Source organism: Nocardioides caeni, from assembly GCF_004912195.1.
Taxonomy (GTDB): domain Bacteria; phylum Actinomycetota; class Actinomycetes; order Propionibacteriales; family Nocardioidaceae; genus Nocardioides; species Nocardioides caeni.
In genome coordinates this window covers 1-43,547 of record NZ_STGW01000006.1, presented here as the reverse complement: position 1 = coordinate 43,547, position 43,547 = coordinate 1, and the positions used below count along the sequence as shown (strand labels likewise).

The window sequence follows — 43,547 nt, the reverse complement described above, 5'->3', positions numbered from 1 at the left end:
GAGCCGGTCGCTGAGCCGGTCGCTGAGCCGGTCGCTGAGCCCGAGCCGATCCCCGAGCCCGAGCCGACCCCTGAGCCCGAGCCGGTCGCCGCCAAGCCCGTCAAGCCCGTCAAGCCCGTCAAGGTCGAGAAGCCGACCAAGGTCGACAAGCCGGTGACCCGGACGGTGAAGCCGGCGACCCCGGCCGTCGAGCCGGAGCCCGTCTCCGACCTCGACGTCGAGGACGCCGAGATCGCCGCCCTGGCGGCCCGTCAGGGACCGCTCCTGAGCCTCTATCAGTCGGCCGCGCTGACAGGTCTCGTCGTGGGCGCCGCGATGGTCGTGCTGACGTGGCTGTCGCTGCGCGGCTGCGAGGCCGTGCGTGGCACCGCCTCCTGTGGCGGTGGGCCGGGCTTCGTGCTGCTGGTCGCCACCTTCGCCCTGTGCGTGCTGTTGGGCAGCGCGCTGCTCAAGGCGTTCACGATCCCCGACCCGGGCAGCAGCAGCTTCCTCGCGGTCGGCCTGGTCGCCGTCATCGCGCTGCTGTTCTTGATCGACCTGCTCGACAGCTGGTCGATGCTGATCATCATCCCGCTGCTCAGCGTCGGCGGCTATCTCGCCTCGGTGTGGGTCACCAAAACCTTCGTCGAACCCGTCGACGACTCCTGACGCCCGATCCGACGAAGTGCGAGAGTTTCTCCCACGAAGTTCGAGGGTTTCTCACCCGAGGTACGGCGCTTTCTCGAACCTAGGGTGAGAAACCGCCGTACCTCGAGTGAGAAACAGGCGCACTTCGGGTGAGAAACCGGCGTACTTCGGCGTCAGCGGGAGGCGGCGACGATCTCCGCGATCTGCACCGTGTTGAGGGCAGCACCCTTGCGCAGGTTGTCGTTGGAGATGAAGAACGCCAGACCACGGTCACCGTCGACGCCCTCGTCAGTGCGGATCCGCCCGACGTACGACGGGTCCTTGCCGGCCGCCTTGCGCGGGGTGGGGATCTCCTCGAGCTGGACGCCGGGGGCATCCGCCAGCAGCTCGCGGGCCTTGTCCGGGGTGATCGCGGCGCCGAACTCGGCGTTGACGGCGAGCGAGTGGCCGCTGAACACCGGCACGCGCACGCAGATGCCCGACACCCGCAGGTCCGGGATGCCGAGGATCTTGCGCGACTCGTTGCGCAGCTTCTGCTCCTCGTCGGTCTCGTTGAGGCCGTCGTCGACGATCGAGCCGGCGAGCGGCAGCACGTTGTAGGCGATCGACTCGACGTAGGGGGCCGGGTCGCCGAGGGCGATGGCCTCGCCGTCGTAGGCGAGCGGGCGCGGGTCCGCGATCGCCTCGACGCCGGCGGCGAGCGCCTCGACACCGGCGACGCCGGAGCCGGAGACGGCCTGGTACGTCGACACGACCAGCCTCTCCAGGCCGGCAGCGTCGTGCAGCACCTTGAGGATCGGCATGGCCGCCATCGTCGTGCAGTTGGGGTTGGCGATGATCCCGCGACCGGCCTCGATCACGCCGCTCATCGCGTCGGGGTTGACCTCGGAGACCACCAGCGGGATCGCCGGATCCTTGCGGAAGGCCGAGGAGTTGTCGACGACGATCACGCCAGCGTCGACGAAGCGCTGCGCCTGCGCCCGCGACGTGGTGGCGCCGGCGGAGAACAGCGCGACGTCCAGACCGGAGGGGTCGGCGGACTCGACGTCCTCGACCACGATGTCCTTGCCCTGGAACGGCAGCACCTTGCCCGCGGAACGTGCGGAGGCGAAGAAGCGGACCTGCCCCGCGGGGAAGTCACGCTCCTCGAGGATCTGGCGCATGGCGACGCCGACCTGGCCGGTCGCGCCGACGATGCCGATGTTGACACTCATCGTCCGGTACCTCCATAGACGACGGCCTCGATCTCGTCGGAGCCGAGCTCGAAGGCCGCGTGGGCGGCGTTGACGGCCGCCTCGATCTGCGCCTCGGCCACCACGACCGAGACCCGGATCTCCGAGGTGGAGATCATCTCGATGTTGACGCCCGCCTCGGACAGGGCCTCGAAGAAGCGCGCGGAGATGCCGGGGGCCGAGCTCATGCCGGCGCCGACGATGGAGACCTTGCCGACGCTGTCGTCGTACTGCAGGCTCTCGAAGCCGATCCGCTCACGCACCCGGTCCAGCGCCGTCATGGCGGTCTGGCCCTCACCCTGCGGGAGGGTGAAGGAGATGTCGGTGAGACCGGTCTTCGCCTCGGAGATGTTCTGCACGATCATGTCGATGTTGATCTGCGCGTCGGCGACGGCGCGGAAGATCGCAGCGGCCTCGCCCGGCTTGTCCGGTACGCCGACCACGGTGATCTTGGCCTGGCTGCGGTCGTGGGCGACGCCGGTGATGATCGCGGCTTCCATGTGTGCTTCCTTCTCCTCAGAGACGACGCCTGCAACATCTGCGGCCTTGACGACCCAGGTGCCCTCCTTCTCGGAGAAGGAGGAGCGGACGTGGATGGGCATGTCGTAGCGGCGGGCGTACTCGACGCACCGCAGGTGCAGGATCTTGGCGCCCTGCGCGGCCATCTCCAGGGTCTCCTCGTAGGAGATCCGGGGGACCTTCCGGGCCCGCGGCTCGATGCGCGGGTCGGCGGTGAAGATGCCGTCGACGTCGGAGTAGATCTCGCAGACATCGGCCTTGAGCGCGACAGCGAGCGCGACCGCAGTGGTGTCCGAACCGCCGCGACCGAGCGTGGTGATGTCCTTGGTCGTCTGGGAGACGCCCTGGAAGCCGGCGACGATGGCGATCGCGTCCTCGCCGATCGCGGCCTCGATGCGGCCCGGCGTGACGTCGATGATCTTCGCCTTGCCGTGCTCGGCATCGGTGATGACGCCGGCCTGGGAGCCGGTGAACGAACGTGCCTCGTGGCCGAGGTTCTGGATCGCCATGGCCAGCACGGCCATCGAGATCCGCTCTCCAGCCGTGAGCAGCATGTCGAGCTCACGGGCCGGGGGCAGCGGAGAGACCTCGTTGGCCAGGTCGATCAGCTCGTCCGTCGTGTCGCCCATCGCCGAGACCACGACCACGACCTGGTGGCCGGCCTTCTTGGTGTTGACGATGCGCTGCGCGACGCGCTTGACGCCGGCTGCGTCGGCGACCGACGAGCCGCCGTACTTCTGCACGACAATGCCCACGAGGGCTCACTCCTGGCGGTTCGGGGGAAGGGACGGTGCCCCTGCGACCGCGGCCGCCGGGCCGTGGAGCCTGGCGACGCCAGGTCCGCGACCGATTCTACCGAGCGGCGCTACGCCTTTTCGCCGCCGTCCAGCACGGCGGACGCCACCTCGACCAGCTCCAGCTCCTGCGTGATGTCCAGGTCGACGTCGAGCCGATCATGGGCGACCACCGAGAGGAGCGCCTTCATCGACGAGCCGGCCAGCGCACCCCAGGACGAGACGTAGGAGAACTGCCACCACCACAGTGCCTCCTCGACGTCACCCGCCTCGTAGTGGCGCACGCCGATCGCGAGGTCCGCGGCGATGCTCGTGAGGTCGTCGGAGAGCAGACCCTCGACGACCTCGGGCTGATAGGGGTCGAACACATAGCTGTAGGTGTCGAGGTCGCCGAGCAGGCCGGCGAGCTGCAGCCGCAGCGCGTCGATGTCGTCGGGGTCGGGGCCGTCGTCGGGCTGGTACTCGTCGCGCGGCGCGAAGTCGCGTTGCACTCCCAGCCGGGCGCCCGTCAGCGCGATCTGGCTGATCTGGAGGAGCAGGAGGGAGACCGCCTGACCGCCGGTCGCCTCGGCCGCGACGACCCGGAGGCCGTCGAGGAACGACCGGACGGACGACGCGATGTCGTCGGCGAGACGCACGGTCTCGGTCTCGACCGCGATCAGCGCCTCGAGGGCGGCGAGCCCCGGGAGCTGCTGCTCGGTGGTGGTGTTGTCGCTCATGCTGCTCATGTCACTGGTCATGTCACTGGTCATGTTGCTGCTCATGTTGCTGCTCATGTTGCTGCTCATGTTGCTGTCTGCCTTCCCACGAATGCCCGACCCAGGGTGACCTCGTCGGCGTACTCCAGGTCTCCTCCCACCGGAAGTCCACTGGCCAAACGCGTCACGCGCAACCCCAGGGGCCCGAGCATCCGCGTGAGGTAGGTCGCCGTGGCCTCGCCCTCGAGGTTGGGATCGGTCGCCAGGATCACCTCGGTGACCGCCCCGTCGCCCAGCCGGGTGAGCAGCTCGCGGATGTGCAGTTGCTCCGGGCCGATGCCGTCGATCGGCGAGATGGCCCCGCCGAGGACGTGGTAGCGACCCCGGAACTCACGGGTCCGCTCGATCGCGACGACGTCCTTGTATTCCTCGACGACGCACAGCACGGACGGGTCGCGCCGCGGGTCACGGCAGATGCGGCACTGGTCGTCCTCGGCGACGTTGAAGCAGATGCTGCAGAACTTCACCTTGTCCTTGACCTCGAGCAGGACCTCGGCGAAGCGGCGTACGTCGGCGGGGTCGGCCTGCAACAGGTGGAACGCGATCCGCTGCGCGCTCTTCGGCCCGACGCCCGGGAGTCGGCCGAGCTCGTCGATGAGGTCCTGGACGACGCCTTCGTACATCAGAAGCCCAGTGGGCCGGGAGCCTGGCCAGGGCCGTCCACACCGGGCAGGCCCGGCATGCCACCGGCGAGCGGGCCCATGGCCTCCTCGGCGAGTGCGTCGACCTTCGCCCGGGCGTCGCGGAAGGCGGCCACCACCAGGTCGCCGAGATCCGACAGCGCCTCGGCGTCGGTGCCGTCGAGGGCCTCGGGGGTGATGGTGACGGCCGTCAGCTCGCCGGCGCCGGTCAGGCTGACGGAGACCGCGCCGCCCGCCACCGTGCCCTCGACCACCGTGTCGGCCAGGCGCTGCTGCGCGGCCTGGAGGTCGCTCTGCATCTGCTGGGCCTGCTGCATCAGGGCACCCAGGTCGAGGCCACCGAGGCCACCGCTGAGGGCGTCGAACGGGTTCTGGCTCATGGTCTGCTCGTCTCTGGTCGGTCTGCTGGGTCTGCTGGGTCCATCACGGTGGTGCGGGGCCACGGCATCAGCCGCGGGGGATCTCCTCGATCATCTGCGCCCCCAGCTCCCGGGCCAGGAGCTCGGCGCTGGACTCGGCGTCGACGTCGGCGTCGTCGAGGTCGACGTGGGCGTCCGGGTCCTCGGGCGGCGCCTCCACCTGTGCCTGCAGGTCCTCCATGCGGGGCCGTCGCGAAGGCGGCGGAGCCACCTCCGACTCGCTGGACGACGCGGTGCTCGAGGGCGGTCCCCCGGGCTCCACGTCCCACGGTGGGGCGTCATCGAAGCGAGGACCGCCGGAAGCCGGCTCGGACGTGGCCGCCGGCGTGGCGGCCTGGGGCGGACGGACCGTCTCGGGCCAGCCACCGGACTCGGGCGTGCTGCCCGCCTCGGACCGGCGTTGGGTCGGCTGGGTCGACTGCTGGGCCGGCTGCTGGGCCGGAGACGCGGCGGGTGCCGCCGCTCCCGGGTTGGCGGACGGATCGACGATCGCGTCGATCCGCACCTGGATGCCGATCTCGTCGATCACCGCCTGCTGCACGATCTCGACGTGGCCGCCCGACTCGAAGGAGCGGCGCGGGCCGTCGGCCTGGAAGCCGAGGCTGAGCACCCCCGAGTCAAACGCGACGACCTGGGAGTTCTGCGTCAGGTGGATCCAGGTGACCCGCTTGACGCCCTTGATCCGGTCGACGACGGAGGGCCACAGGCGCCGGATGTCGACCAACGTCAGGCCACCGGACGCCGTGGGCGAGGGAGCCTGAGCGGACGCAGGGACAGGGACAGGGCGTTCCTCGACGACGGGAGCGGGCTCGTCGCCGACCGCAGCGGGAGCCGGGGCCCTCTCCTCGACCACCGGGGCCGGCACGGGAGCGGGGGCAGCATCGCGTGGGGCCGGTTGCGGGGTCGGTTGCTGGGCCGCTTGCTGGGCCTCGTTGGCCACCGGCGCGGGACGCTCGACGCGCTCCGGGGCCGCACGCTCGGCGCGCGACGGCTCCGGACGGTCGGCCGCCGGCGCCGCCGCAGGCGCTGCGGGGGGCAGGGCCTCGGCCGACGTCGTACCGCTGATCGCGGCGCGGCGCTCCAGGCGGTCGAGTCGGGCGAGCACACCTTCGGTGGCGTGGTCGGCGGCGGGCAGGAGGATCCGCGCGCAGATCAGCTCCAACAGCAGCCGCGGCGCGGTCGCACCGCGCATGTCGGTGAGCCCGGCCGCGACGAGGTCGGCGGCGCGGGTCAGCTCCGCGCGGCCGAACGCCGTGGCCTGGGCGACCAGCCGGTCGGCCTGGTCGCCGGAGACGTCGAGCAGGCCGGAGGCCGCAGCATCGGGGACCGCGGAGATGATGACGAGGTCGCGCAGGCGGCGCAACAGGTCCTCGGTGAAGCGGCGCGGGTCCTGCCCGGTCTCGATGACCTTGTCGACGACACCGAAGACCGCCGAGCCGTCGCCCGCCGCGAACGCGGCGACGACGTCGTCGAGGAGGGTGTCGGGCGTGTAGCCGAGGAGCCCGCTGGCGAGGTCGTAGGTGACGCCCTGCGAGCCCGCTCCGCCGAGCAGCTGGTCGAGGACCGAGAGGGTGTCCCGCGCCGAGCCGGCGCCGGCTCGGACCACGAGCGGCAGGGCGGCCGCCTCGATCGCGACGCCCTCACGGTCGCAGAGCTCGGTGAGGTACGCCGTCAGCAGCCGCGGCGGGATCAGGCGGAACGGGTAGTGGTGGGTGCGCGAGCGGATGGTCGGGATGACCTTCTCCGGCTCGGTCGTGGCGAAGATGAAGCGCAGGTGCGGCGGCGGCTCCTCGACGAGCTTGAGCAGGGCGTTGAAGCCCTGCGTCGTCACCATGTGGGCCTCGTCGATGATGTAGACCTTGTAGCGGCTCTTCACGGGCGCGAAGAACGCCTTCTCACGCAAGTCGCGTGCGTCGTCGACGCCACCGTGGGAGGCGGCGTCGATCTCGATCACGTCGATCGACCCGGGGCCGTTGCGGGCCAGGTCGCGACAGCTGTCGCACTCGCCGCACGGGTCCGCGATCGGCGCCCGCTCGCAGTTGAGCGCGCGCGCGAGGATCCGGGCGCTCGTCGTCTTGCCACATCCGCGCGGACCGGAGAACAGGTAGGCGTGGTTGACCCGGTTGCCCGCGAGCGCGGCGCGCAACGGCTCGGTCACGTGCTCCTGCCCGATCACCTCGGCGAAGGTCTCGGGCCGGTAGCGGCGGTAGAGCGCGAGCGGTGAGTCCACCCCTGAACACTAACGAGCGGCCCCGACACCTGACAGCCCGCCTGCTGGCCGCGCGATCACGACGGTCCACGGTCCGGGTTCGGCGACCGGAGGACCGTCGTCTAGAGTGAGGCCAACCCCTCGTGCGGCGATATCTCGCCCAACTCCCCCAGGGCCGGAAGGCAGCAAGGGTAAGCGGGCTCTGTCGGGTGCGCGAGGGGCCTTTTCTTTTTCCCAGCCCGCTGCGCTTTGCCCTCAGCGCTCGATGCGCCACCGCACGGACGCGTCGAGCGTGCAGGGCTGCATGGTCAGTCCCGTCCCGGCCGCAACGTCCGCGACGCCGAGGCACAGACCGCCACGGTCGAGCCGGAACGAGAAGCCGCCTGCCGGGTTGGCGCGCACCTGCCACCGCTGGTTGTCCTGGGTGCCGCAGCCCCAGGTGCCGACCTCGCCGCCGGCCGTCGCGTCGTAGGCGTCGAAGCAGCGACCGGTGAGGGCACTCACGACCTGATGGGCCAGGACGGCCCGCTTCACGAACGTGACCTGCGTGGCCGTGCCGCCCTCGGCGCGCGTCGAGAGCCCGGTGGAGCCGGTCGCACCGTCCGGGACCCCGGCCAGCAGCCCCGAGGTGACCTGCCGCAGCGCCACCTGACCGGTCGGCGGAACGACGTACGGCCAGGCGACGGCGGGCGGCGGCGTGACGTCCCAGCTCTGCGCCAGCAGCAGGCGGCAGGGGACGTGGACCAAGCGCGCGCCGGCGGCCATCGAGGCGCCGGCCGGCATCAAGCAGGTGCCGCGGGCCATGTTGACGACGGCGGATCCGACCACCGGGTGCTCCACGACGCGGAACCGCTGGGCGAGACCGGTGCCACAGCGCCGGAACTCCGTCCGGCCGCGCGTCACCGCCGTCAGGCAGCCGGCGCCGGCCTGCCGCACCGTGTAGGCACCGCCGGCGCGCCGCAGCGCCAGGGCCGCGAGCTGACCGCTGCGCGTCCGCTGCACCGGCGCACTGCCGTCGCCCACGCCCGCCCACAGCCCCGACTGGGTGTTGCGGACGGCGTAGTCGCGCCCCGGGAGCGGCGCCTCGACCGGCCAGCTGCCGACCGGGCCGGGTGTCGGCGCGGGGGCGACCTGGAACAGGGCCACGCCGGTCGCCGTTCGTCCGGTCTCGTCGACGGCGACGTAGCGGACGAAGTCGGTCGTCGGGGACGCGACGGCCGGTGGCGTGTAGGTGACGACGCTCCCGGCCTGGCTGACGCGACCCCCCAGGTGGCTGCGGGCATCGACGCGGCGCAACCGGACGGCGTCGGTGTTGGCGTCGTGGTCGTTGCGGGTCGGCCGGAAGGAGAAGGGCGTGCCCGACGTCTGGTGGCGGACCAGGTCGAGGGCGGCGTACGGCGGCAGGGGCACCAGCGACTCCCTCACCCACGGCAGCTGACCACGCACCCGGTCGCGCTGGTCGAGGATCGCGCGCAGCTCGGTGCCGTCGAAGCGGTGGAACTGGTTGCCCGACTCGATGGTGGCGCCCTCGGGGCCGTTGGTGTGGTTGTCGCGGGCTCCCCAGTTGTGACCGAGCTCGTGCCGGGTGACGACCCACGGGGTGCCGGTGCCGCCGTTGGAGGAGATGGCCGAGGGACCGGTGATGGTGCCGACCCAGGCGACGCCACCACCGCCCGGCGAGCCCTGCCAGACCACGATCGCGTCCACCCCGGCGTCGGCCTGCGCGGCAGCCCAGTCGTCGCGGGCGTCGGCGAGCACGTCGTCGTAGGCCCCATAGGGCTCGGCGGTGGCGGAGCTGCGGATGACGACCCGGCCGGTGGCCGGGCGCAGCCTGGCGTTGGTCTCGTAGACGAGCCGCAGAGCGATCGTCGAGAACTCGACGGCGTCGAGCGCCCGGTCCACCGAGCCCCCGATGGTCGGGCCGGTGAACCACCGGTGCGCGAGGTCGTAGCCGATGTCCCAGCGCCGCGTCACGGGAGTGATCCGGCCCGGGAGCAGGGTGACGTTGCGGCTGGCGTCGGCCGCGTCCGGCCACCGGAAGGTCGTCGGCTGGGTCATGCCGCGGGTGCCGACGACGGCGCCGTCGACGACGTGCCACGTGCCGCCGCGGTCGAAGACCACGAGTCCCTCGAACTTCCCGTCCGAGCGGAGGATCCCGCCGGCGACGAGCCCGGAGCGTCCGTCGACGGTCCCGAGGTAGCTGCGCTGGGCCGGAGCCGCGGCCGTGGCGAAGGACCCCGAGTCTCCCTGCACGAGCACGCGGAAGCCCGGCGTACGCGTCCTGACGAGCTGCAGCCGCAGCCGCAGCACCTGGCCCTCGTGCCGGACGACGTGCACCAGGGTCGCCGGCGCCACCGCCTTCACGCCCGCGGTCTCCGCGACCGGTCCGCCGGTCCGGGCAGCGGACGCGTGCCCGCCCTCCGTCGCCAGCAGGCTCCCCGCCGCCAACACCGTCCCCAGCACCACCACGAGCACGCCACGCAGCCAGCTGACCATGATGACCCTCCCCGATCCTCCGTCGCTGCCTGGAGTGTGCCGCGCGGGCGGGGCGACTGTCGAGGACGAGCACGATTTCCGGCCCCCCGCCGGCTGCCGGTAGCCTCCTCCGCGGAGGTATCGCCTAGTGGCCTATGGCGCACGGCTGGAATCCGTGTTGGGTTAATAGCCCTCGGGGGTTCGAATCCCCCTACCTCCGCCGGACGAACGGCGTCGACGACAGTCGGCGCCGTTCGCTTTTCACCGCCAGCTCATCGCCGGCGGCGCGCCAGGACCGGGCGCAGGATCAGCAGGACGGCGAGGGCACCGCCACCGCCCAGCCCCCACCAGATCGCGCGCTCACGAGTCGGGGCGAGGACGTCGGCGCGGGCCCGGGGGGCGTCGGCCGGCCGGGCGGTGGTGTCCTCGTCGCGATCGCTGCGCCCGGTGGACGGGACCCGCTCCAGGGCTTCGAGGGCCTGCACCACCCCGTGGCCGACGAGCGGGCTCGCCCCCAGGGTGTTGCCGCTCGCCGTGGTGACGAGACGAGCCCGGATGCGCGTGGCCGACTCGTCGCCGTTGGCCGACCACACGAGCGCCGCGATGCCGGCGACCTGGGCGGCCGCCCAGTGCGACGACACACTCGTGACCCGGCACCAGCCCCCGTTGAGACCGCGAGACACCGCGCCCGTCCCCGGGGCGGCGACGTCGATGGCGGAGCTGCGCAGCACCGAGCCGAGCGCGCCGTCGGTCGACGCACCGACGGCCAGGGTCCGGTCGTCCGCCGCGGGCCAGACGTCGCGGGCGGCGTCCTCGCCCGGCTCCGCCTCCCCGGAGTACGACGGCAGGAAGCCGGACTCCGGCGCGGGCCGGTCTCCCCCGGCCGCGACGACGAGCACGCCGGTGCGGACGAGCCGGTCGACGGCGGACTCGAGGGCGGTGCTGTGGGCGACCTCGATCGGCACCAGCACGATGGTGCGCGGCGGGAGCCGGCCCGCGGAGCGGTCGTCGGCGACGCCGCGGAGGGCGGTGGCGAGACCGTCGGAGGTCGGCGTCACGCCGTCGTCCGAGCCGCGGGGGTGGGTGTAGAACGTGCGACCCTCGACCGTCGCGGCGGGCGCGATCCCGACCTCGACGCCGGGGTCGTCCTGGTCGGGTCCGGCGATGATGCCGGCCGCCGTGAGGCCGTGGGCGTAGTCGAGCGTCGAAGGCCCGCTGCCGTCGTGGCCGGTGATGCCGGAGTCGACGACGACGATCCGGACGCCCTCGCCCGGGCCGATGCCGCGGCGGGCCAGCAGCGCCGTCGCCTCTCCGACGTGGAGAGCGTCGTTGGCGTCGTTGACGCCCTCGACCTTGCGCTCCTCGGTCTCGGTCTGCACGTTGTCGCAATCGGGGTCGTCGGCAGCGGCGGCGGACGGGGCCGCGGGGACGGCGACGAGCGTCAACGCGGCGAGGAGGAGCGCCGACGCGCCCCGCCCAGCCCAGCCGATCACCCGCACGAGGACTCCGTGGGTGCCTGGTCGCGGATGGCCGGTGGACAGAGCGCCGCGAGGATCGACAGCTCGGGCCCGGGCTTGAACAGCTCGCCCCACGTGTCGGGGACGACGACGGCGGGGACGTCCGTGTAGCCCAGCTGTCCCAGCTCGGCCTCGCCGGCGATCGGGTAGATCTGGCCGCGGTCGTCGACCAGCTGGACGCTGCCGCCGCTGTCGCTGGCCCAGCCCGCGGTGCGGACGAGCGCGCCTCGCCCGGAGAGGACGGACACCTCCCGGTCGCCCTCCTCGACCGCGTCGGCCATGCCGCCGCCGTCGGGGACCCGGGCGAGCTGCACGGCCGGCTCCTCGCCCTCCTCGGTCACCAGCACGCCGCAGACCTGGTCGGAGGCCGACGGCGAGCCGGCGAGCACCTCCTCGGGCCAGTGCGCGTCGGCGTACGGCTTGCCGGTGGCGAACTGGAAGTCGGCGTCGTCGGCGTCGAGCTCCCGCGGCAGGCGCGGGCCGAGGGAGGTGTGGCGCAGCACCTCTGCGGCAAAGGGGCTGAGCTCGCGCATGCCGTCGGCCGTGATGACGTAGGGCCTGCCGGACTCGAGGTAGAGGTCGCCGATGAGTGCGCCCGGGGCTCCCGGGAGGCCGGCCGGATCACCCAGCCCACTGATGCCGAGACCGCGCCCGTCGAGCGACCCGCCGACGGGGAAGAGGTCGAGCCACGCCTCGGGCACCGTGATCAGGTCGTTGAGCGAGATCCCCAGCGCCGGCAGCAGCCCGTCGTTGCCGGGGTCGAGGCGATAGCTGTAGGCACGCCGTGGCAGTCCGGGGGCGTCGGCCTCGGCGATCAGGAAGGTCCCCCGGCCGGCGCGCACCACGAACCCCTGGTCGGGAGCGGCCTCGACCGCCGGGTCGTCGCTGATCTCGGTCAGCATCCCCTGGCCCGTGGCGGTGCACGAGACCCACCCCGAGTTGACCAGCTCTCCCGCGGTCGGCACGGTCGTCGGGGCGTCGAGGATGCCGATCGACGGTCCCTCACGCTGCTCGGCGAGCTTGTCGTCGGGGACGCTCTTGGTCTCGACATCGGCGCCGAGGATGAGCTGCGCCGACGTGACGTTGATGACGGGCCGCAGGGTCGGTCCGGGCAGGGTGCCGTCGGGCAGGATCACGTAGAGCGCGCCGTGGTCGTCGGTGACCAGGCCCGGCTCCTTCCAGTCCACCGGCTCGCGCTTCGTGAGCGCGCCCGCGACGGCCGCCCCGGCGACCAGCAGGACGGCGAGCGCGATGCCGCCGATGATCATCCGGCCCGGGCGAGCAGGCTCGACCTCCCGGCCGCCCGGCGCGCCGGACACGAACGCGGTGACCAGCCGCCGCCGGCTGAACGAGTACGCCTCGACGAGGTCCTTCTTGGTGGCCATCGATCGCTTCCAGCTCAGCCCAGCGCGTCACGGACGTGGTCGAACAGGCCGGTCGCGACGACGAGCAGCGGCAGCAGCGCCAGCAGGGCGGCCGACTCCAGGACGTCGCCGAGGCGGCCTCGGCGCACCGACGGCGCGGACGGCGTGAGGGTCGCGACCATCAGCACGGCGCCGGCGACGGCGAGCACGACGGCGAGCGTCGGACGCCAGTCAGGGTGCAGCGCCAGCGCCGACAGGGCAGCCACGAGCAGTCCGCCGATGCCGGAGCAGAGCCCGACCAGCACCTCGGTGCCGGTGCGGTACTGCCGGGTGCGGAGCATGACGATCAGGCAGGCCACCACGGCCAGCAGCGTGCCGGAGACGCCGAGCCCGACGGCGAACGGCGTCAGCAGCACCAGCAACAGGCCGACCGTCCCGGTGATGGCGAGGAGGATCTCGTGCGCCAGCCGCGCGTCGGCGGCGACCCGCGCGGGATCGATGTCGTCGGGGTCGGCGGTGATGTCCTGCGAGGAGTAGAGCTGGTCGATCCGCGTCGACGTCGCCCCGAGCGCCAGCCACGGGAAGATGCTGCCGACGAGGACCACGAGCGCCAGCAGGACCGTCAGGAGCACGGCCGGGGCCAGCCCGTCGCCGTCGGCCGAGCGGAGGTGGAGCCCGACGCCGAGGGCAATGGCGCCCACGACGGCCGGTGGGAACGCGAGGGTCCGCCCCGGGCCGAGGCCGATGACGCAGACGAGTCCCGCCAGCAGCGTGCCCGCGCCGGCGGCGACCAGGAGGTCGGCGAAGACCAGCGGACTGGGCGCGAACATGACGCCGGCGACGGCAGCGAAGCCGGCGCCCAGCCAGGCGACACCGACGGCGGCGTCGGTCTCGCCCTGCGCCCGCGAGAGGGTGACGGCGCCGGCGACGAGCGCGACCGCCACCATCACCGCCGCCACCGCCGCGAAGCCGGAGCCCCGCTGCACCAGGAGTGCGGCGGCGCCGAGCACGAAGAAGAGAGCGGCTGCCATCAGCGCCGTACGACGCCCGGTGGCCGGACGCCACGGCGTGAGGTCGTGCTCGACGACGTCGGTCATCGCCTCGACGACGTCGTCGTAGACCCGCGGGACGGGGTCGTCGACGCCCGCGGTCACGGTGAGCAGTCCGCCGTCCTCGACGCCCTGCAGGACCAGTCCGGTGTCGAGGGCGAGCCGGCGACCGTCGGCGGTGCCGATCCGGTAGCCGCCGTGGACCGTGGCCGGGTCGAGCAGCCCGACGCTGCGCGCCAGCTCCGGCAGGAGCTCCGCGAGCGGCACCGCACCCGGCAGCACCAGGTCGACCCGGCGGGTGCCGGAGGTGACGGTGACCCGCACGAGGCCCGAGGCGACCGCACCGGGGGCGCGACCTGCGGCTGACGTCATCTGCTCCACCTTCCCGAGACCCGGGGAGGCTCCCGGGATCCACATCGTGGCACGGACTCCCGCGCCGGCACGACCTGCACACGACCTGCGCGCGGAAGAGGGACCGACGCGTGGCGTCGGCCCCTCTCGAGCTCGTCGTGACCTTGCTGCCGCGTCTACCGGAAGCGGGCCGCTCCGCGCCTGTCGGCGGCCATGTAGTCGGCGTTGGACTCGTAGACGGTGCTGTGGGTGCGGTCGAGCAGGTCGCGCAGCTCCTGCATCGCCCAGTCCCAGGCGGCCTTCGACTCCGTGTAGGCGTCGCGCTGGTCGCCGCTCCAGGTCGCCACCTTGGGGGCGATGTCCTGCTCGAGGGCGTTGAGGCTGCCATCCATCTTCTTGACGGTCTCGTACATGTTGGCGGCGGCGGCGTCGAGCGCGGTGTGGTTGACGCGCAGTCCGTCGAGGGCGCCGTAGTCAGGTCCGGTCATCGTGCTGTCTCCTCGTTGTCTGAGTGGGTCAGGGGGTGGTCAGGGCTGGTCAGGGTCGGGTCACTGGGCGCCGAGGCGGTTGAGCAGCGACACCATGCCCGAGCCGGCGGCCTCGTCGACGGCCTCGTTGTCGCGCTCGGTCTCGGTCAGGGACGCGTGGAAGCGGTCCAGCGCCGTGATGACGACCTTGTGCTTCTCCAGCCACGCCTGCTTGAGGTTGTTGAACGACAGTCCACCCGACCCCTGCCACTTGGTGGCGAGCTCGGCGAGCTGGTCGTCCATGGTCGCGGAGTGCTGGGCGAACTCCTGCTTGGCCTGCACGACGCGCTCAGCGATCTCCTTGAGCGCGCCCTTCGCCTGGCCGAACTCGATGTTCGAACCGGTCATTGTCTGCTCCTTGGGGTTGAACGGGGTTGGTCAGAAGGCGGGAACGACACAGCAGTCCCGCTTCAGAGATGGACACATCCGAGTGGCTCCCGAGACATTCCAAAGAGCCGACGCGATTCGTGCTACCCCCACTGGCGCAGGGGCTAAACATCAGCCCGTGACTTCCCACAGATGACGGAAGAATCCGACCGCGACGACGAGGGATCCGACGGCGAAGGCGCCACACAGGGCCTCACCGATCTCGGCACGACGCGACCACCAGGCCGAGCGCCAGCCGCGGCCGACCAGGACCGCCACCAGCACCAGCAGGGCCGCCAGGGCGAGCGCGACGATCGCGACCGTTCGGACCCATCCCGGGGATGTGCCGGCGCCACCGGGCCCGGCGATGCCCAGGACCACGACAGCGACCCACGCGAGCGCGACCACGCCGGCGAGCCGGAGCAACCGGCGCGCGACGACGTGGCGGTAGCTGCGCGCCGCCAGCAGCAGCGCGGCGCCGCCGAAGCCGACCAGGCATCGCGCGCCCGTCCGGTCGAGCGGGAGGTCGGCCGACCAGAGCAGCAGCGGGGCTGTCACGAGGACCACGACCAGGATCGCGGCGGCCGCGGCGCGCACCAGCCGGGCACCGCTCGCCGCCACGCCGGCCACCGCGCGCTCGGGGACCACGATCCGGCCACGGCGCCCGGTCGGGCGCTCGCGAGCCGACCAGGCCGTCACGGCGAGGCGCTCGAGATCGAGGAGGTACTGGTCGGGGACGTCGACGGCGTACGTCGGCACGAACCGTGCCGCGAGGACGGCCAGGAGCAGCAGGACCGACCACACGACCTGCGGCGCGGCGTTGGCGAGCGTCCCGATCCCGGCCACGACGAACCAGGCCGCGCCGACACAGATCCACACCCGCAGGCCCTCATCGGCACCGCCGGCGCGCTCGACCCCCTCCGCGAGCACGACAGGGTCCGCGAGGGCGCGGCCGACAGCGGCCGTCACCGACGACGCGAGCGCCATCGTCCCGATGACCATCGGCAGCCGCTCGGGCGTCGGGTCCCAGACCAGGGCGAGGGCGGCCGCTGCCGCGAGCGCCGGCGCCGCGAGGACCCGCTGCGCGGCGAGCGCACCGAACGGCAGGCACCCGACGAGCGCCGCCACCAGCAGCGCGACCACGGCCGGCCACCGCTCGTCGTCGGGCAGCTGCGCCGCCGACCAGCCGGCCGCCAGGCCGGCGGCGGCGGCCAGTGTCAGCCAGATCGCCGAACCGGTCGACGCACGCAGTCCGTCAGGAGCGCGGCCGCCACCCGCGCGGCCCCTCCCTGGTCCTGGCGGCGCGGGACGCGAGGTCGGCTCGACGGCGACCAGGACGGTGCCCGACGTGATGCCGGCGTCGGCCAGCACGGTCGAGAGCTGGAGCGGCTCGCCCATCCGGCTGACGAACGGCAGGGGCGCGGCGAGGCCGACCTCGGCGGCGTACGCCTGCGCGACGTCGGCGAGGGTCGCCGCCGACGGGACGGTCAGGTCGAGGACGCCCGCGGGCCCGTGGACCGTGAGCGCCAGCGCCGCGCCGGTCGAGGCGGTCCGCGACGGCGTGCGCGACCTCGCTCCCGACATCGAACCTCCCGAGATGGATGAGTGGATCGTGATTCGTGACCCTGACGGCAGGGTAGCCCTGACCCTCGTGCGTCCCTACCCACCTGTTGCGCGGCCCTATCATCGGGGCCTGGGAGACACTCCCTCTTCGATGTTCGGGCATCCACGACAGGGGCAAGCGTGACCGTCACCCAACCCAGTCCACGCGGCAAGCCACCCGGCCGACCGCCGGCGCGGCCGGCGCCTGCGCCCGGCAGCCTGACCCAGCGGGCCGGGCGCGGCGAGCGGCCCCAGATGCCGGGCGGGCAGCTGCAGGTGCAGCCGCCGCCACAGCTGCAGCCCAGCGAGGGCGCCGCCGGCGTCGCGATGAACGCGATCCCGATGCTCGGCAGTCTCGGCTCGATCGTCCTCGTCGCCGGACTCGGTGGCGACCGGGGCAACCAGGCGCTGCGTTTCATCGCGGCCGGCATGTTCCTCTTCGCGACGATCGGCTTCATCATCGTCCAGATCGACCGGCAGCGTAAGCAGCGCCAGCAGCAGGTGACCGGCTCGCGCACCGAGTACCTGCGCTACCTCTCCACCGTCCGCAAGGTCGCGCGCGACGCCGCGACCCAGCAGCGACGTGCCCTCACCTGGTCGCACCCCGTGCCGACGGCGCTTCCGGCGATCGCCGAGGACCGGTCCCGGGTCTGGGAGCGGTCCGCGGCCGACGAGGCGTTCCTGCAGGTGCGCTACGGCACCTGCGCCCAGCCCCTCGCCCTCGAGCTGCTCCCGCCGGAGGGCGCGCCCGTCGACGAGGTCGACCCCGCCTCCGCCTCGGCGCTGCACCGGCTGCTGGTCGTCCACCGCCTCCAGCCGGACCTGCCGGCCTCGATCGACCTGCGCGCCTTCGACCGGATCGAGATCTGCGGCGCGGAGGAGGAGGTGCGCTCGATGGCCCGCGCGCTGCTCTGCTCCGCGGCGACCTTCCAGTCCCCGGAGAACCTGCAGATCGCCGTGCTCGCCACCGACGCCACCCTCGCCCACTGGGACTGGGTGAAGTGGCTGCCGCAGGCCCACAGCCAGCACCACAACGATGCCGTCGGCCCCTCGCGGATGGTGACGACCTCGCTCACCGACCTGGCCGCGATGCTGCCACCCGACCTCAGCGAGCGGCCGCGGTTCGGCGCCGACGAGCGGCCCGCGATCCCGCACATCATCGTCGTCAACGACGGCGCCGAGCTGCCGCCCGGCAACCACGTCATCCCGCCCGACGGGCTCCACGGCGTCACCGTCATCGACCTCCCCACGCGGTGGGGCGAGCTCGACTCCCCCACGGCGCTGCGCCTCGAGCTCGAGGACCCTGCCGCGCCCACCAGCTCGATCGACCGGTACGACGAGGACGGGGTGCCCCTGGTCGCCGTACGACTGCGGACGGAGGCGGTGCGTGCGCGGGGCGACCAGTGCAGCGTCGCGACGGCCGAGGCGCTCGCGCGACGACTCACGCCGCTCTACACCCCCAGCGCCGGGGCCTCGGTCGGCGACGACAGCAACGCCGACCTCAGCGGGCCCACCGACTTCATGGACCTCCTCGGGCTGGGCGAGGTGCACACCTTCGACCCCGACGTGGCGTGGCGGACGCGACCGGCCCGTGACCGGCTGCGCGTCCCGATCGGCGTGACCGACGGCTCGGCACCGATGCACCTGGACATCAAGGAGTCCGCCCAGCAGGGCATGGGCCCGCACGGCCTGGTGATCGGCGCGACGGGCTCCGGCAAGTCGGAGTTCCTCCGGACGCTGGTGCTCGGTCTCGCGATGACCCACTCCCCCGAGCAGCTCAACATGGTGCTCGTCGACTTCAAGGGGGGCGCGACGTTCGCGGGGATGTCGGAGATGCCGCACGTCTCCGCCGTGATCACCAACCTCTCGCAGGACCTCACCCTCGTCGACCGCATGCAGGACGCGCTGTCGGGGGAGATGGTGCGCCGCCAGGAGCTGCTGCGCGAGGCCGGCAACTTCGCCTCGATCCGCGACTACGAGAAGGCCCGGACCTCGGGCGACCCGGCGTCGTCCGGGCTGGCTCCGCTGCCGTCGCTCTTCATCGTCGTCGACGAGTTCTCCGAGATGCTGTCGGCGAAGCCGGAGTTCATCGACCTGTTCGTCGCCATCGGCCGGCTCGGTCGCTCACTCGGCCTGCACCTCCTCCTCGCGTCGCAGCGGCTCGAGGAGGGGCGGCTGCGTGGCCTGGAGTCCCACCTGTCCTACCGGATCGGCCTGCGGACCTTCAGCGCACAGGAGTCGCGCGCGGTGCTGGGTGTCCCGGACGCCTACGAGCTCCCGGCGGTCCCCGGCCTCGGCTACCTCAAGCCGGACCCCACGCAGCTGACCCGCTTCAAGGCGGCCTACGTCTCGGGCCCGCCACAGAGCCAGCGGCGTCGGATCACGCGGGACAGCGGCGGCAAGGTCCGCGGGATCCTGCCGTTCACGATCTCGGAGGTGCAGACCTTCGACCCGGAGCCGGACGAGGAGCGCGAGGAGCAGCGGCCCGCGCCGCGCGAGGACGGCGCCTCGCTGCTCGACATCGCCGTCGGGCGGATGGACGGCCGTGGCCCGGAGGCGCACCAGGTGTGGCTGCCGCCGCTCGACGCACCCGACACGCTCGACCAGCTGATGCCCGACCTCGCCCCGCACCCGGAGCTGGGCCTGGTGTCGGCCGAGTGGCGCCGGCTCGGCAACCTGACTGTCCCGATCGGCACCGTGGACCGGCCCCGCGAGCAGCGTCGCGACACCCTGACGGTCAGCCTCAGCGGCGCCGCCGGCCACGTCGCGGTCGTCGGCGGACCGCGCAGCGGCAAGAGCACGCTGCTGCGCACCATCGTCACCAGCCTGTCGCTGACGACGACGCCGCTCGAGTCGCAGTTCTTCGTCCTCGACTTCGGCGGCGGCACCTTCGCCCCGCTGGCGGCGCTGCCCCACGTGTCCGGCGTCGGCACCCGCTCCGAGCCCGAGGTCGTACGACGGATCCTCGCGGAGGTCAAGGGCGTCGTCGACCGTCGCGAGGCGTACTTCCGCCAGCACGGCATCGACTCGATCGAGACCTACCGCAGTCGCCGGGCCCAGGGCCGCGCCGACGACGGCTACGGCGACGTCTTCCTCGTCATCGACGGCTGGGGCACCCTGCGCTCCGACTTCGACGACCTCGAGCTGGAGATCCAGCAGCTCGCGACCCGCGGCCTCACCTTCGGGTTGCACATCGTCACGGCCGCGACCCGGTGGCCGGACTTCCGGGCCGCGATGCGCGACCTGCTCGGCACCCGCCTCGAGCTGCGGCTCGGTGATCCGATCGACTCCGAGATCGACCGCAAGGTCGCGGCGCTGGTGCCGGTCAACCGCCCGGGGCGCGGCATGGTGCCCGGCAAGCTCCACTTCCTCGCGGCCCTGCCCCGCACCGACGGCGAAGCCTCGGCCACGAGCCTCGGCGACGGCGTGGACGCGATGATCACCGCCGTCAGCAAGGCCTGGCGCGGCCCGCAGGGGCCGAAGCTGCGCCTGCTGCCCGACCGCATCTCGCTCACCGACGTGCGCGAGCTCGCTGGGGAGAGCACGTCGCGGTCCCTGCTGCTGGGCATCCACGAGAAGGAGCTCGCGCCGGTCCCGCTCGACGTCGACGCGGAGCCGCACCTGCTCGCCTTCGGCGACGGCAAGTCCGGCAAGTCCACGCTGCTGCGCAGCTACTGCCAGGAGATCATGCGCACCCGCACGCCGGCGGAGGCCCAGATCGTCCTCGTCGACTACCGGCGATCGCTGCTCGGCGAGGTGCCGGAGGACTACCTGCTCAACTACCTGACCGCGGCCAACCAGGCCCAGCCGGCGCTGGCCGACCTGGCGACGTACCTGCAGAACCGGATCCCCGGACCCGACGTCACCCCCGAGCAGCTGCGCAACCGCTCGTGGTGGCAGGGCGCCGAGGTGTTCGTGGTCGTCGACGACTACGACCTGGTCGCCACCCAGCAGAGCTCACCGATCGCGCTGCTGCAGCCGCTGATGGCACAGGCCAGGGACGTCGGCCTGCACATCGCGATCGCGCGGCGCTCGGGCGGCGCGTCACGAGCGCTCTACGAGCCGGTCATCCAGTCGATGCGCGACCTGGCGATGCCCGGGATCCTGCTGTCGGGCAGTCGCGACGAGGGCGCGCTCATCGGCAACCTGCGCGCCGGCCCGGCCCAGCCCGGCCGGGCCCGGGTCGTCACGCGGGACCGGGGCGCGGAGGCCGTGCAGCTGGCGTGGTCGGATCCGGCGCTGTAGGCCACGAAGTGGGAGGACTCGGGGCTCGAAGTGGGAGGACGCGGCCTTGGCTGCCACCTCGGCACGCATGGAGTCCCACCTCGGCACGCACGGAGTGCCACTTCGCGGGGCTCAGGTTCCCACCTCGTGGGGTCGGGGCGAGGCGATGAGGGCGGCGAGGCCGGTGGTGACGGGGACGGCGAGGACCAGGCCGATGGACGTCACGAGCGTGCGGACGACCTCCTCGGCCAGCTGCTCGGTCGAGAGCAGGTCGATGAGCGGGCGGTCATAGACCCGCAGCACCATCAGCAGGATCAGCGCAGTCCCGACGTAGGCGAAGACGATCGTGTAGATCGTCGAGGCGATGTGGTCGCGCCCGATCCGCATGGCCCGGTTGAAGATCTCCGTGCGGGAGGCGCCGGGACTGGCGGCGCGCAGCTCCCACACCGCCGAGGCCTGCGTGATGGTGACGTCGTTGAGCACGCCGAGGCCGGCGATCACCAGCGCGCAGCCGAGCAGCGCCTGGAAGTCCAGCTCGCCGAAGGTCGCCAGGATGGCGCCGGCCTCGTCGCTGATCCCGGTCAGGTGGGCGTTGCCGATCGCGATCACCCCGAGCCCGGCGGTCAGCAGGATGCCGAGCAGCGTGCCGGCCAGCGCGGTGCTGGTGCGCAGTGAGAAACCGTGGGTCGTGTAGAGGACGACGAACATGATCATCGAGGCGCCGGTCAGCGCGACCCCGACCCCGGGGGCGCCGTCGAGCAGCGCCGGCAGGACCCACCACCAGATCACCAGCCCGCCGAACGCCAGGCCGAAGAGCGCGAAGAGCCCACGCCAGCGGGCGATCGCGACCACCACGATGACGAAGAACAGCAGGAGCCAGAGCATGGTGCCGTCGCGGTCGGTCGCGAAATAGGAGTACGACGCCTCCGCGCCGTCGACCGCATCGGGGGTCGGGGTGCGGAGCAGCTCCACCTGGTCGCCCTCCGCGACCCCCGAGTCGAGCACCTCGGGCGGCACCGCGACCTGGACGGTCAGGTCCTCGCCCTCGACCTCCACCTCGAGGGTGCTGCAGCCGGATCCGTCGGGCAGGCCCTTGCCCGGGCAGCGCGGGGCAACGGAGACGACCTCGCCGCTCGGGAAGGTCACGCCGTCGGCGGCGAACTGGGCGGCGGGCCCTCCGCTCTCGGCGGCCTGGTCGGCGACGTCGCCCGGCGGCCACCACACGACCAGGCCGACCAGCGTCGCGACGAGCGCCACGCCGAGCCCGGCCAGGAGCGCGACGCGGGCGGTGGCGCCGACCTCGATCCGGTCGATGCCGCTCGTCGCTCGATGTGCATGTCCGCCGCCCACTCGGGCCTCCTTCGTCGCCGTCCGGGTCGAGGTGATGTCCCGGGGCGACGCTATCGGGCGGGTCTCACCAGCTCGACTTCGTGATCCCCGGCAGCTCGCCGCGGTGGGCCATCTCGCGGAACCGGATCCGCGAGAGCCCCGCCTTGCGGAGATGGCCGCGGGGCCGGCCGTCGACCTGGTCGCGGTTGCGCAGACGCACCGGCGAGGAGTCGCGCGGCAACCGCGCGAGCGCCCGCAGCGCCTCGGCCAGCTCGTCCGAGCCGGGCTCGGCACGCCGGATCCGCTCCTTGAGCACGGCGCGACGCCCGGCGTACCGCTCGACCGTGGCGCGCCTCCGCGCCTCGGCCGCGATCTTGCTCCGCTTGGCCATTAGGCCGCGCCTCCCCATCCCGTGGCGGCGCCGAGCGCCGCCCAGGCGGCACGCTCGCCGCGTTGCCACCGCTCAAAAGACGACCCGGTCTGTGGTCGCGGCGGCGCCTTGCGATCGCACCACCTGGACGACGTCGGCATCCGCCGAGGATGGGGAGACACGACCTCAGCGCTCCTCCCTGAACTCGACATGGCGCCGAACGACGGGGTCGTACTTGCGCAGGGTCAGCCGGTCCGGGTCGTTGCGACGGTTCTTCCGGGTGACGTAGGTGTGGCCGGTGCCAGCGGTGGAACGGAGCTTGACGATCGGCCGCACGTCGGAGCCCTTGCCCGATCGACTCGCCATCAGAGCCTGACCCCGCGGGCGCGCAGGTCGGCGACGACGGACTCGATGCCGCGCTGGTCGACGGTCTTGATGCCGCGGGCGCTGATGCGGAGCGCGACGTGGCGGCCGAGCGACGGCACCCAGTAGCGCTTGCGCTGGATGTTGACGTCGAAGCGGCGGCGCGTACGCCGGTGCGAGTGGGACACGTTGTTGCCGAATGCCGGCCGCGTGCCGGTCACCTGACAGACCTGGGACATGGGGTTCCTCCTCGGTGGGTCCGTGTGTCATGATTGAGAACGATTCTCATTCTAAACGTGAAGGGCAACCGATGAAGCAGGGCATCCATCCCGACTACGGACCCGTCGCCTTCCGCGACCGCGCCACGGGCGAGATCGTGCTCACCCGCTCGACGCTCGTGGGACGCGCGGGCGAGGCGAGGGTCGAGGTCGACGGCACGACCTATCCGGTGGTCGACGTCGACGTCAGTGTCCACAGCCACCCGTTCTGGACCGGTCAGGGGCGCGTGATCGACAGCGAGGGTCGCGTCGAGGCGTTCGAGCGGCGCTACGGCCGCGACCGGGGAGGCCGGTCCTGATGCGCGTCCCCGTCGTCCTCCTCACCGGCGTCGATCCCGACGCGATGGCCGCGACCATGGTCGGCCTGCAGTTCGACCTGCCCGACGCGGTCGCCGTCCGCCATCACATCGACCCCGAGCGCGGCGTGCTCAGCCGCACCGTCAGCGACCTGACGGGCGTGGTGGAGACCCACGAGGTGCTGCTCGAGCACGCCTGCGTGAGCTGCGCGATCCGCGAGGACATCGTGCCCACGCTCGAGCGGCTCGCCCGCGACGGACGCTGGCGCAGCATCGTCGCCCATCTCCCGGTCGGCGCCGAGGCCGGCCACCTGTGCTCGGTCCTCACGTGGGACACCCGGCTGGCCCGCTTCCTGCGGGTCGCCTCGGTCGTCACTGCCCTCGGCACGCGGCACCCCGTCCGCGACCTGCTCGGCGACGACCTGCTCGCCGACCGCGGCCACCACTGCGCACCGGATGACCGGCGGGGCGTGGGCGAGGTGCTCGCCGCGATGGTGGAGTACGCCGACCTGATCACCTTCGACAGTCCCGACGGCAGCCGCGTGGACCCGGTCGCGAGCGGCCTGGTCCAGGCCCTCGCCCGTCCCGGCGTCTCCGTGACCGAGGGCGGTCACGGCGTCGACGGCGACGTCCTCCTCGGCCACCTGCACCAGCACGGCCGCACGGACGCGTGGACCAGTCCGACCCGCTCCGACGCACTGCCGGACCCGCACGCCGAGGGCATCTGGCGGCTGGACCTGCAGGCCCTGCAGCCCTTCCACCCCGGCCGGCTTCTCGAGTCGCTGGAGCTCCTCGGTGCCGGCACCCACCGCTCCCGCGGCTGCTTCTGGCTGCCGACCCGTCCCGGTCGGGCGGTCGAGTGGGACGGCGCCGGCGGTCAGCTGAGCATCGGTGACCACGCCTCCTGGGGCCGCCGGACGCCCTTCACCCGCATCGTCATCACCGGCGTCGGGGTGGCCCCCGCCCACCTGCGCGAGGCCTTCGACGGCCTGCTGCTCGCCGAGCACGAGACCGGCTCCTGGAGCCTCAGCGAGGACGGCTTCGAGCCCTGGCTCGGCCCGATCCGGGAGGTGGCCTGAATGGCGGTCCCGAAACGTCGTACGTCGCGCAGCAACACGCGCCACCGCCGCTCGCAGTGGCGCGCCACCGCACCGGACCTGGTGCCGATCACCGTCGACGGCGTCGAGCACCGCGTGCCACGCCGCCTGGTCGCCGCCGTCCAGCGAGGCCTCGTCGATCCCACCACCGGAAGGAGGACCCGATGAAGGTCCGCAACTCGCTCCGCTCGCTCAAGAAGCAGCCCGGCGCCCAGGTCGTCCGCCGCCGCGGACGCACCTACGTCATCAACAAGCAGAACCCGCGGATGAAGGCCCGACAGGGCTGACGGCGCCGACCGACGATCTCAGCGAGCGGGGCAGAGCTCGGAGAGCCACGCGCCGAACTCCCCCGCCGAGCCGGAGAGCGACGTCCCGTCGCCGTCCTCGGTCAGCGCGCCGGGGACGGCCGTGGGGTCGAGGGCGAGGCCGATCGATCCGTAGATGCCCGACAGCTCGAGGCGGAAGCCGGTGCGGGCGAGCACGCTCATCGAGTCGGGTACGCCGAGCGCGACCAGCTCGTCGGCGGTCTCGCGCAGCAGCTCGGCGCCCCGCTCGTCCATCTGGGCGACGTACTGCCCCTGGGCGGCGGCGAGGTCGCGGTAGGCACTGCAGAAGGCCTCCTCGCTCGGAGCCGGGCCGGACGGCGTCGCCGGAGCGTCCGCCGGGCCGGCCTCGCTGTCCGGCGCGGGCGCCGGCTCCGCGCGGTCGCCGCCCGGAGCCAGGAAGAGCACGGCCCCCAGGACGGCCAGAAGCAGGACGAGGAGGTCGAGCCGCACGCCGGGGACGGCGGGGCGGCGGGCTGCACCGGTCACTCGTACTGCCGCTTCGGCTCGGGAACGCTCCGGACCTCAGCAGCGGCGAGGGCAGGCTCCTCGTCGCCGTCGGTGCCGACGCCGGTGCCCGTCACCCAGGTGCCGGTCACCTCGACCCACTGGTCGTCCGCCGGTGCCGACTCTGCGGTGGCGTCCACTCGCACCCGTTAGGCGGACGCGTCGGCCGCGCAACAGCGGATCGACAGGCGCGTGACGTACCACCCGTCGCCGTCGGAGGTGACGAAGCCGAGGAGCCGCACGTCGCGGTCCTCGATCGCCTCGCCGTAGAGCGCCGCGAGGGCGACGAACTCCGAGACGAGCAGGTCGTGGGTGACGCCCTCCGCGAGCGGCGCGACCGCCGGGTCGTCGTACGACGCCGCGGCGATGTCGTTGACCCGGCGCTCGGCGACGTAGCCGCCCAGCGCCGGCGGCCGGACCACGAAGGCGACGACGATCGGGATCAGCAGCGCCCAGGCCGCGACCGTCGTCGGGTGCCGGTCGTCGTCGGAGGCGTCGGAGTCGAAGGCCGCCGTCAGAGCGAGCACGACGAGGAGCAGCCCGCTGAGGACCAGCGGCCACCGCATCCACGCGTTGACGTAGTTGGCGTACTCGTCGGTCAGCCCCACCCGCAGGGCGACGGCCCCGATGGCGGTGAGGACGAGAGCCTGCGCGGCGCGGTTCACAGCAGCACCCAGCCGACGAGGGACGCGATCACCGTGGCGACCACGAGGACGAGAGGCACGAACTGGCTGGCGAAACGGCGGCCGAACTGACCGGCCTCCATCGCCGCGAGCTTGACGTCCATGGCGGGCCCGACGACGAGGAAGACGAGCTTGGCGGTGTCGGAGAAGGCGGTGAGGCTGACCGCGATGAAGGCGTCGGCCTCGGAGCAGAGGGCCACCACGAACGCGAACAGCGCGAGGACCACGATCGCCAGCAGCCACTGGCCGGCGACACCCTCGACGATGTCCAGCGGGACGAGGACGTTGACGGTCGCCGCGATCAACGCGCCGATCACCAGGAAGCCGGCCGCCGGCAGCAGGTCGTGCCAGGCCGCGCCGAGGAAGCGGCCAGTGCGGGTGTCGCCACCGTGCCCGTGCGCGACCGCGCTGATCCGGGGCAGGTGCAGGGCCGGCACGCGGCGGGCCACGGCGACGTAGATCCACCCGATGACGACCGCGACCAGCATCGACGCGACGAAGCGGGCCACCACCATGTCCGTGCGTCCCTGGAAGGCGACCGCCGTCGAGACGATCACCGCCGGATTCACCGCCGGAGCCGCGAGCAGGAAGGTCAGCGCGACCGCCGGCGGCACCCCCCGGCGGGCGAGTCCCGAGGCGACCGGCACGGCGGCGCACTCGCAGGTCGGCAGACCGATGCCGGCGAAGCCGGCCACCGGGACGGCCAGCGCCGGGTTGCGCGGCAGCAAGCGGGCCACCAGCTTCTCCGACAACAGCGCGGAGATCAGTCCCGACAGCAGCACGCCCAGGACGAGGAAGGGGATGGACTGCACGACGATCGCGAGGAAGACCGTCGCCCAGGTCTGGAAGGCCGGGTCGTCGAGGCGGGAGGACACCAGCCGTTCCAGCGGTACGGCGGCCACCAGGATGCCGAGCACGAGCCACACCTGGCGGTCGGCGCCGGCCGGCCGGGTTCGCGTCGGCGTACTCGAGGTCACCGGCCGCAGACTAGTGCATTCGCATGGGAATGAGCATCGTTATCATCGCCGGTAGGATGCGTCGCCGTGCAGCCACGTGTCCCGGTCATCGCGCTCACCGGCCACCTGGGCGCCGGCAAGACCACGCTGCTCAACCACCTTCTCGGCCAGCCGGGCGCGCGGGTCGGCGTGGTCGTCAACGACTTCGGCGACATCAACGTGGACGCGGCGCTGGTCAGCGGCCAGGTCGACGAGCCGGCGTCGATCGCCGGCGGTTGCCTGTGCTGCCTCGAGGACGGCGAGGGCCTCGACGAGGCGCTCGAGAAGCTGGCCGATCCCCGGCGCGGTCTCGACGCGATCGTCGTCGAGGCGAGCGGGATCGCCGAGCCCGGTGCGCTCGCCCGGATGATCCGGTTCAGCGGAGCGGCCAACGTGCGACCCGGCGGCGTGGTCGACGTCGTCGATGCGGTCGAGTACTTCGCCACCGTCGACGGCGGCGGACTCCCGCCGGCCCGCTTCGCCATCGCCTCGCTCGTCGTGCTCAACAAGTGCGACCGGCTCCCCGAGGACGAGCGCGAGGACACGCTGGCCCGGATCGAGGAGCGCATCCGCGAGGCCAACCCCCACGTGACGATCGTGCGGACGAGCCGCGGCCAGATCGACCCGGCCCTCGTCCACGACGTCGCGTCGGCCGAAGAGCCGGAGGACGAGCTGCCGATCGCTGCGCTGCTGCGGGCCGAGCGCCCGGCGCACCGCCATCACGCGCATGCGGCCTCCGCGACCGTGACCGTCGCCGGTCCGATCGAGCCGGGTGCGCTGGTCGACCTGCTGGAGGCGCCACCCGAGGGGGCCTATCGCATGAAGGGAACCGTCGTCGTCGATGCGGGGAGGCGACAGCAGGGCTACGTCGTCCACGTCGTCGGCCGGCAGGTCCACGTGACGCCCTGCGCCCCACCGGGGACGAGCACGCTGGTCGCGATCGGGCTGGACCTCGACCCCGCCACCGTGCGACCGGCCCTCCAGACCGGGTTGCGCGCGGCGGAACGCACCGACCCTGCGGGCCTGCGAAGACTCCGGCGGCTGCGCCTGCTGAGCGAGTAGACGACAGCGCGAGAAACTAGAACACGTTATCGTTTCGCCATGAGCGACAGCGTGGTCGGGGCAGCGCCCCTGCAGCAGGAGTACGACGTCGTGGTGGTCGGCTCGGGCGGCGGCGCCCTGACCGGTGCCGCGCTCGCGGCGAGCGCCGGGCTGAGCACCCTGGTGCTCGAGCGGACCGCGCTGATCGGCGGCACCTCGGCGTACTCCGGCGGCGCCTGCTGGCTGCCCGGCACCGACGTCCAGCAGCGGGCCGGGCTGCCGGACTCCACGGAGGGCGCCCGTCAGTACCTCGCCGCCGTGCTCGACGAGCCCGACCAGGACCGGGTCGAGGCACTGCTCACCCAGGCGCCGAAGCTGGTCGCGCAGCTCGAGGCGGACCCGCTGATGGAGTTCGAGTGGATCCCGTTCGCGGAGTACTACGACGCGCCCGGCCGGGTCCCGATGGGCCGGTCGATCCAGCCGAAGAACGTCCGACGTGACGAACTGGACGAGCGGGTCGGTGCAATCCTGCGGCCACCGGTCGAGCGCGACCGCGCCGGTGGCACCGGACGCTCGACGCTGTCCGGAGGCCAGGCACTGATCGGGCGGCTGGCCGCCATCGTGCTGCGCGACGGCGGGACCATCGCGACCGGTCACCACGTGACGGGCCTGCGCCGCAACGAGGCGGGCCGCGTCGACGTCGTCCTCGTCGACGGGCCCGACGGTCCGGTGGAGGTCACCGCACGCCGCGGCATCCTCGTCGCGGCCGGCGGCTTCGAGGGCAGCAACGAGCGGCGCGCGGCCCACGGGACCCCCGGCGACGCGGCGTGGACGATGGCACCGCGCGGCACCAACACCGGCGAGATCATCGACGCGGCGGCGGCGCTCGGCGCCGCCACCGACTTCTCCGGCGAGGGCTGGTTCTGCCCCGGCCTGCAGCAGCCCGACGGCAGCGGCACCTTCACCCTCGGCTTCCGCAGCGGGCTGATGGTCGACCAGACCGGGCGCCGCTACGGCAACGAGTGCCTGCCCTACGACCGCTTCGGCCGCGTGATGGCAGCCTCCGAGGACCGGGTGCCATCGTGGTTCGTCTTCGACTCCCGCGAGGGCGGCCGCCTGCCCGCGATCGCGATGCCGGAGGGCGACCCCGCCGAGCACCTCGAGGCCGGCACCTGGGTGCAGGCCGACTCGATCGCCGACCTCGCCCGCACCGCCGGCCTCGACGCCGGCGTCCTCACGGCCACCGTCGAGCGGTTCAACGGCTTCACCGCGACCGGCGTCGACGAGGACTTCGGGCGCGGCGTCGACGAGTACGACACCTTCTTCGCCGGCGGCACCGGCCCCAACAAGGCCCTCACGCCCGTCGACCAGCCGCCGTACTTCGCCGCGAAGTTCGTCCTCTCCGACCTTGGCACCAAGGGCGGCCTCGTCACCGATGCCGACGGCCGGGTGCTGGACGCGGCAGGCCAGCCGATCCCCGGCCTGTACGCCGCCAGCAACTCCACCGCGTCGGTCTTCGGCTCCGCCTATCCCGGCCCGGGCGCACCGCTCGGCGCGGCGATGGCCTTCGCGTCGCTCGCCGTGGAGGACATGCAGCGCGACTGACGTCCGGCAAACGGACTACCCGCCCGCGCGGATCCAGGCACAGACCGGTCCATCCCCGGTGCCGTCCGCGCTGCCCGCCTCAGGCGGGCCGATGAGCGCGAGCTCCCACCCGTCATGGAAGCCGGACTCGAGGTCGTCGCCGGTCAGGTTGCCGAAGTCGACGAGCGGGACGAACCACTGGAGGTGGTCGGTGCCGACGACCGGAGCGTGCTCGGACGGGGCGGCGCGGAACTCGTAGGGAGGCCCGTCGCCATAGGGGACGTCGTCCGGGATGTAGACACCGTTCGCGAGGTCGAGGGCAGGCCCGCCGGGGATCGCAGGACAGTAGCCTCCCCACCCACCGGAGCCGCTGCGGACGACGGGATAGCCGTCCTCGACGACGATGTGCTTCTCCCTGCGGGCGGTGGGTTGATCCGCACAGGAGCCCGGGTTGTCGGGGTCGCGCCAGAGCTGCTCGACGAGCAGGCTCGCACCCTGGACCCTCACCTCTCCGATCGCGTCTCCGCAGCGCAGACCGGACGCGACCGCCCAGGGAACCTGACGGGCCTCGCCCGTCTCCTGGTCCCAGAGCCAGACGAACCAGGCCTCTGCCTCCTGGTTGGCGTCGAGGTAGGTCACGTGCACCGGTCCGGCAGCATCCTCGTCGCCGTCCCCGTCGAGGTCGACATAGAGGACCCCGCCGACGGCCACCTCGCCTGCCGTTGGATCCCACCGGCCCTGGACGAAATCCCCGCTGCCGAACGTGCCCTGGGTGGTCGTGCGGCCGTCGACGAAGTCCAGGACCGCGCCGCCGTACTCCCACGCCAGGTTGCCGAAGTCGACGTCACGGATCAGGTCGGTCCGGGCGGGCGTGCTCGAAGGCGGCGCCTCGGGGTCGTCACGCTGGACGAAGTACGCCGTCCCGGCCCCTGCCCCGGCGAGCGCGGTGACCGCGACCGCGCCGATGGCCACCTTGGCGCCGACCCCGAGCGAGGCAGCGCTCCCCAGGCCGGTGCCCACCGCACCGGCCCCGGAGGCGGCAGCACCTCCGACCGCGGCAGCCCCGGCGGCACCACCCCCTGCAGCGGCACCAGCCGCCGTGGCCCCGGCCGCACCGCCCGCGGCGGCGCCGGCAGCACCTCCGCCCAGCGCGGCCGGCAGCCCACCCGCGACCCCGGCTGCGCCGGACCCGCCGAGGGCGGCGGCCGCCATCGGGTCCACGGGCAGGCCCGCGGCGCCCAGGCCGCCGGCCCCGGCCGTCGATCCAGCGGCTCCTGCGGGTGCGGCGGCACCCGCCGCCTCGGCGACACCGGGCACGCCGGGTGGGGGCGCGACCGGTGCCGGCATCACGGGCGGCGGCACGACGACCGCGGTCGGGGCAGGTGGGTCGGCCGCGGAAGGCGGGCCGGCGGTCGGCGTACCGCAGGTGCCACAGAAGGCGGATCCTGCGACGATTTCCGTCCCGCAGGTGCCACAGAATCGGTCAGCCACCATTCCCCCAGACGCCAATCAGCAGATGCGTCGGAGGCTAGCGGCGGCGGCACCGCCACGGGGGCTGTTCAGCCGGAATCGGAAGGCGCGGTGGTCACCGCGTCACAGGCCGCGGCACTGGCCTTCCTTGTTGCCCTCGACCCGGTTGTTGCCGCCGGTCGGCCGGGGCGTGTTGCTCTTGCACTGCAGGTTGCCGTCGACGACGTTGCCGCGGACGACGAAGCGGCCGCGGTTGGAGAACAGCTGGATGTCGCCGTCGACGACGCTCCGCTGGACGACGCCACCGAGACGGCCGCCGCTCGTGAGCTGGATGTTGCCCTTCACGACCGAGCGCCGGTCGGCGCGCGGGATGACGACCACGCGGCGGGCGCCCTGGGCCTGGATGTTGCCGTCGACGCGGACGCCCTCGGCGCGCAGCGTGCCACCCGACTTCACCAGCACGTTGCCCTCGACACGGGTGCCGATCAGCCGACAGGTCGCGCCACGCGGCACGACGACGTTGTCGTCGATCGTGCGGGCGCCGATGGCGCCGCGGCACACCCGGTCGTCGGCGTACGCCGGACTGCTGGTCACGAGCGTCAGGCCGGCGCCGAGCAGCGGCACCGCCAGTGCGGCCGCGGCGATCCGCCGGGTCAGGGTGTTGTCGGTCGTGCCCATGTCGATCCACTCCTCGTGTCGTCGCCGTGGCGGCGGGATGTCGACACGAACGCTCGTCCGCGGCCGTGAGCCGGGCATGAGCCGACGATGAGAAAGTCCTCACCGAGGAGCCCCCGGCGGGTCAGTCCGCAGCGGCCAGGCGCGCCAGCACGCGGTCGGTCAGCGCGCCGAGTGCCGCGACCTCCTCGTCGGAGGCGCCGGCGAAGAAGACCTCGCGGACCATGGCCACGTGGGCGGGCGCCGCCGACTCGATCGCGGCGCGGCCGGCGGCGGTGAGGTCGACGAAGGAGCCGCGGCGGTCGTCGGCACAGTCGCGTCGGGCGAGGAGTCCACGGGCCTCCATCCGCGAGACCTGCTTGGAGACCCGGCTCTTCTCCCACAGCAGCCGCTCGCCGAGCTCGAACATCCGCAGCGTCCCGTCGGGGACGTCCTCGGCGGTGAGCTGGACGAGGATCGCGTAGTCGGCGTGGGAGAGACCGCTGGTCGCCTGCAGGTCACGGTTGATCCGCGCGGTCAGCTGCGCGTGCAGCTCCAGCCAGCCCTGCCAGGCCCGCTGCTGCTCCTCGGTCAACCACGTCGTCCCCACACGCCCAGTCTAGCACCGACTGTTGACATGGCAACCAATGTGGGGGGAACGAGCAGGTGTCGAGCGTGTGACCCATCGCACCCGCTCCAGTCGCGGACACGATTACCCCCACGGGTCCCCGCGGCCTACGATCGACCGGATTTTGTCGATTGGCATAGGGGAAGTCGTTGAGCGTCACCGAGGACAAGTTCACCCGCTGGAAGCACCACGAGGAGCTCGCGGAGACGATGATCCCCATCGTCGGCAAGCTGCACCGTGAGAAGGACGTCACGATCCTGCTCCACAGCCGCTCGCTGGTGAACAAGTCGGTGATCGACATCCTCAAGACGCACCGCTACGCGCGCCAGATCGACGGCGTCGAGCTGTCCGTCACGGACACCTTCCCCTTCCTCGAGGCGATCGCCGACCTCGACCTCGGCGCCGCCAAGGTCGACCTCGCGCTGCTGATCCGTGCCTACCGCGCGGCCGGCGAGGGCGCCTCGATCCCGGACTTCACCGCGCAGGCGCTGGCCGACGCGACCGGCGCCAACAAGACCGCCGGCCCCGGCACGCAGGACGTCGTCCTCTACGGCTTCGGCCGCATCGGCCGCCTCGTCGCGCGCCTGCTCGTCGAGAAGTCCGGCTCCGGCAACGGCCTGCGGCTGCGCGCCGTCGTGGTCCGCAAGGCCAAGGGCGACGACCTCAAGAAGCGCGCCTCCCTGCTGCGTCGCGACTCGATCCACGGGGCCTTCAACGGCTCGATCACCGTGGACGAGGAGAAGAACCAGATCATCGCCAACGGCAACGTGATCCAGGTGATCTACTCGAACTCCCCCGAGGAGATCGACTACACCGACTACGGCATCGCCGACGCCATCCTCATCGACAACACCGGCATCTGGCGTGACCGTGAGGGTCTCTCCCAGCACCTGCGCCCCGGCATCGCCAAGGTGCTGCTGACCGCGCCGGGCAAGGGCGACGTCCCCAACATCGTGCACGGCGTCAACCACCTCGGCGTCGACCGCGACGAGAAGGTGCTCTCCTGCGCCTCCTGCACCACCAACGCGATCGTCCCCCCGCTGAAGGCGATGGAGGACGAGTTCGGCCTGGTCCGCGGCCACGTCGAGACGGTGCACTCGTTCACCAACGACCAGAACCTGCTGGACAACTTCCACAAGGCCGACCGTCGCGGCCGCTCCGCGCCGCTCAACCTCGTCATCACCGAGACCGGCGCCGCCTCGGCCGTCGCCAAGGTGCTCCCGGACCTCGACGCCCGCATCACGGGCAACTCGATCCGCGTCCCCACGCCCGACGTGTCGATCGCGATCCTGAGCCTCCAGCTCAAGCGCGAGACCACCCGCGACGAGGTCAACGAGCACCTGCGCCAGGCCTCCCTGGTCGGCCCGCTGGCCCGCAACCTCGACTACACCACCGCCACCGACGCGGTCTCCACCGACTTCATCGGCGCCCGCGCGGCCTCGATCGTCGACGGCGGCGCCTCGATCGTCGACGGCGACAGCGTGATCCTCTACGTCTGGTACGACAACGAGTTCGGCTACTCCTGCCAGGTGCTGCGGACCGTGCAGTACATCTCCGGCGTCGAGTACGCGACGCTCCCGCGCGTCTGAGGCCGCCGGCCACGGCGATCGGAACGGCCGATCAGTGAGGATCGCCACGTCCCGATCGTGACCGCGGCCACTGTGCTGCCTTTTGCAAGCATGTGACCGTAGGACGTCTCCCCCATCGGGGAGGCCCCTGTGGCGCGCCGAGGCCCGTGACGACACAGGTGACGAGAACCTGAGAAGTCATCACGGGCACGGGAGACCCACGCAGTACGCCGGCCGCCACAGGCACCGCCGGCTCGGGGCGAAGGAACACGCGCATCGCGTCGCCCAGGGCACCAGCAGCCCTAGCCCGACAGGTCACCTCTCGCAGGCGCCGCTGCGGAGACCTCGATGTCCACCACCCTGACGCGCACTGCTGCGCGCCTGCTCGCCCTCCCCCTCGCCGCCACCCTCGTCACGGTGGCCCCGATCACCCCTGCGCCGGTCGCCCACGCCCAGGAGGCCTTCGACACGGCACCCGGCGTCGCCACCAGCGACCGCAACCGTGACGAGCTCGCCCAGGTCCGCCGGGAGAACCGGCTCACCGTCGGGGAGCGCGCCCTGCGCGCCGCGAAGACCCGCGCCGGCATGGCCTACCGCTACGGCGCCACCGGCCCCTCCGCCTTCGACTGCTCCGGCCTGACCCAGTGGGCCTACGGCAAGGCCGGCCGCCGCCTCCCCCGCACCTCCGGCGCGCAGGCCGGCGCCGTGCGTCGCGTCGCCCGCCCGCGTCTGGGCGACCTCGTGTTCTTCACCAGCGGCGGCAGCGTCTACCACGTGGGTCTCTACGCGGGGAACCACACCGTCTTCCACGCGTCTCGGTCGGGCGTCCCGGTGCGCAAGGAGCGGATCTGGACCTCGTCCGTCTTCTACGGCCGGGTCGGCTGACCCGGCCGAGCTCCGGCCCTGGGAGCCTGCCGGCTGACCCCGTCTCCGGGGTCAGCCGATCGGCACGCCGAGCAGCTGCGACGGCGTGCGGAAGCCGACGAGCCCGAACATCGAGGCTCGCTTGTCGACCGTGCGGCCCTGCGCCATCAGCGCCCAGTGGATGCCGTCCTTGCGGTAGATCCGGGCGTTGTGGGCGTAGCCGGAGCGGGTCCAGCCGTTGAGCTTGCGCCCGAAGACCACGCCGTCGATGGCCCACTGGTCGTTGGCGCGGTTGCGGCCGGGATCGGTGCGCCCCCAGACGTAGGCCTCGGCGGCCTCCTTGCTGGTCCAGCGGCTGAAGGCGATCGACTTCACGGTGCCGTCGCCGGTGGTCCGCTCGCAGATGTAGCCCTCGATGAAGCCGCGCACGTCCTTGCGCTGCGGGCGGCACTGGTCGAGGGAGCCCGCCCCGGGGAAGACCCAGTTGGCGCCGGCGCGGCCCGTCGGCTTGCTGCAGGAGGCGAGCTCGATGACCTCGACGCCGTTCCAGCACCGGTAGTTCGCGGCCGGTGCCGCGGTGACCGTGGCCGTGGCCGTGGCGGTGGCACGAGGGGTGGACGCGCTGCCCGGCCGGTCCCGGGGCCCCGAGCCCTGCGCGCCGCCGCCGGTGCCGGCATCGGGCGCCCGCTCGCCGTCGGCGCCGGAACCCTCGTCGACGTCGCGGACCACGCCCTGCCCGGTCGCAGACGCCGTGGTGCGTGGGGCGGAGTCGCGACCGGTCGTGCCGGGACGGGTGGCGGTCGACGACGGCTGGGTGGCGGACGGTGTCGTCGGTGGCGCGGCCGTCGGCGTGGTGTCGTCGGAGGCCAGCACCGAGGGCACCATCTCGACGCCGCCGAGCAGCGAGCCGACGTAGACACCCGTCGCCACCAGCGCGCCGACGACCGCGGTCACCAGGACCCGCCGCGCGACCGGACGCTCCTTCGGCAGGTCGACGGACTGGCGCACCGCCGTCACGTCAGGGAGCACCAGCCCACCGGGCACCAGGTGCCGCACGGCGGCCACGTCGGCGGCCATCGCCCGCGCCGACACGTAGCGCTGGCGCGGGTCCTTCGCCAGTGAGCGGCGCAGCAGCGCGTTGAGCCGGTCGAGGAAGGGCGAGCGTCCGGGGAGCTGCGGCACCGGCGCGCGCAGGTGCCCCATGGCGACCTCGGCATCCGTGCCGACGTAGGGCTGCGAGCCCGTCAGCATCGTCCACAGCAGGCAGCCCGCGGCATAGACGTCGCCGGCGACAGCGGTCGCACCGCCGGTGTCGCCCGCATGCCGCTCGGGCGCCATGTAGGCCGTCGAGCCGACGACTCCGCCGGTGCGGGTCAGCTCCCGTCCCGGGGAGGTCGCGATCCCGAAGTCGCACAGGTAGGCGATCCGCCGATCCTCGCGCAGCAGCACGTTGGACGGCTTGACGTCGCGGTGCACGACGCCGATGGCGTGGGCGTCGGCGAGGCCCTCGAGGACCTGCCCCGCCAGGTCGAGGGCGTACGACGGCTCCAGGCTGCCCTGCGCGCGGAGCAGCGCCAGCAGGTCGCCGCCCCGGACCAGCTGGGTCACGAGGTAGGGCGAACCGTCCTGCTCACCGTGGTCGTGGACGGCGACGACATGGTTGCTGTCCATCTGCGACAGCACCACGGCCTCGCGGAGGAAGCGCTCACGGAACTCGTCGTCGCCGGCCAGCACCGCGTTGATGACCTTGACCGCGACGTCACGGTGCAGCTCGGTGTCGCGGGCCCGGAAGACGGTGCCCATGCCGCCGCGACCCAGCACCTCGACCAGCTCGTAGCGGCCGAGGCGGTCACCGACGCGTGGCTCCATGCCCATCCCGAGATCCCTGTCCGACGCCCGTTCGTCTCCAGCCCGATCAGGATAGGCCGGGACGTGTCGATCCGCCGATCCCCGGGCGCGAGGACCTCGCGCGACAGACGCCGCTCAGTCCCGGCACGGTCGTGGGAGGGTGACCGGGTGACCGTGTACGTCGACGACATGCGGCTGGTCGCGACCGTGGGACCGGTCGTGGACGGCGTGTGGTCGCACCTGCTGTCCGACCTGCCCGGTGAGCCGGGTCGCCGCGAGCTGCTGGCCTTCGCCGCGGACCTCGGGCTGGAGGCACGCTGGATCCAGAACGCCGGCACCCACACCGAGCACTTCGACGTCACCGAGCCGACCCGCCAGCGCGCACTGGCGCTGGGGGCCGTCCCGATCCGCTACGGCCGCGCGGTCGCGGCGATCACCCGCGCCAAGCGGGAGATCACTGGCCCGTGAACTCCGGCGGGCGCTTCTCGGCGAACGAGGTGAGCGCCTCCTTGAGGTCGTCGCTGACCAGGAAGGCGGAGTTCCAGACGGCGACGTAGCGCAGGCCGGCCTCGACCCGCGGCGCCCGCTCGGCGCCGAGCACGTCCTTGACGCCACGCAGCACGAGGGGCGAGTTGGCGGCCATCCGGGCGGCGAGGTCGAGGGCGGCGGCGCGGGTGGCGTCGGCGTCGTCGTACACGCTGTTGACGAGGCCGATCCGCTCGGCGCGGGCGGCGTCGATGTCGTCGCCGGTGAGGGCGAGCTCGCGGAGGTGGCCGTCGCCGATGATCCCGACGAGCCGCTGCAGGCTGCCGAGGTCGGCGACGATCGCCATCTTCGCCTCGCGCACGCTGAACATCGCGTCCGCCGAGGCGACGCGTACGTCGCAGGCGGCAGCGAGGTCGACGCCACCGCCGACGCACCAGCCGGTCACGGCAGCAACGGTCGGCTTGCTGCTGTTGGCGACGGTGTCGATGAAGCCCTGCCAGCGGCGGATCAGGTCGAGGAAGCCGGCCCGGCCGCCGGCGTCGGTGCGCCCGAAGAGCGGCCCGAAGGTGCCGAGCGCCTCACCGAGGTCGAGGCCGAACGAGAAGTGCTTGTCGGCACCGGCGAAGACGATGGCCCGGACCGTGTCATCGGCCTCCAGGCTCGCCATGGTCGCCGCCAGCTCCTCGAAGAAGCGGGCGTCCATGACCGGCTTGCCGCCGGGACCGGCCACGGAGACGGTCGCGACGTGACCGTCGCGGGCGACCTGCAGCTGGCGGTCCTCGCTCATCGCGCCGCCCCCTTGACGTCCGCGACCACGCCGGCGAGGAAGCCGACCTGCGCGACCCGCTCGTCGGAGGTCGCGGCGAGCGGGTTGAGGAGGAGCGTGCGGACGCCGCCGTCGTACAGCTCCTTGACCTGGCTGCGGATCGAGTCCTCGTCACCGAAGAGGGTGACGGCCTGGACGAGGTCCTCCGGCACGGCCTGCGCGGCCTCGGCCTTGCGGCCCGACAGGTAGAGGTCCTGGATCTCCTTGGCCTCCGCCTCGTAGCCGTAGCGGACGGTCAGCTGGTTGTAGAAGTTCTTGTCGCGCGCGCCCATGCCGCCGATGTAGAGCGCCAGCTGGTTGCGGACGGCGGCGATCGCGTCGGGGCTCGGCTCGCCGAGCTGGTAGGAGATCTGGAGCTGGATGTCGAGCTCGCCCAGCGACGCGTCGCGCTTGGCGAAACCGGCCTCGAGCGCGTCGCCCCACGCCTGCTGGACCTTGGCGGGGTGGAAGAAGAGCGGCTGCCAGCCGTTGGCGAGCTCGGCGACGAGCTCGACGTTCTTCGGGCCGAGGGCGGCGATCGAGATCGGGATGTCGCTGCGCACCGGGTGGTTGATGAGCTTGAGCGCCTTGCCGAGGCCGGAGCCACCGTCGTCCTTGGTGAGCGGGACGGTGTAGTGCTTGCCGCGGAACTCGACCGGCTCGCGGCGCCACACCTGGCGGCAGATCTCGATGATCTCGCGCGTGCGGCCGAGCGGGGCGTCGTACTTCACGCCGTGGAAGCCCTCGATCACCTGCGGGCCGCTCGCGCCGAGGCCCAGGTTGAAGCGGCCGTTGGACACGAAGTCCAGACCGGCGGCGGTCATCGCGGTGAGAGACGGGGTGCGCGTGTACTGCTGGAAGATCGCGGACAGCAGCTGCACCTTCTCGGTGCGGGCGGCGATGTAGCCGAGCTGGCTGACCGAGTCGAAGGAGTAGGCCTCGGCGACGGCGACCAGGTCCAGGCCGTTGCGCTCGTAGTCCTGCAGCAGCTCCACCGTCTCGGCGAAGCCACCGGAGTAGTCGATCATCATGCCGAGCCGCATTGCTGGCCTCCTGTGTGCTGGGTCGGGTCGGGATCCGCTGGCGAGCCTAGAGGAGCCGATAGATTCGAGGACGTGCCGACCATCGCCGACCAGCTCCGCGCCAGCGGGCTGGACGCGTCGGACTCCCCTGCGGTTCTCGGGGCCTACTCCTCGGACGCGTCGCTCTATCGCGTCCCGCCAGCGGCGGTCGTGTGGCCACGCTCGACCGAGGACGTACGACGCTCGCTGGCCGTCGCGCGCGAGGCCGGCGTCCCGCTGACCAGCCGCGGCGCGGGGACGTCGGTGGCGGGCAACGCGATCGGGCCCGGGATCGTCGTGGACTTCAGCCGCCACCTGGACCAGGTGCTCTCGATCGATGCCGACGCAGGCCTGGCCGTCGTCCAGCCGGGCGTGGTGCAGGCCGTGTTGCAGGCCGCCGCGGCGCCCTTGGGGCTGCGTTTCGGACCGGACCCGTCGACCAGCTCGCGCTGCACGATCGGCGGGATGATCGGCAACGACGCGTGCGGTGCCCGGTCGTTGGCCTTCGGCCGGACCTCGCACAACGTGCGGGGGCTGGGTGGGCTGCTGGCCGACGGATCAGCGTTCGCAACGGGCTACGACTCCTCCGGCACGCCGACCGTCGACGCACCGGCGGCGCTGGTGGACGGCCTGCGGGGCGTGATCGGCGCCGACCTGGCCACGGCGCGCACCGAGTTCGGCCGGTTCGGTCGGCAGGTCTCCGGCTATGCGGTCGACCGGCTGCTGCCCGAGCACGGCCTGGACATCAGCCGGCTGCTCGTCGGGTCGGAGGGGACGCTGGCCGTCGTCACCGAGGCCACGGTGCGCCTGGTGCGCACCCCGATCGTGCGGCGGATGGTGGTGCTCGGCTTCCCCGACTTCCCGACCGCCGGCCACGCGACCCCCGGCGTGCTCGCGTTCGCGCCGTCGGCCTGCGAGGGCATCGACCGGCGGATCGTCGAGGTGATCGTCGAGCGGCGCGGACTCGACGCGGTGCCGCCACTGCCCGCGGGCGACGCGTGGATGTTCGTCGAGCTGACCGGCGACGACCCGGCCGAGGTGACCGCGCGCGCCGAGGGCCTGGTGGCCGCGGGGGTGGGGATCTCCGGGCTCGTGGTGCCGGACCAGGTGGCCGCGGACCGGCTGTGGCGGATCCGCGAGGACGGCGCCGGGCTCGCCGGCCGCGCCCCCTCCGGTCGGCCGGCATGGGCCGGGTGGGAGGACTCCGCCGTACCGCCGGAACGGCTGGGTGACTACCTCACCGCCTTCGACGCGCTGCTGGGTGAGCACGGACTGACCGCGATGCCCTTCGGACACTTCGGCGAGGGCTGCCTGCACGTGCGCCTGGACTTCGGCTTCGACCGCACCGACGGCCCGGACCGCTACCGCTCCTTCATCGAGGCGGCCGCGGACCTGGTCGCGTCGATGGGTGGCTCGTTCTCCGGCGAGCACGGCGACGGTCGGGCCCGCAGCGAGCTGCTGCCACGGATGTACTCCCCCGCGGCGATGCGCCTGATGGCCGGCGTGAAGCACGTCTTCGATCCCGACGGCGTGCTCAACCCCGGCGTACTGGTCGACCCCGCGCCGCTGACCGCCGACCTGCGGGCCTCGTCGTCGACATCCCTGCGGACGGGCCTGCGCGGCGGTCTGGCGCTGGCCTACGTCGACGACGGCGGCGACTTCGGGCAGGCCGTCCACCGGTGCACCGGCGTCGGCAAGTGTCGCGCCGACAACTCCCCGACGGGCGGCGTGATGTGCCCGTCGTTCCAGGCGACCGGCGAGGAGATCCACTCCACCCGCGGGCGCGCGCGACTGCTGCAGGAGATCGTCAACGGCGCCTCGCCGACGACCTGGTCCTCGCCCGAGGTGCACGAGGCGCTCGACCTCTGTCTCTCGTGCAAGGGCTGCGCGTCGGACTGCCCGACGTCGACGGACATGGCGTCCTACAAGGCGGAAGTGCTGCACCAGACCTATCGGCGACGCCTCCGGCCGCGGTCGCACTACGTGCTCGGGTGGCTGCCGCGGTGGGCCCGGCTCGGCTCGCTGACGCCGCGCCTGGCCAACGGCGCGATGTCCGTGGGGGCAGTGCGGTCGGTGGCGCTGGCGACGGCCGGCGTGGACCGGCGACGGCGAATGCCGACCTTCGCGCGGCGGACCTTCCGGCGGACGTTCACGGGAGCGACCGGCGGCCGGGACGTGGTGCTCTTCGTCGACTCCTTCTCCAACCACTTCACGCCCGCGGCCGCCGACGCGATGGTGACCGTGCTGCGCGCGGCCGGTTTCGCGCCGCGGATCACCGTGCGCCAGGAGTGCTGCGGACTGCCGTGGATCAGCACCGGCCAGCTGGACGGCGCACGACGACGGCTGTCGCGACTGGTGACGTCGCTCATCGACGACGCCCGCGCCGGCGTGCCGATCGTCGGCGTCGAGCCGTCGTGCACGGCCGTGCTGCGCCATGACCTCGTCGACCTGCTCCCGGGTCCCGACTCAGCGACGGTCGCCGGGGCCACGGTCACCCTCGCCGAGCTGCTGAGCTCGCTCCCCGACTGGGAATCGCCCGACCTGTCGGGGATCTCGGTGCTCGCACAGCCGCACTGCCACCACCACGCGGTCATGGGCTGGTCGGCCGACCACGCGCTGCTGGAGGCCTGCGGCGCCCAGGTCGAGGCGGTGGCCGGCTGCTGCGGCATGGCCGGCAACTTCGGCGTCGAGCAGGGCCACTACGACGTGTCCGTCGCGATCGCCGAGCAACATCTCCTGCCCGCCTTCCGACGCGCGCCGGGGCGGGTCGTGCTCGCCGACGGCTTCTCCTGCCGCACCCAGCTCGACGAGCTCGCACCCGAGGCGCGAGTGCTGCACCTGGCGGAGCTGCTGGCAGAGGGGCTCCTCGGAGACGGCGCTCGTCGTACCTGACGAACCTGCTGGGGATCCGGCGGCCTCCTGACGACAGGTTCGTCGGGTACGACGGCCGCGGTACGCAGTAGCGTGCGCACCCAGCGCTACGTCACGAGTGGCGGACCGACCGAACGACCCGAACCGCTCCTCCGGGGCAGCGGCGCGCTGACGGCGGAGCCCACCAGTCCCGGACGATCCTGTCGTTCAGTCGCGTCGGCGACGCCAGGAACACTAGGCTCTCCTCAGCGTCGCGTGCCGGTGGCAGACCGTGTCAGGCATGGAGGCGCCGTACCGAAGGAGCTCGACGATGTGTCGCTCGTTCCCTTCGCCCTCCCGTGACTGAGGGCGACCCCACTGCGCCAGAGCGCGCCAGGCTGACCGCCTGGAGTCGCGAGATGCGCGAGGTCCACGACCGTCTCCGGCGGGCGCTGGCCGTGACCCGGCAGGCCGTCGGGGACGACATCGGGGCCCAGCAGGCCAGCCGGGACCTGCTGCTCTTCTGCCACGGTTTCTGCGCAGCGCTCACCGCCCACCACGAGGGCGAGGACCGCACCCTGTTCCCTGCGATCGCCGCCCGGCACCCGGAGCTGCGGGAGACGATCCGCTACCTGGAGCAGGACCACTCGATGATCGCGCACCTGCTAGGCGGCTTGCAGGCGGTCGTGGACCGTCGCGGCTCACCGGACGAGCTCGACCGGCACCTGGCGGGGCTCGCCGCAATCATCGAGTCGCACTTCCGCTACGAGGAGCGGCAGCTGCTGGGTGTGCTGGAGGCGTTGGCGCTGGACGCGGAAGTCACGGACGCGTTCGGGCCGTTGTGAGCGCGCGCCGAGGTGGTCACATCCGCGATGCGCCGTTCGTCAGCAGCGGGAAGACACCCTCACCAAGGAGCAACCATGAGCAACCACTCGATCGTCATCCCCGTGACCGACCTCGCCGCCGCCACGGCCTTCTACACCAGCGCCTTCGGCATCGCGCCGCACACCGACACCCCCTACTACGTCGGCTTCAACGTCGACGGCCAGGAGATCGGCCTCAACCCCAACGGCGCGGCCGACCTGATGACCGGTCCCGTCGTCTACTGGAGCACCGACGACCTCGCCGCGAAGGTGGACGACGTCGTCACGGCCGGCGGGACCGTCGTACGACCGATCAGCGAGGTGGGCGGCGGGACATCGCTCGTCCTGCTCACCGACCCCGCCGGCAACCAGGTCGGGTTCATCGCGTCGACCTGAGGGCCTGCGTCGGACCCGCGGCCTACTCTCCTGCCATGCGAGCACCGTCCGACCCACCCCGCCCTCCGTGGCGGGTGTTGGTCACGGATCGGAGCCACCATGGCTCACTCGTCCCATCGGCAGCAGAAGGGCTGCCCGATCTGCAGTCCGCACAAGGACCGGCGCCGCGGCCGCGCCCAGCGTGAGCCCTGGCCGGTTCTGCGCAAGGTCGGAAAGAAGCGCCGGCTCCGTCGGGGTGACCTCGGGGACGCTTGGACCTAGGTCCGGGCCGAGACTCGGGCCGAGAAAGTTCTTCGATCTCTCGAACGTTTGTTCGAAGTCGTGGTAGGGTGGAGCCACGGCTGAAGGCGGGATGCTCCGAGTGGTCCCGGGCACCGGAGGTCGAGTCGTCCAGGACATGTCCGGCCCAGCCAGTGGTCGGGAACGCTGCCCCCTTCCGTGATGGGTGGGGCCTCCTGGCAGGCGACAGTCAGATCGTTGTGCTGTCGAGCTCCTGCCGCTGGAGGCGTCCCTG

Annotated in this window: 41 protein-coding genes, 1 tRNA gene and 1 other RNA gene; 16 read left to right on the top strand and 27 right to left on the bottom strand. The window is 72.7% G+C overall.

Annotation, left to right across the window (positions count from 1 at the left end; translation table 11 throughout):
* A partial coding sequence (locus tag E9934_RS10900; RefSeq protein ID WP_202977266.1) for a hypothetical protein occupies positions 1-648 on the top strand: 648 nt, incomplete at its 5' end.
* A gap of 152 nt (positions 649-800) precedes the next feature.
* On the opposite strand, the gene E9934_RS10895 is transcribed toward E9934_RS10900, so the two are convergent.
* The 6 genes from E9934_RS10895 to E9934_RS10870 all read right to left on the bottom strand — a co-directional run bounded on the left by E9934_RS10895 (position 801) and on the right by E9934_RS10870 (position 7,220).
* Positions 801-1,841: an aspartate-semialdehyde dehydrogenase gene (locus tag E9934_RS10895; RefSeq protein ID WP_136562925.1), complete on the bottom strand. Its 1,041-nt coding sequence runs from the start codon at positions 1,839-1,841 to the stop codon at positions 801-803.
* Complete coding sequence (locus tag E9934_RS10890) at positions 1,838-3,133, bottom strand: aspartate kinase (protein WP_193556896.1); 1,296 nt, start codon at positions 3,131-3,133, stop codon at positions 1,838-1,840. Before E9934_RS10890 ends, E9934_RS10895 begins: the two co-directional genes overlap by 4 nt.
* 110 nt (positions 3,134-3,243) lie before the next feature.
* Positions 3,244-3,948, bottom strand: coding sequence for a DUF5063 domain-containing protein (locus E9934_RS10885; RefSeq protein ID WP_238694896.1), 705 nt, complete (start codon positions 3,946-3,948; stop codon positions 3,244-3,246).
* 8 nt (positions 3,949-3,956) lie between these two features.
* Positions 3,957-4,553, bottom strand: a complete 597-nt coding sequence (recR, locus tag E9934_RS10880) for a recombination mediator RecR (RefSeq protein WP_136562923.1) — start codon at positions 4,551-4,553, stop codon at positions 3,957-3,959.
* Positions 4,553-4,951: a YbaB/EbfC family nucleoid-associated protein gene (locus E9934_RS10875; RefSeq protein WP_136562922.1), complete on the bottom strand. Its 399-nt coding sequence runs from the start codon at positions 4,949-4,951 to the stop codon at positions 4,553-4,555. Before E9934_RS10875 ends, recR begins: the two co-directional genes overlap by 1 nt.
* Before the next feature lie 67 nt (positions 4,952-5,018).
* Positions 5,019-7,220: a DNA polymerase III subunit gamma and tau gene (locus tag E9934_RS10870; protein WP_136562921.1), complete on the bottom strand. Its 2,202-nt coding sequence runs from the start codon at positions 7,218-7,220 to the stop codon at positions 5,019-5,021.
* Positions 7,221-7,334: 114 nt separating this feature from the next.
* On the opposite strand from E9934_RS10870, the gene ffs reads away from it, so the two are divergent.
* Positions 7,335-7,425: signal recognition particle sRNA small type (ffs, locus tag E9934_RS10865), an RNA gene on the top strand.
* Positions 7,426-7,454: 29 nt separating this feature from the next.
* Here ffs and E9934_RS10860 read toward each other — a convergent pair.
* A complete protein-coding gene (locus tag E9934_RS10860) occupies positions 7,455-9,695 on the bottom strand; it encodes an RICIN domain-containing protein (RefSeq protein WP_136562920.1) in 2,241 nt (746 codons plus the stop codon).
* 113 nt (positions 9,696-9,808) lie between these two features.
* Here E9934_RS10860 and E9934_RS10855 point away from each other — a divergent pair.
* Positions 9,809-9,894 (top strand) — tRNA-Ser (locus tag E9934_RS10855).
* Positions 9,895-9,946: 52 nt separating this feature from the next.
* On the opposite strand, the gene E9934_RS10850 is transcribed toward E9934_RS10855, so the two are convergent.
* From E9934_RS10850 to E9934_RS10825, 6 genes are all read right to left on the bottom strand, one after another.
* Positions 9,947-11,167, bottom strand: coding sequence for a S8 family serine peptidase (locus E9934_RS10850; protein ID WP_158294983.1), 1,221 nt, complete (start codon positions 11,165-11,167; stop codon positions 9,947-9,949).
* Complete coding sequence (gene eccB, locus E9934_RS10845) at positions 11,164-12,576, bottom strand: type VII secretion protein EccB (RefSeq protein WP_136562918.1); 1,413 nt, start codon at positions 12,574-12,576, stop codon at positions 11,164-11,166. The genes E9934_RS10850 and eccB overlap by 4 nt, the downstream gene beginning before the upstream one ends.
* Before the next feature lie 14 nt (positions 12,577-12,590).
* A complete protein-coding gene (eccD, locus tag E9934_RS10840) occupies positions 12,591-13,976 on the bottom strand; it encodes a type VII secretion integral membrane protein EccD (RefSeq protein ID WP_136562917.1) in 1,386 nt (461 codons plus the stop codon).
* Positions 13,977-14,131: 155 nt separating this feature from the next.
* Positions 14,132-14,443 (bottom strand): WXG100 family type VII secretion target, encoded by a 312-nt coding sequence (locus tag E9934_RS10835; protein WP_136562916.1) that lies wholly within the window; start codon positions 14,441-14,443, stop codon positions 14,132-14,134.
* Positions 14,444-14,503: 60 nt separating this feature from the next.
* Positions 14,504-14,830, bottom strand: a complete 327-nt coding sequence (locus E9934_RS10830) for a WXG100 family type VII secretion target (protein WP_136562915.1) — start codon at positions 14,828-14,830, stop codon at positions 14,504-14,506.
* Positions 14,831-14,980: 150 nt separating this feature from the next.
* Positions 14,981-16,432 carry a ubiquitin family protein gene (locus E9934_RS10825; protein WP_136562914.1) on the bottom strand — a complete coding sequence of 484 codons (1,452 nt, stop codon included), beginning with the start codon at positions 16,430-16,432 and terminating at the stop codon, positions 14,981-14,983.
* Between the two features lie 159 nt (positions 16,433-16,591).
* On the opposite strand from E9934_RS10825, the gene eccCa reads away from it, so the two are divergent.
* The gene (eccCa, locus tag E9934_RS10820; RefSeq protein WP_238694895.1) at positions 16,592-20,695 is read left to right on the top strand and encodes a type VII secretion protein EccCa; all 4,104 of its coding nucleotides are present in this window, start codon (positions 16,592-16,594) and stop codon (positions 20,693-20,695) included.
* A gap of 111 nt (positions 20,696-20,806) precedes the next feature.
* On the opposite strand, the gene E9934_RS10815 is transcribed toward eccCa, so the two are convergent.
* The 4 genes from E9934_RS10815 to rpmB form a co-directional block, all read right to left on the bottom strand.
* Positions 20,807-22,024, bottom strand: coding sequence for a YibE/F family protein (locus E9934_RS10815; protein ID WP_238694894.1), 1,218 nt, complete (start codon positions 22,022-22,024; stop codon positions 20,807-20,809).
* Between the two features lie 64 nt (positions 22,025-22,088).
* The gene (gene rpsN / locus E9934_RS10810; protein ID WP_136562913.1) at positions 22,089-22,394 is read right to left on the bottom strand and encodes a 30S ribosomal protein S14; all 306 of its coding nucleotides are present in this window, start codon (positions 22,392-22,394) and stop codon (positions 22,089-22,091) included.
* 165 nt (positions 22,395-22,559) lie between these two features.
* Positions 22,560-22,739 carry a 50S ribosomal protein L33 gene (rpmG, locus tag E9934_RS10805; protein ID WP_136562912.1) on the bottom strand — a complete coding sequence of 60 codons (180 nt, stop codon included), beginning with the start codon at positions 22,737-22,739 and terminating at the stop codon, positions 22,560-22,562.
* A complete protein-coding gene (gene rpmB, locus E9934_RS10800; RefSeq protein WP_136562911.1) occupies positions 22,739-22,975 on the bottom strand; it encodes a 50S ribosomal protein L28 in 237 nt (78 codons plus the stop codon). Before rpmB ends, rpmG begins: the two co-directional genes overlap by 1 nt.
* A gap of 71 nt (positions 22,976-23,046) precedes the next feature.
* Here rpmB and E9934_RS10795 point away from each other — a divergent pair, with 71 nt between their 5' ends.
* Genes E9934_RS10795 through ykgO form a run of 4 tightly spaced genes read left to right on the top strand, consistent with a single transcriptional unit; the run spans position 23,047 to position 24,694 of the window.
* Entirely contained in the window at positions 23,047-23,313 is a 267-nt protein-coding gene (locus E9934_RS10795) for a type B 50S ribosomal protein L31 (protein WP_136562910.1), read from the top strand.
* Positions 23,313-24,389 carry a CobW family GTP-binding protein gene (locus E9934_RS10790; RefSeq protein ID WP_136562909.1) on the top strand — a complete coding sequence of 359 codons (1,077 nt, stop codon included), beginning with the start codon at positions 23,313-23,315 and terminating at the stop codon, positions 24,387-24,389. The genes E9934_RS10795 and E9934_RS10790 overlap by 1 nt, the downstream gene beginning before the upstream one ends.
* The gene (rpmF, locus tag E9934_RS10785; protein ID WP_136562908.1) at positions 24,390-24,575 is read left to right on the top strand and encodes a 50S ribosomal protein L32; all 186 of its coding nucleotides are present in this window, start codon (positions 24,390-24,392) and stop codon (positions 24,573-24,575) included. It begins immediately after the preceding gene.
* Complete coding sequence (ykgO, locus tag E9934_RS10780) at positions 24,572-24,694, top strand: type B 50S ribosomal protein L36 (RefSeq protein WP_038676430.1); 123 nt, start codon at positions 24,572-24,574, stop codon at positions 24,692-24,694. The genes rpmF and ykgO overlap by 4 nt, the downstream gene beginning before the upstream one ends.
* 18 nt (positions 24,695-24,712) lie before the next feature.
* Here the strand turns inward: ykgO and E9934_RS10775 are convergent, their stop codons facing one another.
* The 4 genes from E9934_RS10775 to E9934_RS10765 are packed head-to-tail and all read right to left on the bottom strand — an operon-like array spanning position 24,713 to position 26,897.
* On the bottom strand, positions 24,713-25,219 hold the full coding sequence (locus tag E9934_RS10775) for a hypothetical protein (protein WP_136562907.1): 507 nt from the start codon (positions 25,217-25,219) through the stop codon (positions 24,713-24,715).
* Positions 25,216-25,377, bottom strand: coding sequence for a hypothetical protein (locus tag E9934_RS19605; protein WP_158294982.1), 162 nt, complete (start codon positions 25,375-25,377; stop codon positions 25,216-25,218). Before E9934_RS19605 ends, E9934_RS10775 begins: the two co-directional genes overlap by 4 nt.
* Positions 25,378-25,386: 9 nt before the next feature.
* Entirely contained in the window at positions 25,387-25,902 is a 516-nt protein-coding gene (locus E9934_RS10770) for a hypothetical protein (protein WP_136562906.1), read from the bottom strand.
* On the bottom strand, positions 25,899-26,897 hold the full coding sequence (locus tag E9934_RS10765; protein ID WP_136562904.1) for a permease: 999 nt from the start codon (positions 26,895-26,897) through the stop codon (positions 25,899-25,901). Before E9934_RS10765 ends, E9934_RS10770 begins: the two co-directional genes overlap by 4 nt.
* A 66-nt stretch (positions 26,898-26,963) precedes the next feature.
* Between E9934_RS10765 and E9934_RS10760 the strand changes: the two genes are divergently transcribed.
* Both E9934_RS10760 and E9934_RS10755 read left to right on the top strand, forming a co-directional pair.
* Complete coding sequence (locus E9934_RS10760; protein ID WP_136562902.1) at positions 26,964-27,977, top strand: CobW family GTP-binding protein; 1,014 nt, start codon at positions 26,964-26,966, stop codon at positions 27,975-27,977.
* 39 nt (positions 27,978-28,016) lie between these two features.
* Positions 28,017-29,561 carry an FAD-dependent oxidoreductase gene (locus E9934_RS10755; protein ID WP_136562901.1) on the top strand — a complete coding sequence of 515 codons (1,545 nt, stop codon included), beginning with the start codon at positions 28,017-28,019 and terminating at the stop codon, positions 29,559-29,561.
* A gap of 15 nt (positions 29,562-29,576) precedes the next feature.
* On the opposite strand, the gene E9934_RS10750 is transcribed toward E9934_RS10755, so the two are convergent.
* The 3 genes from E9934_RS10750 to E9934_RS10740 all read right to left on the bottom strand — a co-directional run bounded on the left by E9934_RS10750 (position 29,577) and on the right by E9934_RS10740 (position 32,274).
* On the bottom strand, positions 29,577-30,902 hold the full coding sequence (locus E9934_RS10750) for a hypothetical protein (protein WP_136562900.1): 1,326 nt from the start codon (positions 30,900-30,902) through the stop codon (positions 29,577-29,579).
* A 231-nt stretch (positions 30,903-31,133) separates the two neighbouring features.
* On the bottom strand, positions 31,134-31,688 hold the full coding sequence (locus tag E9934_RS10745) for a hypothetical protein (RefSeq protein WP_202977265.1): 555 nt from the start codon (positions 31,686-31,688) through the stop codon (positions 31,134-31,136).
* Positions 31,689-31,809: 121 nt separating this feature from the next.
* Complete coding sequence (locus E9934_RS10740) at positions 31,810-32,274, bottom strand: MarR family winged helix-turn-helix transcriptional regulator (protein ID WP_136562898.1); 465 nt, start codon at positions 32,272-32,274, stop codon at positions 31,810-31,812.
* A 167-nt stretch (positions 32,275-32,441) separates the two neighbouring features.
* Here E9934_RS10740 and E9934_RS10735 point away from each other — a divergent pair, with 167 nt between their 5' ends.
* Positions 32,442-33,881: a glyceraldehyde-3-phosphate dehydrogenase gene (locus E9934_RS10735; RefSeq protein ID WP_136562896.1), complete on the top strand. Its 1,440-nt coding sequence runs from the start codon at positions 32,442-32,444 to the stop codon at positions 33,879-33,881.
* Positions 33,882-34,208: 327 nt separating this feature from the next.
* Positions 34,209-34,745, top strand: a complete 537-nt coding sequence (locus tag E9934_RS10730; RefSeq protein WP_136562895.1) for a C40 family peptidase — start codon at positions 34,209-34,211, stop codon at positions 34,743-34,745.
* A 51-nt stretch (positions 34,746-34,796) separates the two neighbouring features.
* Here E9934_RS10730 and E9934_RS10725 read toward each other — a convergent pair whose 3' ends face one another.
* Positions 34,797-36,599, bottom strand: coding sequence for a serine/threonine-protein kinase (locus tag E9934_RS10725; protein WP_136562894.1), 1,803 nt, complete (start codon positions 36,597-36,599; stop codon positions 34,797-34,799).
* A gap of 141 nt (positions 36,600-36,740) precedes the next feature.
* On the opposite strand from E9934_RS10725, the gene E9934_RS10720 reads away from it, so the two are divergent.
* Positions 36,741-37,040, top strand: coding sequence for a DUF4031 domain-containing protein (locus E9934_RS10720; RefSeq protein ID WP_136562893.1), 300 nt, complete (start codon positions 36,741-36,743; stop codon positions 37,038-37,040).
* Here E9934_RS10720 and E9934_RS10715 read toward each other — a convergent pair.
* Together E9934_RS10715 and E9934_RS10710 are read right to left on the bottom strand one after the other, a co-directional pair.
* A complete protein-coding gene (locus E9934_RS10715) occupies positions 37,027-37,845 on the bottom strand; it encodes a crotonase/enoyl-CoA hydratase family protein (RefSeq protein ID WP_136562892.1) in 819 nt (272 codons plus the stop codon). The two genes, E9934_RS10720 and E9934_RS10715, sit on opposite strands and share 14 nt — an antisense overlap.
* Positions 37,842-38,906: an LLM class F420-dependent oxidoreductase gene (locus E9934_RS10710; protein WP_136562890.1), complete on the bottom strand. Its 1,065-nt coding sequence runs from the start codon at positions 38,904-38,906 to the stop codon at positions 37,842-37,844. Before E9934_RS10710 ends, E9934_RS10715 begins: the two co-directional genes overlap by 4 nt.
* A gap of 72 nt (positions 38,907-38,978) precedes the next feature.
* Here E9934_RS10710 and E9934_RS10705 point away from each other — a divergent pair, with 72 nt between their 5' ends.
* The 3 genes from E9934_RS10705 (at position 38,979) to E9934_RS10695 (ending at position 43,033) form a co-directional block, all read left to right on the top strand.
* Entirely contained in the window at positions 38,979-41,816 is a 2,838-nt protein-coding gene (locus tag E9934_RS10705) for an FAD-binding and (Fe-S)-binding domain-containing protein (RefSeq protein ID WP_136562889.1), read from the top strand.
* A gap of 377 nt (positions 41,817-42,193) precedes the next feature.
* Positions 42,194-42,619 carry a hemerythrin domain-containing protein gene (locus tag E9934_RS10700; protein WP_136562888.1) on the top strand — a complete coding sequence of 142 codons (426 nt, stop codon included), beginning with the start codon at positions 42,194-42,196 and terminating at the stop codon, positions 42,617-42,619.
* Positions 42,620-42,694: 75 nt separating this feature from the next.
* Positions 42,695-43,033, top strand: coding sequence for a VOC family protein (locus tag E9934_RS10695; RefSeq protein WP_158294981.1), 339 nt, complete (start codon positions 42,695-42,697; stop codon positions 43,031-43,033).
* Positions 43,034-43,547 lie beyond the last annotated feature (514 nt).

Bases quoted from the DNA above. Each gene is read 5' to 3' on its own strand.
- E9934_RS10795 (WP_136562910.1), top strand. From the start codon at position 23,047: ATGAAGCAGGGCATCCATCCCGACTACGGACCCGTCGCCTTCCGCGAC.
- eccD (WP_136562917.1), bottom strand. From the start codon at position 13,976: ATGACGTCAGCCGCAGGTCGCGCCCCCGGTGCGGTCGCCTCGGGCCTC.
- E9934_RS10885 (WP_238694896.1), bottom strand. From the start codon at position 3,948: ATGAGCAGCAACATGAGCAGCAACATGACCAGTGACATGACCAGTGAC.
- E9934_RS10700 (WP_136562888.1), top strand. From the start codon at position 42,194: ATGCGCGAGGTCCACGACCGTCTCCGGCGGGCGCTGGCCGTGACCCGG.
- E9934_RS10710 (WP_136562890.1), bottom strand. From the start codon at position 38,906: ATGCGGCTCGGCATGATGATCGACTACTCCGGTGGCTTCGCCGAGACG.
- E9934_RS10895 (WP_136562925.1), bottom strand. From the start codon at position 1,841: ATGAGTGTCAACATCGGCATCGTCGGCGCGACCGGCCAGGTCGGCGTC.
- rpmF (WP_136562908.1), top strand. From the start codon at position 24,390: ATGGCGGTCCCGAAACGTCGTACGTCGCGCAGCAACACGCGCCACCGC.
- E9934_RS10835 (WP_136562916.1), bottom strand. From the start codon at position 14,443: ATGACCGGACCTGACTACGGCGCCCTCGACGGACTGCGCGTCAACCAC.
- E9934_RS10730 (WP_136562895.1), top strand. From the start codon at position 34,209: ATGTCCACCACCCTGACGCGCACTGCTGCGCGCCTGCTCGCCCTCCCC.
- E9934_RS10745 (WP_202977265.1), bottom strand. From the start codon at position 31,688: ATGGGCACGACCGACAACACCCTGACCCGGCGGATCGCCGCGGCCGCA.
- E9934_RS10825 (WP_136562914.1), bottom strand. From the start codon at position 16,432: ATGTCGGGAGCGAGGTCGCGCACGCCGTCGCGGACCGCCTCGACCGGC.
- E9934_RS10695 (WP_158294981.1), top strand. From the start codon at position 42,695: ATGAGCAACCACTCGATCGTCATCCCCGTGACCGACCTCGCCGCCGCC.
- E9934_RS10830 (WP_136562915.1), bottom strand. From the start codon at position 14,830: ATGACCGGTTCGAACATCGAGTTCGGCCAGGCGAAGGGCGCGCTCAAG.
- eccB (WP_136562918.1), bottom strand. From the start codon at position 12,576: ATGGCCACCAAGAAGGACCTCGTCGAGGCGTACTCGTTCAGCCGGCGG.
- E9934_RS10715 (WP_136562892.1), bottom strand. From the start codon at position 37,845: ATGAGCGAGGACCGCCAGCTGCAGGTCGCCCGCGACGGTCACGTCGCG.
- E9934_RS10860 (WP_136562920.1), bottom strand. From the start codon at position 9,695: ATGGTCAGCTGGCTGCGTGGCGTGCTCGTGGTGGTGCTGGGGACGGTG.
- E9934_RS10790 (WP_136562909.1), top strand. From the start codon at position 23,313: ATGCGCGTCCCCGTCGTCCTCCTCACCGGCGTCGATCCCGACGCGATG.
- E9934_RS10875 (WP_136562922.1), bottom strand. From the start codon at position 4,951: ATGAGCCAGAACCCGTTCGACGCCCTCAGCGGTGGCCTCGGTGGCCTC.
- recR (WP_136562923.1), bottom strand. From the start codon at position 4,553: ATGTACGAAGGCGTCGTCCAGGACCTCATCGACGAGCTCGGCCGACTC.
- rpmB (WP_136562911.1), bottom strand. From the start codon at position 22,975: ATGTCCCAGGTCTGTCAGGTGACCGGCACGCGGCCGGCATTCGGCAAC.
- rpmG (WP_136562912.1), bottom strand. From the start codon at position 22,739: ATGGCGAGTCGATCGGGCAAGGGCTCCGACGTGCGGCCGATCGTCAAG.
- ykgO (WP_038676430.1), top strand. From the start codon at position 24,572: ATGAAGGTCCGCAACTCGCTCCGCTCGCTCAAGAAGCAGCCCGGCGCC.
- rpsN (WP_136562913.1), bottom strand. From the start codon at position 22,394: ATGGCCAAGCGGAGCAAGATCGCGGCCGAGGCGCGGAGGCGCGCCACG.
- E9934_RS10725 (WP_136562894.1), bottom strand. From the start codon at position 36,599: ATGGGCATGGAGCCACGCGTCGGTGACCGCCTCGGCCGCTACGAGCTG.
- E9934_RS10755 (WP_136562901.1), top strand. From the start codon at position 28,017: ATGAGCGACAGCGTGGTCGGGGCAGCGCCCCTGCAGCAGGAGTACGAC.